The organism is Bradyrhizobium sp. DOA1, assembly GCF_001593325.1.
In the GTDB taxonomy this organism is placed as follows: Bacteria; Pseudomonadota; Alphaproteobacteria; order Rhizobiales; family Xanthobacteraceae; genus Bradyrhizobium.
Map to the genome: position 1 here is coordinate 1,048,080 of NZ_JXJM01000001.1, position 45,312 is coordinate 1,093,391.

At 65.2% G+C, this 45,312-nt stretch carries 42 protein-coding genes and 1 pseudogene; 24 read left to right on the plus strand and 19 right to left on the minus strand.

All coding sequences use genetic code 11. The features are described 5' to 3' along the window. The coding region (locus SE91_RS04920) for a chemotaxis protein CheB (protein ID WP_283806219.1) at positions 1–485 on the plus strand (485 nt) is incomplete at its 5' end. Then, positions 482–1,354, plus strand: a complete 873-nt coding sequence (locus SE91_RS04925) for a CheR family methyltransferase (protein WP_061846778.1) — start codon at positions 482–484, stop codon at positions 1,352–1,354. The genes SE91_RS04920 and SE91_RS04925, both read left to right, overlap by 4 nt. A gap of 59 nt (positions 1,355–1,413) precedes the next feature. Here SE91_RS04925 and SE91_RS04930 read toward each other — a convergent pair whose 3' ends face one another. From SE91_RS04930 to ctrA, 4 genes are all read right to left on the minus strand, one after another. After that, the gene (locus tag SE91_RS04930) at positions 1,414–2,574 is read right to left on the minus strand and encodes a glutathionylspermidine synthase family protein (RefSeq protein WP_061846779.1); all 1,161 of its coding nucleotides are present in this window, start codon (positions 2,572–2,574) and stop codon (positions 1,414–1,416) included. Positions 2,575–2,577: 3 nt separating this feature from the next. Next, positions 2,578–2,964, minus strand: a complete 387-nt coding sequence (locus SE91_RS37475) for a hypothetical protein (RefSeq protein WP_082813664.1) — start codon at positions 2,962–2,964, stop codon at positions 2,578–2,580. 1 nt (position 2,965) lies between these two features. Continuing rightward, positions 2,966–3,370, minus strand: coding sequence for a DUF350 domain-containing protein (locus SE91_RS04940; RefSeq protein WP_008566016.1), 405 nt, complete (start codon positions 3,368–3,370; stop codon positions 2,966–2,968). Between the two features lie 211 nt (positions 3,371–3,581). Next, positions 3,582–4,283 carry a response regulator transcription factor CtrA gene (gene ctrA, locus SE91_RS04945; protein WP_008138878.1) on the minus strand — a complete coding sequence of 234 codons (702 nt, stop codon included), beginning with the start codon at positions 4,281–4,283 and terminating at the stop codon, positions 3,582–3,584. A 416-nt stretch (positions 4,284–4,699) separates the two neighbouring features. On the opposite strand from ctrA, the gene fliI reads away from it, so the two are divergent. The 6 genes from fliI to SE91_RS04975 all read left to right on the plus strand — a co-directional run bounded on the left by fliI (position 4,700) and on the right by SE91_RS04975 (position 10,973). Beyond that, positions 4,700–6,025, plus strand: a complete 1,326-nt coding sequence (fliI, locus tag SE91_RS04950) for a flagellar protein export ATPase FliI (protein ID WP_061846780.1) — start codon at positions 4,700–4,702, stop codon at positions 6,023–6,025. Positions 6,026–6,146: 121 nt separating this feature from the next. Next, on the plus strand, positions 6,147–6,566 hold the full coding sequence (fliJ, locus tag SE91_RS04955) for a flagellar export protein FliJ (protein WP_008562039.1): 420 nt from the start codon (positions 6,147–6,149) through the stop codon (positions 6,564–6,566). A gap of 217 nt (positions 6,567–6,783) precedes the next feature. After that, on the plus strand, positions 6,784–7,329 hold the full coding sequence (locus SE91_RS04960) for a sigma-70 family RNA polymerase sigma factor (RefSeq protein ID WP_061846781.1): 546 nt from the start codon (positions 6,784–6,786) through the stop codon (positions 7,327–7,329). Between the two features lie 37 nt (positions 7,330–7,366). Continuing rightward, positions 7,367–8,440 carry an anti-sigma factor gene (locus SE91_RS04965; protein WP_061846782.1) on the plus strand — a complete coding sequence of 358 codons (1,074 nt, stop codon included), beginning with the start codon at positions 7,367–7,369 and terminating at the stop codon, positions 8,438–8,440. Positions 8,441–8,671: 231 nt separating this feature from the next. Further along, on the plus strand, positions 8,672–9,631 hold the full coding sequence (locus SE91_RS04970; RefSeq protein ID WP_060734987.1) for a helix-turn-helix transcriptional regulator: 960 nt from the start codon (positions 8,672–8,674) through the stop codon (positions 9,629–9,631). Between the two features lie 115 nt (positions 9,632–9,746). Further along, positions 9,747–10,973, plus strand: a complete 1,227-nt coding sequence (locus SE91_RS04975; protein WP_061846783.1) for an NAD(P)/FAD-dependent oxidoreductase — start codon at positions 9,747–9,749, stop codon at positions 10,971–10,973. Between the two features lie 124 nt (positions 10,974–11,097). Here the strand turns inward: SE91_RS04975 and SE91_RS38210 are convergent, their stop codons facing one another. Continuing rightward, complete coding sequence (locus tag SE91_RS38210; protein WP_082813665.1) at positions 11,098–11,841, minus strand: Imm21 family immunity protein; 744 nt, start codon at positions 11,839–11,841, stop codon at positions 11,098–11,100. Positions 11,842–11,868: 27 nt separating this feature from the next. Here SE91_RS38210 and SE91_RS04980 point away from each other — a divergent pair, with 27 nt between their 5' ends. Both SE91_RS04980 and SE91_RS04985 read left to right on the plus strand, forming a co-directional pair. Further along, complete coding sequence (locus tag SE91_RS04980; protein ID WP_349540733.1) at positions 11,869–12,630, plus strand: GrlR family regulatory protein; 762 nt, start codon at positions 11,869–11,871, stop codon at positions 12,628–12,630. 268 nt (positions 12,631–12,898) lie between these two features. Next, complete coding sequence (locus tag SE91_RS04985) at positions 12,899–13,918, plus strand: lysozyme family protein (protein ID WP_061846785.1); 1,020 nt, start codon at positions 12,899–12,901, stop codon at positions 13,916–13,918. A gap of 931 nt (positions 13,919–14,849) precedes the next feature. Here the strand turns inward: SE91_RS04985 and SE91_RS04990 are convergent. Together SE91_RS04990 and flhA are read right to left on the minus strand one after the other, a co-directional pair. After that, positions 14,850–15,050, minus strand: a complete 201-nt coding sequence (locus tag SE91_RS04990; protein WP_061846786.1) for a hypothetical protein — start codon at positions 15,048–15,050, stop codon at positions 14,850–14,852. Positions 15,051–15,344: 294 nt separating this feature from the next. After that, positions 15,345–17,486 (minus strand): flagellar biosynthesis protein FlhA, encoded by a 2,142-nt coding sequence (gene flhA, locus SE91_RS04995; RefSeq protein WP_061846787.1) that lies wholly within the window; start codon positions 17,484–17,486, stop codon positions 15,345–15,347. A 583-nt stretch (positions 17,487–18,069) separates the two neighbouring features. Here flhA and SE91_RS05000 point away from each other — a divergent pair. After that, a complete protein-coding gene (locus tag SE91_RS05000) occupies positions 18,070–19,335 on the plus strand; it encodes an MFS transporter (RefSeq protein ID WP_061846788.1) in 1,266 nt (421 codons plus the stop codon). On the opposite strand, the gene SE91_RS05005 is transcribed toward SE91_RS05000, so the two are convergent. Together SE91_RS05005 and SE91_RS05010 are read right to left on the minus strand one after the other, a co-directional pair. Next, complete coding sequence (locus SE91_RS05005) at positions 19,332–19,739, minus strand: DUF4864 domain-containing protein (RefSeq protein WP_061846789.1); 408 nt, start codon at positions 19,737–19,739, stop codon at positions 19,332–19,334. The two genes, SE91_RS05000 and SE91_RS05005, sit on opposite strands and share 4 nt — an antisense overlap. A 66-nt stretch (positions 19,740–19,805) precedes the next feature. Further along, a complete protein-coding gene (locus tag SE91_RS05010; protein ID WP_061846790.1) occupies positions 19,806–20,444 on the minus strand; it encodes a TetR/AcrR family transcriptional regulator in 639 nt (212 codons plus the stop codon). A gap of 242 nt (positions 20,445–20,686) precedes the next feature. On the opposite strand from SE91_RS05010, the gene SE91_RS05015 reads away from it, so the two are divergent. The 3 genes from SE91_RS05015 to SE91_RS05025 are packed head-to-tail and all read left to right on the plus strand — an operon-like array spanning position 20,687 to position 24,484. Beyond that, positions 20,687–21,184 (plus strand): (2Fe-2S)-binding protein, encoded by a 498-nt coding sequence (locus tag SE91_RS05015; RefSeq protein WP_061846791.1) that lies wholly within the window; start codon positions 20,687–20,689, stop codon positions 21,182–21,184. Next, positions 21,181–22,236 carry an FAD binding domain-containing protein gene (locus SE91_RS05020; protein ID WP_061846792.1) on the plus strand — a complete coding sequence of 352 codons (1,056 nt, stop codon included), beginning with the start codon at positions 21,181–21,183 and terminating at the stop codon, positions 22,234–22,236. Before SE91_RS05015 ends, SE91_RS05020 begins: the two co-directional genes overlap by 4 nt. Further along, positions 22,229–24,484 carry a xanthine dehydrogenase family protein molybdopterin-binding subunit gene (locus SE91_RS05025; RefSeq protein WP_061846793.1) on the plus strand — a complete coding sequence of 752 codons (2,256 nt, stop codon included), beginning with the start codon at positions 22,229–22,231 and terminating at the stop codon, positions 24,482–24,484. Before SE91_RS05020 ends, SE91_RS05025 begins: the two co-directional genes overlap by 8 nt. Positions 24,485–24,557: 73 nt before the next feature. Here SE91_RS05025 and SE91_RS05030 read toward each other — a convergent pair whose 3' ends face one another. Beyond that, complete coding sequence (locus SE91_RS05030; protein WP_008561958.1) at positions 24,558–25,106, minus strand: cupin domain-containing protein; 549 nt, start codon at positions 25,104–25,106, stop codon at positions 24,558–24,560. 160 nt (positions 25,107–25,266) lie between these two features. Between SE91_RS05030 and aptA the strand changes: the two genes are divergently transcribed. Next, complete coding sequence (aptA, locus tag SE91_RS05035) at positions 25,267–26,595, plus strand: omega-aminotransferase AptA (RefSeq protein ID WP_061846794.1); 1,329 nt, start codon at positions 25,267–25,269, stop codon at positions 26,593–26,595. Between the two features lie 71 nt (positions 26,596–26,666). Then, positions 26,667–27,932 carry a D-amino acid dehydrogenase gene (locus SE91_RS05040; RefSeq protein ID WP_061846795.1) on the plus strand — a complete coding sequence of 422 codons (1,266 nt, stop codon included), beginning with the start codon at positions 26,667–26,669 and terminating at the stop codon, positions 27,930–27,932. Between the two features lie 149 nt (positions 27,933–28,081). Here SE91_RS05040 and SE91_RS05045 read toward each other — a convergent pair whose 3' ends face one another. Next, complete coding sequence (locus SE91_RS05045) at positions 28,082–28,729, minus strand: helix-turn-helix domain-containing protein (RefSeq protein ID WP_061846796.1); 648 nt, start codon at positions 28,727–28,729, stop codon at positions 28,082–28,084. A gap of 179 nt (positions 28,730–28,908) precedes the next feature. Between SE91_RS05045 and SE91_RS05050 the strand changes: the two genes are divergently transcribed. Genes SE91_RS05050 through SE91_RS05065 form a run of 4 tightly spaced genes read left to right on the plus strand, consistent with a single transcriptional unit; the run spans position 28,909 to position 32,370 of the window. After that, a complete protein-coding gene (locus SE91_RS05050) occupies positions 28,909–29,667 on the plus strand; it encodes an ABC transporter substrate-binding protein (RefSeq protein WP_061846797.1) in 759 nt (252 codons plus the stop codon). A gap of 22 nt (positions 29,668–29,689) precedes the next feature. Next, positions 29,690–30,343, plus strand: coding sequence for an amino acid ABC transporter permease (locus SE91_RS05055; RefSeq protein WP_061846798.1), 654 nt, complete (start codon positions 29,690–29,692; stop codon positions 30,341–30,343). Beyond that, complete coding sequence (locus SE91_RS05060; protein ID WP_061846799.1) at positions 30,340–31,071, plus strand: amino acid ABC transporter ATP-binding protein; 732 nt, start codon at positions 30,340–30,342, stop codon at positions 31,069–31,071. Before SE91_RS05055 ends, SE91_RS05060 begins: the two co-directional genes overlap by 4 nt. A 12-nt stretch (positions 31,072–31,083) precedes the next feature. Then, positions 31,084–32,370: an NAD(P)/FAD-dependent oxidoreductase gene (locus SE91_RS05065; protein ID WP_061846800.1), complete on the plus strand. Its 1,287-nt coding sequence runs from the start codon at positions 31,084–31,086 to the stop codon at positions 32,368–32,370. A gap of 52 nt (positions 32,371–32,422) precedes the next feature. Here SE91_RS05065 and SE91_RS05070 read toward each other — a convergent pair whose 3' ends face one another. Both SE91_RS05070 and SE91_RS05075 read right to left on the minus strand, forming a co-directional pair. After that, complete coding sequence (locus tag SE91_RS05070) at positions 32,423–32,659, minus strand: hypothetical protein (RefSeq protein WP_082813666.1); 237 nt, start codon at positions 32,657–32,659, stop codon at positions 32,423–32,425. A gap of 156 nt (positions 32,660–32,815) precedes the next feature. Further along, a complete protein-coding gene (locus SE91_RS05075) occupies positions 32,816–34,405 on the minus strand; it encodes a gamma-glutamyltransferase family protein (protein ID WP_061850974.1) in 1,590 nt (529 codons plus the stop codon). A 119-nt stretch (positions 34,406–34,524) separates the two neighbouring features. Between SE91_RS05075 and SE91_RS05080 the strand changes: the two genes are divergently transcribed. Further along, positions 34,525–35,298: an enoyl-CoA hydratase-related protein gene (locus SE91_RS05080; protein ID WP_061846802.1), complete on the plus strand. Its 774-nt coding sequence runs from the start codon at positions 34,525–34,527 to the stop codon at positions 35,296–35,298. A gap of 146 nt (positions 35,299–35,444) precedes the next feature. Here the strand turns inward: SE91_RS05080 and SE91_RS36895 are convergent, their stop codons facing one another. Together SE91_RS36895 and SE91_RS05085 are read right to left on the minus strand one after the other, a co-directional pair. Continuing rightward, positions 35,445–35,621 carry a hypothetical protein gene (locus SE91_RS36895; protein ID WP_167520588.1) on the minus strand — a complete coding sequence of 59 codons (177 nt, stop codon included), beginning with the start codon at positions 35,619–35,621 and terminating at the stop codon, positions 35,445–35,447. Between the two features lie 9 nt (positions 35,622–35,630). Then, positions 35,631–35,864 carry a DUF6894 family protein gene (locus SE91_RS05085; protein WP_008561893.1) on the minus strand — a complete coding sequence of 78 codons (234 nt, stop codon included), beginning with the start codon at positions 35,862–35,864 and terminating at the stop codon, positions 35,631–35,633. 206 nt (positions 35,865–36,070) lie between these two features. Between SE91_RS05085 and SE91_RS05090 the strand changes: the two genes are divergently transcribed. The 3 genes from SE91_RS05090 (at position 36,071) to SE91_RS05100 (ending at position 40,192) form a co-directional block, all read left to right on the plus strand. After that, the gene (locus SE91_RS05090; protein ID WP_061846803.1) at positions 36,071–38,146 is read left to right on the plus strand and encodes a PQQ-dependent sugar dehydrogenase; all 2,076 of its coding nucleotides are present in this window, start codon (positions 36,071–36,073) and stop codon (positions 38,144–38,146) included. Next, positions 38,103–39,041, plus strand: coding sequence for an SMP-30/gluconolactonase/LRE family protein (locus SE91_RS05095; protein WP_061846804.1), 939 nt, complete (start codon positions 38,103–38,105; stop codon positions 39,039–39,041). Before SE91_RS05090 ends, SE91_RS05095 begins: the two co-directional genes overlap by 44 nt. Before the next feature lie 125 nt (positions 39,042–39,166). Continuing rightward, positions 39,167–40,192 carry a histone deacetylase family protein gene (locus SE91_RS05100; protein ID WP_061846805.1) on the plus strand — a complete coding sequence of 342 codons (1,026 nt, stop codon included), beginning with the start codon at positions 39,167–39,169 and terminating at the stop codon, positions 40,190–40,192. A 163-nt stretch (positions 40,193–40,355) separates the two neighbouring features. Here the strand turns inward: SE91_RS05100 and SE91_RS05105 are convergent. From SE91_RS05105 to SE91_RS05115, 4 genes and pseudogenes are all read right to left on the minus strand, one after another. After that, positions 40,356–41,002: pseudogene (locus SE91_RS05105) on the minus strand (LLM class flavin-dependent oxidoreductase). Further along, on the minus strand, positions 40,999–41,730 hold the full coding sequence (locus SE91_RS05110; protein WP_061846806.1) for a 4'-phosphopantetheinyl transferase family protein: 732 nt from the start codon (positions 41,728–41,730) through the stop codon (positions 40,999–41,001). Before SE91_RS05110 ends, SE91_RS05105 begins: the two are co-directional and overlap by 4 nt. A gap of 231 nt (positions 41,731–41,961) precedes the next feature. Continuing rightward, positions 41,962–42,132 (minus strand): hypothetical protein, encoded by a 171-nt coding sequence (locus tag SE91_RS36900; RefSeq protein WP_008561869.1) that lies wholly within the window; start codon positions 42,130–42,132, stop codon positions 41,962–41,964. 144 nt (positions 42,133–42,276) lie between these two features. Further along, positions 42,277–45,312 (minus strand): non-ribosomal peptide synthetase (locus SE91_RS05115; protein ID WP_156489954.1); only part of this gene is annotated, 3,036 nt, incomplete at its 5' end.

Sequence of the window (45,312 nt, forward strand, 5' to 3'; positions counted from 1 at the left end):
TGATCACCCAGCACATGCCGCCGACCTTCACCACCATTCTTGCCGAGCATCTGGCGCGAGCGAGCCGCAAGCCGGCGGCCGAGGCGGTCGACGGCGAACCGGTGAAGCCCGGACGGATCTATCTGGCGCCCGGCGGCAAGCACATGCGCGTCGTGCGCAGCGGCGCTGATGTCGCGATCGCGCTCGACGACGGCCCCGCCGTCAATTTCTGCAAGCCCGCGGTCGATCCGCTCTTCACCTCCGCCATCGATATCTGGCACGGCGGCATCCTCTCCGTGATCCTGACGGGCATGGGCTCCGACGGCATGCGCGGCGGCAAGGACATCGTCGCAGCCGGCGGCAGCGTGATCGCGCAGGACGAAGCCTCCAGCGTGGTCTGGGGCATGCCCGGCGCGGCCGCCAATGCCGGCATCTGCGCGGCGATCCTGCCGCTCAACCAGATCGGCGCCAAGGTGAACCGCCTGTTCGCGGGAGACCGCTCGTGACGCCTTTGGATTACGACTATCTGCGCAAGTTCCTGAAAGAGCGCTCCGGACTCGATCTGTCCGCCGACAAGCAATATCTGGTCGAAAGCCGGCTGCTGCCGCTCGCGCGCAAGGCGAGCCTATCAGGTATTCCCGATCTCGTGCTGAAGATCAGGAACGGCGACGGGCGGCTTGCGACCGACGTGGTCGAAGCCATGACCACCAACGAGACCTTCTTCTACCGCGACAAGATCCCGTTCGACCACTTACGCGACACGATCCTGCCGGGCCTGATCCGGGCGCGCGCCGCGCGCAAGTCGCTGCGCATCTGGTCGGCGGCATCCTCGACCGGGCAGGAGCCCTATTCGATCGCGATGTGCGTCAAGGAGATGGGCGCGGCGCTCGCCGGCTGGCGCATCGAGATCGTCGCCACCGATCTGTCGCAGGAGGTGCTGGAGAAATCCAAGGCCGGCATCTACAGTCAGTTCGAGGTGCAGCGCGGCCTGCCGATCCAGCACCTGATGAAGTACTTCACGCAGATCGGTGAAGTCTGGCAGCTCAACGCCGACATCCGCGCGATGGTGCAGTTTCGTCAGCTCAATCTGTTGCAGGACTTCTCCCATCTCGGCACCTTCGACGTGATCTTCTGTCGCAACGTGCTGATCTATTTCGGCCAGAGCACCAAGGCGGTGATCTTCGAGCGCATGGCCAAGGGGATGGAGGCCGACGGCACGCTGCTGCTCGGGGCCGCCGAATCCGTCGTCGGCATCACCGATGCGTTCCGCCCCGTCACTGACCGCCGCGGCCTCTACCAGCTCAACCCCGCGCGCTCGGGCCGACCGATGGGCGGGTTGATGCCGCAACCGGTCAAGGTCGCCGCGGCGAGGTGATCTTCTCCTCGTCATTCCGGGCTCACTCGCTTCGCGAGTGCCTCGGAATGACGGACGCCTCACAAAATCGCGTGCGGCAGAAACCGTGAGCGGTTGCCCGTGATCGGGCTCTCGTCCTCGCGGATCGACAGGCCGCAGGGCGCGTGGTCCACCAGCCAGCTTCCGATCACCGGAAAGAAGCCGGAAAAATTCGGCAGCGGCGCTAAGGCCTGCCGTATGAAACCTTCGGCACCGTAGGGGCCTTCCTGCTCGTCGAGCGGCGAGCCGCCCGAGACCAGCGTGACATTGGCGCCTTCGCGGGACAGCAGCGGCTTGCGCACATAGGACGTGCCGAGCTCGGCGGCGCGCGGATCGTCCTCGAAGAAGGCGGGCAGCAGATTGGGATGGTTCGGAAACATCTCCCATAGCAGCGGCAGGATGCCCTTGTTGGACAGTACCGCCTTCCACGGCGGCTCGATCCAACGCGTCGATGCGTCCTTGAGCTTGGCGCCGAAGGCGTCGTGGAACATCCACTCCCAGGGATAGAGCTTGAAGGCCAGCGTGATGTCGCGATCGTCGAGGTCGACGAACCCGCCGCTTTCATCGCGCCAGCCGACGTGTTCGATGTCGAGCAGCCTGGTCGAGAGCCCCGCCTGGCGTGCGGTGTCTTCGAGATAAGCGAGCGTGCCGGCATCTTCCTCGTTGCCGGTGACGCCGGTGAGATGGATGTGCCGGCCGCCAGCGATCTCCTTCCACGCCGCGATCAGACGCTCATGGATGGAGTTGAACTGATCCGCGCGCGAGGGGATCATGCGGCGTTCGATCGCCTGTTCGAGCCAGGTCCATTGGAAGACCGCGGCTTCGAACAGCGAAGTCGGCGTATCCGCATTGTATTCGAGCAGCTTAGCCGGACCTTTGCCGTCGAAGGTCAGGTCGAGCCGGCCGTAGAGGCTGCGGTCGTCCCGCTTCCAGCTCTCCGCGATCAGGCTCCAGAACGCTTCGGGGATCTTCAGGCGGCGCAGATATCGTTCGTCGCCGATCGCGCGGCCGGCAAGCTCGAGGCACATCGCGTCGATCTCGCCGGTCGGCGTCTCGATGCCGCGCTCGATCTCGTCGAGCGTGAAGCCGTAATAGGCGCGCTCGTCCCAATAGCGGTCGCCGTCGATGGTGTGGAAGATGAAGCCGCATTGCGCTGCGGTTTCTCGCCAGTCGTCGCGCTCCAGACAAGTGATGCGCTGCATGGATCAGCCGCCGCCCGAGAAGCCATGGCCGAACGAGCCGAAGCCGCCGCGGCTCACGCTGCTGTGGCCGGAATCGGACGACGTTCCAGACGAGGAATGGTTCGAGGAGTCGCTGCTGAACAAGCTCGATCGCGACGACCAGCGCGAGCTGCTGCCGCCCGACGAGCTGCTGCTGCTACTGCTGCACGTCGTGGTCGTCTGCCCCGGCACGGCGCCGGGCGTGGGCTCGCAATTCTGCCGCGGCATCAAGGTGTAGGCGGTGGTGCCGACCGCGATCGTGCCCATCACGAGCAGCGCGACATGGCCGGAGCGCTTGGCCTGGGGCTGTGGTGTCGCTGGCCCCGACGGCAGGCGCTTGCCGAATTGCTTGCTGGCGGATCTGTCGGCCATGTCAGTAGATCATGCTGGCGGCGTTCAGGAGGCCGGCGGCGAGCGAGGCCAGGCCGAGCCAGATCGCGGGCGCGATCTCGCCGGAGTCGATCCGCTTCGACAGGTTCGGCACCGGCACCTTCACGAGGAAGAACACGATGACCTGCACGACCAGTGCGATCGTCGCCCAGATCAGGCAGTCCAGCACGTTGGCCGAATGCGCGATGGCGCTGACCAGCGGCGCCACGAAGCCGAGCAGGCTGAGGCCGAGCGCGATTGCCGCGGCCGGCTGATTGTCGCGGATGAGCTGGAACTCGTTATGCGGGGTGATGCGGGTGTAAACGAACAGATAGGCCACGATCGCGATCAGCCCGGTGCAGAAATAGACCAGGAAGGCGGGCAGGCCGGCGAGTGATTGCAGGATCATCGTTCCCCCATCGTGCAGCGACCATTCGTCGGCGGGGGAAGGGTAGTGGTTCAAACATTAGAGAGGGGTGAAGTCGCGTCGGCGCAATTGCTGCACCCCTTCCAGCAAGCGGCAGACAGCGAGACGTCCCCAAAAACAAAACCCCGCCATTTGCGGCGGGGTCCAGGCTGGGAGGAGCGAGCCTGACTGGGCTCGCGACGTAAACCCAGGATCAGGCGGGAATGCGCTCTTCGTGCTCGTGCGGCTCGCGCAGCACGTAGCCGCGGCCCCACACGGTCTCGATGAAGTTGCGTCCCTCGGAAGCGTTGGCCAGCTTCTTGCGGAGCTTGCAGATGAAGACGTCGATGATCTTCAGCTCGGGCTCGTCCATGCCGCCATAGAGATGGTTGAGGAACATTTCCTTGGTGAGGGTCGTGCCCTTGCGCAAGCTGAGCAGCTCCAGCATCTGATATTCCTTGCCGGTCAGATGCACGCGCTGGCCGCCGACTTCCACCGTCTTGGTGTCGAGGTTGACGACGAGGTCGCCGGTCTGGATGACCGACTGGGCATGGCCCTTGGAGCGGCGCACGATCGCGTGGATTCGGGCAACCAGCTCGTCCTTGTGGAAGGGCTTCGTCATGTAGTCGTCGGCGCCGACGCCGAGACCCTTGACCTTGTCCTCGATGCCGGCGAGGCCGGAGAGGATCAGAATCGGTGTCTTGATCTTGGAAACCCGGAGCTGCTTGAGCACGTCGTAGCCGGACATGTCGGGCAGGTTGAGGTCGAGGAGAATAATGTCGTAATCGTATAGTTTACCGAGATCGACGCCTTCTTCCCCCAAATCGGTCGTGTAGACGTTGAAGCTCTCAGACTTCAACATCAGCTCGATCGACTGCGCGACGGCGCTGTCATCTTCAATCAGCAAAACGCGCATGCCAGTTCCCCATAGTCGCCGCTCCTGGGCGTCAGGTCGGCCGCATTCGCGGCACTCAACAAAACGCCTTTGAACAACTGATTCGGATCCTGACAACAGATGGTTAACAAACTCTGATTCTGGAACGCAAGTCCCCCCGGTGCAATTTTTGTCGAATCGCCCTAAGGTCTTGCGCGTGAAGCAGCTTTCGTCACCGAGCTCCGTTCAAGTTCCACTTTAAGAGACGGGCCTAACCGACTCCCGCGACTCAGCCTTCTTCTGAAGGGAAGCCACGCTCAGTCTCAAAGACAGTGACGCAATGATTAATGATGCGGGTAAACACGAAGTTAAGCGCCGTTCAGAAATATGGCGAAACTTAAGGTTTTCACCGGGAAGTCCCGAATGACCCCAACGCGCCCCTTAATGAAGGCCCACCGATGAAGGCTCTGGCCGAACAGATCGGCGACATCGACGGTATCAACATCTACGGCCGCGTGGTCGGCGTGCGCGGCCTGATGGTCGAGGTGGCCGGTCCCATTCACGCCATGTCGGTCGGGGCGCGCCTGGTGATCGAGACCGGCGCCAACCGCACGATCCCCTGCGAGGTGATCGGCTTCTCCGGCAACAACGCTGTCGTGATGCCGTTCGCTGGTCTCGACGGCGTGCGCCGCGGTTGCAAGGCGGTGATCGCCAATGCCGCCAATCAAGTGCGGCCGTCGGCCGCCTGGCTCGGCCGCGTCGTCAACGCGCTGGGCGAGCCGATCGACGGCAAGGGGCCGCTGCCGCAAGGTTCCTCGCCGATGCCGTTCCGCAATCAGCCGCCGCCGGCGCATTCGCGCAAGCGCGTCGGCGCGCCGCTCGATCTCGGCGTGCGCGCGATGAACACCTTCCTCACCTGCTGCCGCGGCCAGCGCATGGGCATCTTCGCAGGCTCCGGCGTCGGCAAGTCGGTGCTGCTGTCAATGCTGGCGCGCAACGTCGATGCCGCCGTCAGCGTCATCGGGCTGATCGGCGAACGCGGCCGCGAGGTGCAGGAATTCCTGCAGGACGACCTCGGCGAGGAGGGCCTCGCGCGCTCCGTCGTCGTAGTCGCGACCTCGGACGAGCCGGCGCTGATGCGCCGCCAGGCTGCGTATCTCACGCTCGCGGTCGCCGAATATTTTCGCGACGAGAACCAAGACGTGCTCTGCCTGATGGATTCGGTGACGCGCTTTGCCATGGCCCAGCGTGAGATCGGCCTGTCCGCCGGCGAGCCGCCGACCGCCAAGGGCTACACGCCGACCGTGTTCACCGAGCTGCCGAAGCTGTTGGAGCGCGCCGGACCGGGCCTCGGCGAGGGCGCCATCACCGCGATCTTCACCGTGCTGGTCGACGGCGACGACCATAACGAGCCGATTGCGGACGCCGTGCGCGGCATCCTCGACGGCCACATCGTGATGCAGCGCTCGATCGCCGAGCGCGGCCGCTACCCCGCCATCAACATCCTCAAATCCGTCTCACGCACCATGCCGAAATCGGCCGATCCGCAGTTCTGGCCGACCATCCAGAAGGCGCGCGCGGTGATGGCGACCTATGCCGACATGGAGGAATTGATCCGGCTCGGCGCCTACCGGGCCGGCTCCAGTCCCGAGGTCGACGAGGCGATCCGCCTGCACGAGCCGCTGGAAGCCTTCCTGCGCCAACGCAAGGACGAAAATGCATCACTGGCGGACGGCTACCGCCAGTTGGCGCAAATCCTCGGGAATTTGGAAACGGAACGCTAACTTTGTCCGGTCATCATCCGATCCCACAGAGTAGCAGAGCCGGTCTTGGCCCTATCAGGGCCTGTGGGGAGACCGGTGCCGTCCCACGTGCAGCGAGGGGACTTCTGGGGAGTACGAGTCGATGAAGTCACGAGATACCCTCATCCGCCTGAAGAAGTTTCAGGTCGACGAGAAGCGCCGCCGGGTCACCCAGATCGAGACCATGATCGCCGACTTCCAGCGGATGTCGGTGGACCTCGAACGTGAGATCCAGACCGAGCAGGACCGCGCCGGGATCAACGATCCCTCGCACTTCGCTTATCCGACCTATGCCAAGGCCGCGATCCAGCGCCGCGAGAACCTGACCCGCTCGGCCGACGAGCTCAAGGGCCAGCTCGATGAAGCCAAGGCTGCCCTGGCCGAGGCCTTCGAGGAGCTGAAGAAGGTCGAGCTGCTCGACGAGCGCGACCAGGCCCGCGAGCGCGCCGAAGAGAACGCCCGCGAGCAGGCCGATCTCGACAGCATCGGCCTGATGCGCGCCCGCATCGGCGCCGTTGCCTGACGGCGACAGCGGCCAGATCACCGATAAATCTGCAGAACCCGGACCCGCAAGGTCCGGGTTTTCGTATGTGCTGTCCACAGTGTGGCGCCGCGCCCCTTGGTGGTCGGCTTCGTCGCGCGCTATGGTGGTGGCCATGAATGCGGTGCCAGCGGCGGAGGTGTCCACCTCTCCAGTGGGGAGAGGTGAAGCGACGACGGGCCGCGTGTCGGGGGGCTGAATGCTGACGCCAGCGGAGCTGGTCGGGCTGATTGAGGCGGTGGCGAAGGGCGATCAGGCCGCGTTCGAGCGCCTCTACGCCGCCACGCGCGCGAAACTCTATGGCGTCGTGCTCCGTATCTTGCGCCGGCAGGATCTTTCAGAGGAGGTCATCCAGGAGACCTACGTCAAGATCTGGAACAGTGCCGGTCAGTTCAATCCGGCGCTGTCCTCGCCGATCACGTGGATGGCCTCGATTGCGCGCAACCGTGCCATCGACGTCGTGCGCAAGAAGTCGGAAATCTCCATCGAGGAAGAGCCTCAGGCGATGGAGGTGGCTGCCGACAGTCCCGATCCGCTGGCGCGGCGGGAGATGACGGAGGAGTTGAAGCGGCTCCTGGAATGTATCGGCCGGCTCGAGCCGGACCGCCAAAGGCTCGTGCTGCTCGCCTATTACAACGGCTGGAGCCGCGAGCAATTGGCGGAGAAGTTCGCCGCGCCCGTCAACACGGTGAAGACGTGGCTCCGGCGCAGCATGCTGGATATCCGGGAATGTCTCGGACTGTGATGGCTTGGATGACGAGGATGGTTCTGGACTGCAATTGATGGCCCACACGGAGGACCATATCGCGCTCGCCGCGGAATATGCGCTCGGCACCCTCGACGCCGACGAGCGCGCGCAGGTCGAGACCATGATGGCGGTGGATCCGGCATTTGCCGAGATCGTGCAGGCCTGGGCCTTCCGGCTCGGCGTCCTCAACCAGATGGTCGGCTCGGTCGAGCCGCGTCCGATCGTGTGGGAGAATATCAGGTCGGAGCTCGCGCGCACCGCGCTTGCGCAAGAGCCGCCTGCGCCTGCCGAAGCTTCGCCGCCGCCACTTCTGCCCACCCCAGAATTGCCAACGCCGGAAACCGCTTCGTTGGACTCTCCGGCCGAGGCGGTGCCGTCCCCTGAGCCGCCGCATGGCGAAGCGGAGCAGCCGGAGACGCCGCGTCCCGCACCCGATGTCATCCCGGAGATCGCGCCGCAATTTATCCCGCAGGTCCATGCTCCCGATCTCAACGTCGTGCACGCGCCGCAAGCGCCGGTCGCTGGCGACGGGAACTTGATCCGCCTCGAGGGGCGCGTGAAGCGCTGGCGCAACATTGCATTTGCCGTCGGCGCGCTCGCGGCCGCGCTGCTCGTGACGCTGTCGCTGCAGATCTTCCTGCCCGATGCGCTGCCGGGCGCCTTGCGTCCTGCGCCCCGTATCCAGACGGTGGAGGTGAAGACGCCGACCGCGCCGCTCACCGCCTCTGCGCAATATGTCGCCCTGCTCCAAGGCCAGGCCGGCGGCCCCGCCTTCATCCTCACGATTGACGGCGCGACGCGAAATTTCACGGTGCGCAAGGTCGGCGCGACCCCGGAGCCCGGCAAGAGCTTCGAGCTCTGGCTGATCTCCGACAAGCTGCCGCGGCCGCGCTCGCTCGGCGTCATCGGTGCAAGCGATTTCACCGCGCGTCCGCTGCTTTCGTCCTACGATTCCGACGTCGTCAACGGCGCAACCTACGCCGTCACCGTCGAGCAGGCCGGCGGTTCACCCAATGGCGAGCCGACCTCGGCGCCGGTGTTCTCCGGCAAGCTGATCGAGACCGTGCCGCCGGCGCAGCCGCAGCAACAGCCGCCGGCCAAGAAGTAATTCCGTAGCCCGGATGAGCGAAGCGATATCCGGGACCAGCAGCCCCGCATGTCGCTTCGCTCATGCGGGCTGCCAGACGCTTCTGTCGCCAGGGTCCATTCCGCCGTCGCATCCCGACAAGTCCCGCCGAATCCGCTCGCGATTTGAACCTCCCTGCAGTCCGCGGCGTCAAATCCCCGGAATTTGCAGTCGGCGCCGCCGATCGCGGAGCTGGAGAGGGCTAGAAATCAGATGGATGCAGCGAAAGCGCCCGGCATCTTCATTCACCAGTATGCGGGACTGCCGCACGGCCCGGCCTTCGAGCAATGGCGCGAGCGGGCGTTCGGCTCCTGCGGCCTCGATATCGGGCCGAGCCAGGGCGACAGCATCGATTGCCGGCTCCAGGTCAGCATCGTCGACAACATCGCGCTCGCGATTCCCGAAGGCGCCTCCGCGCAATATTCGCGCAGGCAGAGCCACCTTGCCGACGGCAGCGACGATCTCGTGCTGATTGCTGCCCATGCGGGCCGCATCCGCGTCGGGCAGAACGGCCATACCGTGGATCTCGAGCCGGCGCAGATGGTGCTCGTCGACATGAGCATCACCGGCACCGTCGGCCACACCGACCAGAACCGCTTCACCAGCATTCGCATGCCGCGCCGTGCGCTGCTCGACATCAATCCGCGCGCCGAGGAGAAGCTGTCGCAAGTGCTCTCCGACGGTGCGGTGGCCGAGACCATCTTCCGTTACCACGCTCTCGCCGCCAGTCAGGGGCCGCATCTCGATGCCGTCGGCCAGCGTCTGACCGCGCAGCACATGGTCGATCTCGTCGGCCTCCTGCTCGGCACCGACGCCGAGCATGCCAGCCTCGCGCGCGGGCGCGGGCATGCGGCGGCGCGTCTCGATCTCATGCGCGCCGACGTGATGGCCGCACTCGGCCGCAACGATCTCTGCCTGTCCGAGATCGCGGCGCGTTCGGGCCTCAGCCCGCGGCAGGCGCAGCGCCTGTTCGAGCAGGCCGGCACCACCTTCACCGAATTCGTGCTGGAGCAGCGCCTGCTCCAGGCGCGCAAGCTGCTGTCCGATCCCCGTGCCCGATCGCGCAAGATCAGCGACATCGCGCATTCCTCGGGTTTCGCCGATCTGTCCTATTTCAACCGGGCCTTCCGCAAGCGCTTCGGTGCAACGCCCTCGGAGCTGCGCGGGGCGTAGTCGCGAACTTGTGCAGCGGCGCGGTATTGCGGCATTTGGTCGGTGCGGGTCGTTGAGCTATAGTCGCCCGCGCGGGCAGACCGCTGAATGGCTTTGGAAAGTGTAGTAGGCGGACATGGCGCGTATCGTCGTGCTCGGCGCCGGGTTTGCAGGTCTGTGGGCGGCCATCGGCGCCGCGCGCAAGCGCGATGAGATCGGCGCGAACGGCGACATCGAGATCCACCTCGTCGACCGCAATCCCTATCACAACATCCGCGTGCGCAACTACGAGGCCGATCTCGGCGAGGTCGCTTTGCCGCTGCCGCAGCTGCTCGACCCGATCGCTGTCAGCCATGGCATCGGCGAGGTCGAGGCCATCGATCCGGCACACCGCGAAATCTCGCTGGTCACGAGCCGCGGTGAGGAGACGCTGCACTATGATCGCCTCGTGCTAGCGCTCGGCAGCGAGGTGATGCGTCCCGACATTCCAGGCTTTGCCGAGCACGCCTTCGACGTCGACACCTATGCCGCAGCGCTCCGCCTCGAGGATCATCTCGTTTCGCTCGGCCGCAGCGTGCCGGCGCCGGGTCGTTCGACGGTGGTGGTGGTCGGCGCGGGCTTCACCGGCATCGAGGTCGCAGCCGAGATGCCGGCGCGGCTTACGCGCGCGGGCATCAGCGGCAGCCGCCGCATCATCCTGGTCGATCCCAATCCGGCGGTCGGCGCCACCATCGGCGCGCAGGCGCGTCCCGTCATCGAGACGGCTCTGGCCTCGCTCGATGTCGAGATGCGGCTCGGCGTGCGCGTCGCCTCGGTCGAGGCCGCCGGCGTGCATCTGAGCTCGGGCGAGTTCATCCCTGCGCAGACGGTGATCTGGTGCGCCGGGATGCGCGCAAGCCGCTTGGCGGCAAGCTTTCCGGACGCGCGCGATCGTCTCGGGCGGCTGCTCGTCGATCCCTTCATGCGGGTTGCGGATGTCGGCGGCGTGTTCGCGGCCGGCGATGTTGCCTCCAGTGTGATCGACGGGCTGCATCCAACCGTGATGTCCTGCCAGTTCGCGCGTCCCATGGGCCGCTTCGCCGGCCACAACGTGGTCGCCGATCTCGCGGGCTTGCCGATGTTGCCGCTGCGGATCGACTGGTACGTCACCGTGCTCGATCTCGGCGCCTGGGGCGCGCTCTACACCGAAGGCTGGGACCGCGAGGTGCGCGCCACCGGCGCTGCGGCGAAAGCGACCAAGGAGACCATCAACCGCAAGCGCATCTATCCGCCGCTGACGGGCAGCAAGGAAGAGCTGTTCGCGGCGGCCGCGCCGACCGTGCAGGCGCCACCGCCGACATACGGGGTGCAGCCGCGGAGTTGAGCTGGGCCAGCGATGGATCGCTCGAACGAAACGATGCGACGAAGGCAATGTGCGCCAGCCCTCGTTCGCCACGGGCCCCTTTGCCGACATTACAGTTCGCTGCCGAGAGGTCGGCAAATGAGCCTTAGCGGACTTCTCTGGAAAGTGGACGGACCCAGCAAACTTCCCGAACCACGATCGAAAGCCGGACGGATTGGTAGTGAGCGGCTCTCGCGAGATATCTGCCTGGTCGTAACGTCAGAACCTGATGTTCGCCGCGCAAGTCGTCTCCTTTGTCCGACGCATCTATCAGCGACATTGCGCCGGACGGACCTGTCTCGAATTCAAGGCATTCGGCGTTTGAGCTTTTCAGAGTTCCCCGCAGCTGAGGACTTCGCAACGCAGGCTCGATGAGCCTTTCGTCATCAACTCCAAGCCATTGAACGAGAAAGCCTGTGTCACTCTGACCACTGGAGTACCATGCGATGTCGCCGACTTCGCCCGATAGCACAACAGCGCTGCCTTGATGGCAGGCAATTGATCCCAGCCAAGTTTTCACTCTGCACGCACGAGCATAGTCGCTTTGGTCGGTCGGATCTTCATGATCGCGCCATTCCTCGGTACCTCGCCAATACGGGAGTTGTTCGTCAGCGATCAGCAGGTGAGGACCGCCAGTTGTCGTTATCCAGTTGTGTTTCAGCCTCATGCGTCGAACGATAGCAGGTATTTCTCCTGTTGGCCCGGAGCCGTCTGCAAGGACAGCGCAGAGCAAGTCGGCTCTGCCTCCGAAGTCAGACATCGGCTTGTTCTGCGATCGCGAGGGCGTCAGCGACCTCGATCCCGAAGCGAGAAATTGCTTTGGCCGGCGCACCTGTATAAACAAGCACATGCTCCGCCAGGATGGTCGCAGTTGAGCGTGAGCAGATTCAAGTCCGAGTCGATCGGTGATGGGGGAATGGGCGAGTTATCAGGCGCTTTCGACGGCCTCTTCAAAAGCGAATTTTCGATCAACCAAACGGTTGGCCGGAGCGTCACGTATGTGCGCGGGGGCAAGCTGTTGGGCGGCAATTCCGGGTTTGCTCATATTGGAAGTTACCACGTCGACGGGGACTCGCTCCGGGTCGACGTGACCAGCCGACGGCACAATTTTGGTGCCGATCATCAGTCTCTACTTGGTTCCGACGTGTCGTCCATTTCTGTCGTTGGTAGGGCGGTTGGTATAGCGTTTCACTTCGAGGGCGGTTCTCCGCAGGTGCCCGGTGCCGTCTTTCGATCCATCATGACCCCGCTAGATGAAAGCGACCTTCCCCCGCCCGGGGTGATTGGTGAAGGTGGCATTTCCGACGGATTGTACTCCATCCATCTGAAGATTTTGGACGGCGTCCCCGGCGGCCTGACTGGAGTGATGCTATTGAATAACGGCCGTATCTTGGGCGGCGACGCTTTCTTCTACTATCTCGGGTCATATTCCTCCTCCAACGGTCGATGGAGAGGGCAGATGGTCAATCAGGAGCATACGCCAGCGAGAGGCGAAGACCCGGTATTTGGCGGACATGAGATTGGAATTGGTTTTTCGGGAACGTGCGATGCGAAGGGCGGTATCCTCGAAGGCACGGCGCTTGCGGGCAAGCGCAGCATCAGGTTCGAAGCCCGTCTGGAATTGATCAGCGCCGCTTAGGGCGGACGCGTGTGGGCGGCGTGTTCGCGGGCGGCGACGTTGTCTCGAGCGTGATCGATGGGCTGCATCCAACCGTGATCCTGCCGGTTCGCGCCGACCGTGCAGGCACCGCGGCCGACCTACGGGTCGCGCTAGTCGTTGCTGCGCAGCAGAAGCCTGCTCCCGTTCACCACATTTAAACCTTAAGATTCTACGAAGAATGCTTACCCATGGGCCGCAGGAACATGCAAGCAGCCTTCGTACAGACGCCATCGGTGGACTTCCGCCGATGAAGGTTTGGCAGACCAGCTGCATCGTGGCTGTTATCGCGTCCGTCGGCCTGTATGCCGCGGTCAGTAACAGACCGGCGGCGACAGTGCGGGATGTCATGCCGCAAGCGGCAGCGAGCATGGCGGCTCCTGCGAACATCGTGACCGCTGCGATGTACGCTGAGGCGTCCGCACGACTTGCGGCAGCGCTTCTGGCAGAAAGAGCAGAGCCTGGCTCGGTGACGTCAGCAGGTTCCGAGCCCATGAGCCCCGCCGAGATCGTCGATGAACCCGTCGCGGGAAAATTGGCGTCGTTGGGACAGGATATCGTTGAGCCGCCGCCAGAGCGCGATACATCCAGCGATGCTCCGAAAGCGGCCTCGACGCGGGATTTTCGTTATCTGGTCTACTACGTCTGGTCCGAACTGCCGCCCGCCGAGAAACCGGCGGAGATCGTCTTGCGCGCGTTCAAGGACATTCCGGTCGGAACGCCGGCCGAAGAGATCAAGCGCGCTTCGGACGCGTTCGGTCTCGATTTCAATTTCATGATGGCGGTTGCCAAGATCGAATCCGGTTTCAACCCCAATCAACGCACCGGGTCGTACATCGGGCTGTTTCAGCTGAGCTACTATGAGTTCGGGAAGTTCGGCTTTGGGGAGATTCGCAGTCCACGGGATAACGCCGTTGCGGCCGCCTACAAAATGATAACCGAAGGCATCCAGTTCGAGTGGATCACACACCGGACGCCAGACAAGAGCGATCTTTACTTGATCCATCAGCAGGGCTGGGAAGGCGCCGCTGAGCACATCAGTCGGCCCGCTCGCTCCGCATGGAAATCAATGTGTGCCACCAGCGAAGGAAGGGAGAAGGGCGAGAGGTGGTGCAAACGCGCGATCTGGGGCAATACGCTTCCGACCTTCAAGCGCACCTGGAAGTCGGTGGACAACGTGACGTCGGAGGCGTTCGTTGGCATGTGGCGCGGCCGGGTCGCCGAATTCTACGCGAAATATGTGGCGATTGCTGCGGCAGCGAGCCCATAATTGCATTGTCGGCGGGTAAGCCAAGCCACGAACTCTTGGGTCCCGACGGGCAAAACACGCAAGATGCCGGTGAATCACCCGCGCCAAAAATATTCGCCTTTACCGAAATTCGGAAACGGCGTATCCATCGCCGCAACCCGGCCCAAGAAAGAGGGGCGTATCGCGATCGTCACGAACGCGGGCCGGGCGGCGGTGGACGTGGATCACACCGGCGCGATGAGCTTCGCAGGGCGGGCAACCGTGAGCGAATGCGTCGCGCCACGACGGGTGCGGTTCACGTACGGTAAAATCGTGTCGTCCTGGCGCCCGGGGTCTGTGCGCCAAGTCTTGCGGTGATGTGGCGGCCCAACCGGGCACGTGCATCAGTTATCCGCAAGGCGACGGGGGCAATAGTGCAACGCTCCCCGGGGAGAGCACGACATAAGCCGTAAGACCACTGCGCAGGGAAGGCCGGTTGTTTGGCTCCACCTGTATGCCGCTGTGCAAATTCTTGTTGCCATCTCTCGCACAGTGGACCGTGGGTGCCCGGCCGGCACCCGGTCTTCCCTGCGCCTTCTTTCAATTGAGGGCGAAAGGACCAGGCAAAGCTCGGGCGAAATGCGCCGCGAGGATGCGGAGGTGTGTCTGCGTTGAAAACGCGGATGATGATGCGGCGCCCATAGCCCAAGCACTGTCATTGCGAGCGCAGCGAAGCAATCCAAGCTGTTTCCACGGAGGCAGTCTGGATTGCTTCGTCCCGGGAGCTCCTCGCAATGACGAGGGCGAGGTGCGAGTTCGCAATCACCCGACATACCCCAGACGTGAGAAAGCGCCCGTGGGGGGCGGGCGCTTTCTGTAGTCGACTTGGGGTTGGGGTCGTCTACATATCCACGTGGCGACTTTGGGGGGCTGGTAAAGAGCCGCGTGAATTCAAAAAACTCGTCAGATCTCCTTAGCGAACGAGGGACGCGTTCGAGCTGGTGATGACGACCGGCTTGCCGGCCTTGATGACGCGGGCCGTCTCGGTCAGACCTTCATCCGAACCCGTGCGTGCCGTGATGCCGAGGCCTGCCACCGCGATCCCTGCGACGAGGGCCACGACCACGATTTTCAAATGGGTCGAGCGATCTGCGCTGTAGATCGAGTGGTTCATGGAAGCCTCCTGCCGCCATCTACCCGAAGTAGTCGCCAGCCAGTTTAGGCAGGTTCATGCTTCCGGTGCCCAACAACTTAGTATTGGGAGGATTCGTTCCCAAGAGGCCATCACAAGGGCGTGAAAGGACGTGAAAGATCGCGATCACGGGCGACCCTAGATCGTACAATTACTTAATTATTTCAATGCTGTAATGTGCTTTCTCGGCGCCTTTTCGGACTGTGGTCGACAAGGCGCCAGGAACTCAAAAACCATTTGCCTGTGGCTCAAAAGCACGCGGCTTCTTAAGGCAAATCAGACGCTTCCGACGGTTTTCAACCTCGCCCTGGGGTGGATTTCGGCCTGCGACAGCACGGTGGTCTGAGCCCGGAACCGTTCGACCAGGGACCGCACGAACGGACGAATTGCCGCAGAGGTGACCAGCACCGGCGCCTCGCCCTCGCGTGCAGCGCGCTCGAAGGCCTCGCGCACGCCGGTCATGAACTCCGACAGTTTCGAGGGCTGCATCGCGAGGCTGCGCTCCTCGCCCTGGCCGATGATCGACTCGGCAAAGGCCTGCTCCCAGCGCGCTGACAAGGCGATCAGCGGCAGATAGCCGTTGTAGGAGGTGTTCTGTGCGCAGATCTGCCGCGCCAGCCGGGCGCGGACATGCTCGACCATGGTCGCGGGATTGCGCGAGAAGGCGAGCGAGTCGGCGATGCCTTCGAGGATGGTCGAGAGGTCGCGGATCGAGATGCGTTCGGCCAGCAGCAATTGCAGCACACGCTGGATGCCGGAGACGGTGACCTGGCCCGGCACGATGTCCTTGACCAGCTCGCTCTGCTCCTTCGGCAGCTCCTTGAGCAGTTTCTGCACCTCGCCATAGGAGAGCAGGTCCGACATGTTGGCCTTGAGCAGCTCGGTGAGGTGGGTCGACAGCACGGTCGCGGCGTCGACCACGGTATAGCCCTTGAGCGAGGCCTCTTCCTTGAGGCTGGCGTCGACCCAGGTTGCGGGCAGGCCGAAGGTCGGCTCGGTGGTGTGGATGCCGGGCACCTGCACCTGGCTGCCGCCGGGGTCCATGACCATGAACTGGTTCGGCCAGATCTTGCCGGTGCCGGCGTCGACCTCCTTGATCTTGATGATGTAGGTGTTGGCCTCGAGCTGGACGTTGTCGAGGATGCGCACCGCCGGCATCACGAAGCCCATCTCGATCGCGAGCGAACGGCGCAGCGCCTTGATCTGCTCGGTGAGGCGGTCGGTGCCGTCCGGGCCGTTGACCAGCGGCAGCAGCGCATAGCCGAGCTCGATCTTGAGATCGTCGATCTTGAGCGCAGCCGAGATCGGCTCCTCGACGGCAGTGGCGCCCGGTGCACCCGGCATGCCCGGAGCAGGGGCGGCATTGGCGGCTTCCTCGGCCTTGACGGCGGTCTTCTTGTGGTTGCGGGCATTCCAGGCCAGCGCGCCGGCGCCGGCGCCGAGCGCCAGGAAGGGGAGGGTCGGGATGCCCGGCAGCGCCGCCAGCACCAGCATCACCGCCGACGACATCGCGAGCGCCTGCGGATAGCCGGAGAACTGCTTCATCAGCGCCTTGTCGGCGGCGCCGGAAACGCCGGCCTTGGAGACGAGCAGGCCGGCCGCGGTCGAGACGATCAGTGCCGGCACCTGGGTGACGAGGCCGTCACCGACGGTCAGGAGCGTGTAGGTGCGGCCGGCGTCGGCAAAGGACATGCCCTGCTGCGCCACGCCGATGATCATGCCGCCGACGACGTTGATGAAGACGATGAGGAGGCCCGCGATGGCATCGCCGCGGACGAATTTGGAGGCACCGTCCATGGCGCCGAAGAAGCCGCTTTCGTCCTCCAGCTCCTTGCGCCGCTCCTTGGCGACCTTCTCGTCGATCAGTCCGGCGGACAGGTCGGCGTCGATCGCCATCTGCTTGCCGGGCATGGCGTCGAGGTGGAAGCGTGCGGCGACCTCGGCGATGCGGCCCGAACCCTTGGTGATGACGATGAAGTTGACGATGATCAGGATGGCGAAGACGATGATGCCGATGACGAAATTGCCGCCCATCACGAAGTTGCCGAAGGCTTCGATGACGTGGCCGGCGGCGGCCGTGCCCTCGTGCCCGTGCGACAGGATCAGGCGGGTCGAAGCCATGTTGAGCGACAGGCGCAGCATGGTCGAGATCAGCAGGACAGTCGGGAAGGCGGAGAATTCCAGCGGCGCCTGGATGAACAGCGAGGTCATCAGGATCAGGATCGAGAGCGTGATCGAGATCGCCAGGAACAGGTCCAGCACGATCGCGGGCAGGGGCAGGATCAGCACTACCAGGATGGTGAGGACGCCGAGCGCCAGCGCGATGTCGCCGCGCTTGAGGACGGTGACGATGTCGTTGAGGGAGGGGATCGAGGGTCGTGCTGCGCCTACGCCCTGTCCTGCGGTGACGTCGACCATGCTAGCTGCCTCCCCGCGCGACTGCCGTCCACGCGCCCCAAACGTCTGCGCGGCGGCCGAGGGGCCGCCGTTCCTAAAGTGAGGCACCGCACTGGCGTCCACGGGAGCTCCCGTTCTACGCGGCCGACGACACTCGACTTCACCCGGCAATTCTTGCCGGGTGTATGGTTAGCAAAGAGTTAACGGAGGGGAGGGAGGAGGCCAGACCGGGCTGTTCGGGCCCGGGAGGTCGTCATTCCGGGGCGATGCGCAGCATCGAACTGTGGCGCGCAATTGCGCACCTGAAAATCTGGAGATTTCGGGTCCGGTCCTTCGGACCATCCCAGAATGACGGCAACGGCAAGCGTCCTGCTTCGCCTTCTACATGCTCGTCACTGCGTACCGCGACACCTCCTCGACCTCGAAGGTCGCCTCGTCGCCGGCCTTCACCTGCTTGAGCATCGCGGGATCCCGCCCTCAACGTCGCGAGGCTGCAAACACGCGATGGCAATCGACGGTAACGGCGTGTTCGCCAGTTACCGCAGTGCACCGCGCATGCCCAATATCGCGCCACAATGCTTGACCCTATGGCGATCCGCGGGCCATGTTCCGGCCCGTGCACGCACCAAATCATCCAGGACAAACGCCTGATTCATTCCGCCCTGATTCCCGTCAGGCCTGGACGCGGCTCGTCATTGCGCTGCTGATCGGTTCGATCGGCGGCGTCGGCATGTGGGCGATCGTCGTCATGATTCCCGCGGTGCAGGCCGAATTCGCCGCTACGCGCGGCGCGGTGTCGCTGGCTTTCACGCTGATGATGTTCGGCTTCGGGCTCGGCGGCGTAATCGCCGGCAAGATCACCGACCGGTTCGGCATCGTACCGGCGATGGCGATCAGCATCGCCTTCCTCGGCGTGGCCAACACGCTGGCGGGGCTGTCGACGCAGCTCTGGCAGTTCGTGGCGGCCTATTTCCTGATCGGGCTCGGTACGTCGGCGACCTTCGCGCCGCTGATGGCGGAAGCCTCGCACTGGTTCGAGCGCTATCGTGGGCTGGCCGTGACCATCGTCGCGAGCGGCAATTATTTCGCCGGCACCATGTGGCCGCCGCTCGTGAACTGGGGCATGCAGGAGATGGGCTGGCGCTACACCCATATCGGCATCGGCATCATTTGCGTCAGTCTGATGACGGTTCTCGTGCTTGTGCTGCGCGCGCAGATGGGCGACGACAAGGTCCACGATCACGCCAACGCGCCGCCGCCGCGGGTCGATCTCAAGCTGTCGACCAACACACTGACGGTGCTGCTGTCGATCGCCAGCATCTCCTGCTGCGTCGCCATGGCGATGCCGCAGGTGCATATCGTCGCCTATTGCGGCGATCTCGGCTACGGCGTGGCGCGCGGCGCCGAGATGCTGTCGCTGATGATGGCCTGCGGCATCGTCAGCCGGATCGGCTCGGGCTTCCTCGCCGACAAGATCGGCGGCATCTACACTCTGCTGCTGGGATCGCTGGCGCAGGGCTTTGCGCTGGTGTTCTATCTGTTCTTCGACAGCCTCGCCTCGCTCTATCTGATCTCCGCGATGTTCGGCCTGTTCCAGGGCGGCATCGTGCCGAGCTATGCCATCATCGTGCGCGAGGCGATGCCGGCGAGCGAAGCCGCGACCCGCGTCGGCATCGTGATCTTCGCCTCCGTGTTCGGCATGTCCTTCGGCGGCTGGGTGTCGGGCGTGATCTTCGACGCCACCGGCTCCTATGGCGCGGCGTTCGCGAACGGCGTGGCGTGGAACGCCCTCAACATCAGCATCGTCGTGTTGCTGTTGATCCGCTCGCGGATGGGCTCGGTCAAGACAGGGCCGGGTTTTGCAACCTAGGCCGCCTGTCCCGCCTTCAGCAGCGAGCAGCCGGTGATCTTGTAGCTGCCGTCAGCCTGCTGCTCGAGCGTGTAGAGCGCGACCCAGGCGTCCCCGTTGGCATCGACGATATGGACGCGCTGCGCAATCCAGCCGCCCTCGATCTTGCTGTCGCCAAACTCGAAACTCTTGTGCCGATAGACCGGCGCGTAGCCGTTTTGGACCATCGACATGAAGATATTAGGCGCGGGGAAGATCTCCTTGATCGCCGGCGCGGCATGGGAATAGGCGGCAGCCGCATCGTCGCGCGCGAAAGCCTGCTCCTGGGCACGGATGACGCCTTGGGCGATGCCGACGTCGTCGGCATGGGCTGCGGCAGAGCTGAAGATGAGACTGACAGCAACGAGCAAGGCGGCAAGGCGCATGACAGGCTCCGCGTTGATATCCCGGCGATGCTGATCCTAGCATGACCTCTCGGACATACGGGCGTGCTATCGCTTCCGTTTCACCGCCGGCTTCGCCGCCTTGGCGGTCCGCACTTTGGCTTTGGGGCCTGATTGCACCTGCAGGCCGTCCACGAACACGTCGAGCATCCGCAGCACCGAGGACTGCCAGCCCGGCTGGTCGTGCATGTAGCACATGCCGATCAACGCCCTGAGTAAATCCTCCGGGCTGATATCGCCGCGCATCTGGCCGGCTGCGACCGCGCGGTCGAGCAGCGAGCCGATCGCCTTGGTGAGCCGGTCCATCGAGAACGCGGCGAGCTCCGACGAGCTCTGATAGGTCAGGGCGAGAGCGGCCGACATACCTTTCTTGGTGGCGACGAATTCGACTCCCGAGCGCATCCAGCGGCGCAGCGCGTCGACCGGATCCTTGGCGCTTCGCAGGTGCTCGGCAAGCTCGCTGAGCTGTTCGACCTCGCGCCGGTACACCGCCTCGAACAGATCCTCACGCGTCGGAAAGTGCCGATAGAGCGTGCCGATGCCGACGCCGGCGCGTTTCGCGACGGCCTCGAGGCTCGCCTCGGGGCCGCCGGCGCTGAACACGATCTTGGCCGCTTCGAGCACGCGCTCGCGATTGCGCACGGCGTCGGCGCGCGGCTTTCGGGTTTGGTCGGTGTGGTCGTCCATGTCAGGCAATGTAGATCACGAATTGGTTAGATTGAACCCGTAAGCGCGCGCATCACGTTGGTAGCGCACGGTCTTTTGACGAATTCCAAATGTTTCCGGGCAGCCCTTGTTAAGCGGAGGGCGCCTCCGTATCTTCGCTCATGTGCCGGCCCGCATCATCCCGCGGCGGCGCGCATTCGGCGGCGGCCACGGCGGTGGCGCGCTGCACGAAGACTCATGTCCATTTCTGATCGGAGCCTTGTATGAACCACTCCATCAGCCTCACCGTGAACGGTGCGCGGCGCGATGTCGTCCTCGACGATCCGCGCGTCACGCTGCTCGATCTCCTGCGTGAGCGCCTCCATCTCACCGGAACCAAGAAGGGATGCGACCGCGGCCAGTGCGGCGCCTGCACCATTCTCGTCGACGGCAAGCGGATCAATTCCTGCCTCGCGCTCGCCATCAGCCATGACGGCGCCGACATCCTCACCATCGAAGGCCTCGCGCGCGGCGATCAGCTTCATCCCGTGCAGGCGGCCTTCATCGCCCATGATGGCTTCCAGTGCGGCTTCTGCACGCCCGGCCAGATCATGAGCGCGCTCGGCATGATGCGTGAGGCGCAAGCCGGCAACGATCCCGAGCGCATCCGCGAATGCATGAGCGGCAATCTGTGCCGCTGCGGCGCCTATGCCGGCATCGTCGATGCCGTGCTCGACGCGCAAGGACAGATGGACGAATCCAATCAAAGGCGCTCCGCATGAAACCGTTCGACTATGTCAGGCCTGCTATGGTCAGCGAGGCCGTTGCCGCCGCGGCCGAGCCGAGCGCCGTCTATCTCGCCGCCGGCACCAATCTGCTCGATCTGATGAAGGGCAATATCAGTCGCCCGGATCGTCTCGTCGACGTCACGCATCTCGAAGGCCTCGACCGGATCGAGCGCCTCGCCGACGGCGGCTTGCGGATCGGCGCGCTCGTCAGCAACGCCGATCTCGCGCACGACCCGGACTTCACGAGATCGTATCCCGCGGTCGCCGAAGCGCTGCTCTCCGGTGCCTCCGCGCAATTGCGCAACGCCGCGACGGTCGGTGGCAATCTCCTGCAACGGACGCGCTGCGCCTATTTCTACGATACCGCCAGCCGCTGTAACAAACGCGAGGCCGGCAGCGGCTGCGACGCCCGCGAGGGCGAGAACCGCGGCCATGCCGTGCTGGGCTGGAGCGATAGCTGCATCGCCACGCATCCGTCCGACTTCTGCGTGCCTCTGGTCGCGCTCGACGCCATCGTCGAGGTCGAGGGCAGGAACGGCCGGCGCGAGATCGCGCTCGATGAACTGCATCGCCTGCCCGGCGAGACGCCGGAGCGGGAGTCCGCGCTCGAACCCGGCGATCTCATCGTCGCGGTTCGCCTGCCGCCTGCGGCACGCAGCTTTGCCGCGCACGCGCGCTACCTCAAGGTCCGCGAGCGGACCTCCTATGCCTTTGCCGTGGTCTCGGCTGCAGCCGCATTGCGGATCGAGAACGGCAAGATCGCAGAGGCGCGTCTCGCGCTCGGCGGCGTCGCCGCAAAGCCCTGGCGGGCCCGCGCCGCGGAGGAGGTGCTCAGGAACGTCGCGCCGACGGCCGACGCCTTCCAGGAAGCTGCCTGGCGTGCGCTCACCGAGGCAAAACCGTCCGGCGACAACGCCTTCAAGATCGAGCTGGCGCGCCGCATCGTGGTGCGCGCGCTGACCCTTGCCGCAGCCGGTACGCCCGCGCGCCTGCCGGCGCTGCCGGCCTCTCCCTTTGCCGCGATCCCTGGAGCCATCCATGCCTGAGCTCAACCTGACCAGCGCGCCCGCCCATCTGCGCCACGGCTCGAACATCGGCCAGCCGCTGACCCGCCGCGACGGCATCCTCAAGGTCAAGGGGCAGGCGACTTACGCCGCCGACAACCATCCGCCCGGCATGCTGTTTGCGGTGATGGTCGTATCGAGCATCGCCCGCGGCCGTGTGGCCTCGCTCGATGTCGAGGCCGCAAAACGCCATCCCGGCGTCGTCGACGTCATGACGCCCGACCACAAGCCGCAGCTTGCGATCGATCCGGAGATCAAGACCAACCCGTTCGTGTTCCGGATGGAGGCGTTGCAGAGCCATGAGGTCCGCTATGCCAATCAGCCGATCGCGGTCGTGATTGCCGAGACGCTGGAGGCGGCGACCGAAGGCGCCGCGCTTCTGGCACCGCGCTATGACGTGCTTCCCGCGCTGGTCGGCCTCGATGCCGGCGAAAGCTTCGTGCCATCAGCGGTTGGTGTCGGCAATCCTGCGGAGCATCACCACGGCGATATCGAGGCAGGCCTTGCCTCGGCCGAGAAGCAGATCGATGCAGTTTACGAGACGCCGCCGCAATATCACAATGCAATGGAGCCGCATGCGATCGTGGCTCATTGGGATGGCGACAAGCTGTCCGTGGACATGCCGACCCAGGGATTGAAGCTGTCGCTCGCGCGCATCGCCGAGTTGTTCGGCATCGCCCACGACAACATCCATATCCGCAGCCCCTTCCTTGGTGGTGGCTTCGGTTCGAAGGGGCTCATGGGCGGTCCGCCGGTGCTCGGCATCATGGCCGCCAAGCTGGTCGGCAGACCGGTCAAGCTCGTGCTGCGCCGTGAGCAGATGTACGGGCCGGTTGGCCATCGCGCACCGACGCGTCAGCGCTTGCGCATCGGCGCCGACGGCGAGGGACGTCTGACCGCGCTCGATCACCATGCCAGAACCGTGTCGAGCACGTTCGACGATTTCTTCGAACCGGCAGCGGATGCCTCGCACACGCTCTATGCGGCGCCTGCGATCCGCACCTCGCATGACGCGGTGCGCGTCAATACTGGCACGCCGCTGTTCATGCGCGCGCCGGGCGAGGCAACCGGCTCGATCGCGCTCGAAAGCGCAATTGACGAGATGGCCTTTGCCTGCGGCATGGATCCGCTGGCCTTCCGCTTTAAGAACTACGCCGAGGTCGAGCCGATCACCGGAAAGCCGTTTTCGTCAAAGGCGCTGCGTGCCTGCTACGAGCAGGGCGCCGCGCGCTTCGGCTGGGCCAAGCGCCCGCTGCAGCCGCGGCAGATGCGCGACGATGCCGGCTTTCTGGTCGGCTGGGGCATGGGCACTGCGACCTTCCCGGCGCTGATGTTCCAGGCCGAGGCGCGCGCGGCGCTCCGTCGTGACGGCTCCGGTGTCATGGAGATCGGCGCGCATGACATGGGGCAGGGCGCCTGGACGGCACTGGCCCAGATCGCAGCGGACCAGCTCGGGCTCGATATCGACCGCGTCGCGTTCAAGGCCGGCTCGTCCGATCTGCCCGACGCGGGCATCGCCGGCGGCTCGGCGCACACGGCAACGGCGGGTGCCGCGATCCACAGCGCCGGCGCGGCCGTGATCGCGAAGCTCGCCGATATCGCCACCAATGACGAGCGCTCGCCGCTGTTCGGCGCCGGCAATGCCGGCGTGATCGCGCGCGACGGCAGGCTGCTGCGGCGCGACGATGAAAGCCGCGGTGAGAGCTACACCGAGATCCTCTCGCGCGCGGGCGTCGCCGAGGTCGAGGCCCGCGGCACCGGCGCGCCGAACCCTGCGGCGATGGAGGAATATGCGATGCACGCCCATGGCGTGGTGTTCGCGGAGGTCAAGGTCGATCCTGAGCTCGGCCAGATCCGTGCCACCCGCATGGTCGGCGCCTTCGCGGCGGGGCGGATCGTCAATCCCAGGATGGTGCAGAGCCAGCTGTTCGGCGGCATGATCTGGGGTCTGTCCTTCGCGCTGCATGAGGAGGCGATCACCGATCGTCGCACCGGCCGCATCATGAATGCCAATCTCGGCGAGTACCACATCCCCGTGAATGCCGACGTGCCGCCGCTCGACGTGATCACCGTCGAGGAGCACGACCCGCACGTCAATGCGCTCGGGATCAAGGGCGTCGGCGAGATCGGCATCACCGGCAGCGCCGGCGCTGTCGCCAACGCGGTCTGGCATGCGACCGGCGTACGCGTCCGCCGCTTTCCGATCCGGATCGAGGAGTTGTTGACTTAAGCGCTGAGACGAAGGGCGGGGCGGGGCTTCCTCGCTCCGCCTCCGAAACAGTCCGGATGGGATCGATCGCGCTTCAGAACGTCGGTGGCGTGCAGGCCGAGATCACTTCGCACGGCTTGCCGCCGACGCAGCGGAAGCGATGCGGGCGTCGGCTCTCGAAATAATAGGCATCGCCGGGATTGAGGATGCGGCGTTCGTCCTCGACGGTGACCTCGAGCTTGCCGGAGATCACGATACCGCCTTCCTCGCCGTCATGGACCAGGTGGACGCGTCCGGTGTCGCTGCCGGGCTCGTAGCGCTCCTTCAGGATCTGCAGGCTGCGGCCGAACAGGTTGTCGCCGATCTGGCGATAGGAGATCGGCTTCTTGCCGACTTCGGTCAGCTCTTCGGCACGGTAGAAGATCTTGCGCCTCGACTCCGGCTCCAGCGCGAAAAACTCGGCGAGCCCCATGGGGATGCCGTCGAGGATGCGCTTGAGCGCGCCGACCGACGGGTTCATCTGGTTGGACTCGATCAGCGAGATCGTCGAATTGGTGACGCCGGCACGCTTGGCCAGTTCCCGCTGCGACAGCTTGTGACGCGCCCGGATGAATCGCAGCCGTCCGCCGATGTCGACGCTCATGTCCTGGTCCTAGCCCTGATCCGGTGTTGCAGGTGTTGCGGATCGCGCAAATATGGACCGGCAGCCCCAGCGGAATCAATGGCTTGCAGGCCACTAGAAAAGGACTTGTTGCGCATCTGAAGCCGTGCCTCTGCTAGGTCGTCAGCAAAGGAGCGCGGCCGTGACCCTTCATCAGATTCCGAACACTATCAAGACCGACTCGTTCTGGATGCCGTTCACGGCCAACCGGCAGTTCAAGAAGGCGCCGCGCCTGTTCTCCTCGGCCGAGGGCATGCACTACACCACCGTCGACGGCCGCAAGGTCATCGACGGCTCCGCCGGCCTCTGGTGCGTCAATGCCGGCCATGGCCGCAAGCAGATCGCCGCCGCGGTCGAGCGCCAGCTGATGACGCTGGACTTCGCCCCCTCGTTCCAGATGGGCCATCCGCTCGCCTTCGATTTCGCCGAGCGCCTCGCCGAGATTGCGCCGAAGGGCCTTGACCGCGTCTTCTTCACCAACTCCGGCTCCGAATCGGTCGACACCGCGCTGAAGATCGCGCTCGCCTATCACCGCGCCAACGGCCAGGCGAGCCGTACCCGCCTGATCGGCCGCGAGCGCGGCTATCACGGTGTCGGCTTCGGCGGCACTTCGGTCGGCGGCATGGTCGCCAACCGCCGCGCTTTCACCACGCTGCTGCCGGGCGTCGACCACATCCGTCACACCCACGACCTTACCCGCAACGCCTTCGCCAAGGACCAGCCCGAGCATGGCGCCGAGCTCGCCGACGATCTCGAGCGTCTGGTGGCCTTGCACGGTGCCGAGACCATCGCCGCGGTGATCGTCGAGCCGGTGCCGGGTTCGACTGCAGTCCTGCCGCCGCCGAAAGGCTATCTCAACCGCCTGCGCGAGATCTGCGACAAGCACGGCATCCTCCTGATCTTCGACGAGGTCATCACCGGCTTCGGCCGCCTCGGCACCCCGTTCGCCGCCGATTTCTTCGGAGTCACGCCGGACCTGATGACGACCGCCAAGGGCATCACTAACGGCACCATTCCCTGCGGCGCGGTGTTCGCGAGCCGCAAGGTGCACGACGGCATGATGGTCGGCCCCGAGAACCAGATGGAGCTGTTTCACGGCTACACCTATTCGGCGCATCCGACCGCCTGCGCCGCCGGCATCGCGACGCTCGACATATACAAGGACGAAGGCCTGCTCACGCGCGGTGCCTCGATCGCCGAATATTGGCGCGATGCGCTGCATTCGCTGAAAGGCCTGCCGAACGTCGTCGACATCCGCAATTGCGGCCTGATGGGCGCGGTCGAGCTCGCGCCGCGCGACGGCGTCGTGGGCGCGCGCGGCTACGACGTCATGGTCGACTGCTTCAACACCGGGCTCTATCTGCGCATGAGCGGCGACTCTTTCGCGATGTCGCCTCCGCTCATTGTCGAGAAGAGCCACATCGACCAGATGGTCTCGATCCTCGGCGACGCCATCAAGAAGGTGGCCTGATAATTGCTCTCGCCGTTGCGGAGTATTGTTCTTGCAGCGGCGAGCGTGATGCCGCGGGAGTTTGACGAAGCGTGAAAGTCTTGATCCTCGGCAGCGGTGTCATCGGTGTCACCTCTGCCTACTACCTCGCGCGGGCCGGCCATGAAGTGACCGTCGTCGACCGCCAGCCCGAGCCGGCGCTGGAGACCTCCTTCGCCAATGCCGGCGAGGTGTCGCCCGGCTATTCCTCGCCCTGGGCCGGCCCCGGCGTGCCGGTGAAGGCCATCAAATGGCTCTTGATGAAGCATGGCCCCCTCGTGGTGCGGCCGAAGCTCGATCCCGTCATGTGGGTCTGGCTGCTCAAGATGCTGCGCAACTGCACCAGTGCGCGCTATGCAGTGAACAAGAGCCGGATGATTCCGATCGCGGAATACAGCCGCGACTCCCTGCGCGACCTGCGTCGCGACATTGGCATTCAATATGACGAGCGCGCGCAGGGCACGCTCCAGCTGTTCCGCTACCAGGCCCAGCTCGACGGCACGGCCGAGGACATCGCCGTGCTCAAGCAATATGGCGTGCCCTTCGAGGTGTTGAGCCGCGAGGGCTGCATCGCGGCCGAGCCGGCGCTATCAGGCGTCAAGGAGAAGTTCGTCGGCGGGCTGCGCCTGCCGCAGGACGAGACGGGCGACTGCCACATGTTCACGCAGGCACTGGCCAAGAACGCCGAAGCACTCGGCGTGAAGTTCATGTTCAATACCGGGATCGACCGCATCGTCACCGACGGCGCGCGGGTCAGCGGTGTTGCGACCAGCGCCGGCCTGCTGCAGGCCGACGCTTACGTGCTCGCGCTCGGTAGCTGGTCCTCGCGCCTCTTGGCGCCGCTCGGCATCTCGCTGCCGGTCTATCCCGTGAAGGGCTATTCGATCACGGTGCCGATCAAGGACGCCTCGGGCGCGCCGGAATCCACCGTGATGGACGAGAGCTACAAGGTCGCGATCACACGCCTCGGCAACCGCATCCGCGTCGGCGGCACCGCGGAAATCTCCGGCTATTCGGACAAGCTCTACGACGCCCGCCGCGCGACGCTCGACCATTCGCTGACCGATCTGTTCCCGCGCGGCGGCGATCTGTCCAAGGCGATGTTCTGGAGCGGCCTGCGTCCGATGACGCCGGACGGCCCGCCCGTGATCGGCCCGACGCACTACGCCAATCTCCACCTCAACACCGGCCACGGCACGCTCGGCTGGACCATGTCCTGCGGCTCGGGCCGCGTGCTCGCCGACATGCTGTCGGGCAAGAAGGCGGACATTGATGTGAGTGAGCTGTCGGTGGAGCGGTACAAGCACCGGTTTGGCTAAGACTCTCGCCGCGTCATTACGAGGAGCCCTTGCGACGAAGCAATCCAGACTATCTCGACGGAGAGAATCTGGATTGCTTCGCTGCGCTCGCAATGACGGTATGGAAACGTCGCGGATGTCTTCTGCGGCGCGGCGTTTGCTGAGCGCCTTCAGTCCGCCCGCGTCACGCAATTCACCCACAGCACCACCGCTTTCGCATCCTCGGCCGGATTGGAAAACCGGTGCGGCCTGCGGCTCGCGAACCGAAAGCTGTCGCCGATCTTCAGCGACCAGGTCTCGCTGTCCACCGTCAGCATCATCTCGCCTTCGAGCACCAGGCCGGCTTCCTCGCCGTCATGGGTGTAAAGCTCGCCGCCGGTCGAGCCGCCGGGGTCGAGATGCACCAGGAACAGGTTGAGCTTGTTGTCGGCGCTCGCCGGGCTCAGCAATTGCTTGGACACGCCGGTGCGCCAGAGTTTCAGTTCGGGCCGCTGAGGTGCGCGCGTCACGACCTGGTCGGATCCGCCTTCGGCGCTCGGGCTTGCGCCGAACAGCGCGGCGATGCCGACCCCGAACACGTCGGCGAGCGTCGCCAGCACCCGGAGCGAGGGTGATGACAGGCCGCGCTCGATCTGGCTGAGGAAGCCGATTGACAGCGAGGTGCGCGCGGCGACCGTTTCCAGCGAGAATTGCCTGACGCGCCTGATATCCCTGATGCGGCGGCCGACCGCGATATCCATCGCGGGCTCCTTGGCTTTGGCGACGGCCTTGGTTCTGGCCTGCGGCTTCGCCGGCTTTGCGGCGGCCGGTTTGCGCATTCTTTTGCCACCGCTCACGTCAGATCGCTTCCTTCATGTGCATGAAAACCACTTGCGTGATCCGCGAAAGTGTGACCAAATTTTCATATTGGTGAAAATAGGCCGAAACAGCCTGGTCCGCAACGTCTGATCCTGACACGCGCCAGTGCCGACATCGGCCGGACCCAAAGGGGGATGCGATGAAGCGTTTTGTCCAGGCCGCGGTCGCGGCACTCGCAATTGCAGCGGTGACGCCGGCCTCGGCGCAGCAGGTGCTGAAGGTCGGCTCGACGCCGACGGGCATTCCCTTCACCTTCCTCGACACCAAGACCAACACCATCCAGGGCATCATGGTCGATCTCGTCACCGAGATCGGCAAGGACGCCGGCTTCAACGTGCAGATCGAGCCGATGCAGTTCTCGGCGCTGATCCCGTCGCTGACCTCGAGCAAGATCGACATCATCGCGGCCGCGATGTTCATCACGCCGCCGCGCAAAGAGGTGGTCGACTTCTCCGACCCGATCTACACCTATGGCGAAGGCCTCGTCGTGCCGAAGAGCGATACCAAGGCCTATGCTACCCAGGACGATCTCAAGGGCCAGACGGTCGGCGCCCAGGTCGGCACCGCCTTCGTCGACGCGCTGAAGAAAACCGGGCTGTTCGCCGAGGTCAAGGCTTACGACACCATCCCGGACATCCTGCGCGACGTGAACACCGGTCGCCTCAAGGCCGGCTATGCCGACTATCCGATCCTCGCCTACAATCTGAAGCAGGGCGGTTTCCCCGAGGTTCGTCTCGTCGATGGCTACAAGCCCGTTACGGTCGGCTCGGTCGGCATCGGGGTGCGCAAGGGCGAGACTGCGCTGCTCGGCAAGATCAACGCCTCGCTCGCGAAGCTCAAGGCCAACGGCACCATCGACAAGATCCTCGATAAATGGGGCCTGAAGGCACAGGGTTGATCGGTAGAGACTAGGCTGCCCGATGAAAGGCTTCTGGCGCGACGCCGTCGAGTTCTTCCCGATCCTGTTGAACGGCGTCGCGCTGACGATCATCGTCACGGTCGGCTCGCTGCTGCTGTCGACGGTGCTGGGCCTGATCTGGGCGATGATGCGGGTCTCCGGCATCAAGGCGCTGTCGATGCTCAGCGCCAGCCTGATCAACGTGATCCGCGGCATCCCGATCATCGTGCTGCTGTTCTACCTCTACTTCGTGATGCCTGATCTCGGAGTCACGCTGTCGGCCTTGCAGGCCGCGATCCTCGGGCTCGGCATCGCCTATTCGGCCTACCAGGCGGAGAATTTCCGCGCCGGCATCGAGGCCATCGACAAAGGGCAGATCGAGGCCGCGCAGTCGATCGGCATGGGCTGGTGGCTCACCATGCGCCGCGTGGTGCTGCCGCAGGCCGTGCGCATCGTGCTGCCTCCTTACGGCAACGTCATGATCATGATGCTGAAGGATTCCTCGCAAGCCTCGACCATCACGGTCGCCGAGCTCGCGCTGCAGGGCAAGCTGATCGCCTCCTCGACCTTCAAGAACACCAGCGTGTTCACCCTGGTGGCGCTGATGTATCTCACCATGAGCATCCCGCTGATCCTGCTCGTCCGTCACTTCGAGAAGCGGGCCGGCAAGCGATGATCGAGCTGAACGACGTTCACAAGAGCTTCGGCAAGGTCGAGGTGCTCAAGGGCATCAATGCGTCGGTGGAGAAGGGCGAGGTGGTCTGCATCATTGGCCCTTCCGGCTCGGGCAAGTCGACCATCCTGCGCTGCATCAACGGGCTCGAAAGCTACGACCGCGGCGAGATCAGCGTCGAAGGCTTGAAGGTCGACCGCGACGCGCCGTCGATCGTCGCCATCCGCACCCAGGTCTCGATGGTGTTCCAGCGCTTCAACCTGTTCCCGCATCGCACCGCGCTGGAGAATGTGGTCGAAGGGCCGCTGTTCGTGAAGAAGGAGCCGCGTGGGCAGGCGCTGGAGCGCGGCCGCGCGCTGCTGGCCCAGGTCGGGCTCGCGGAGAAGGCCGATGCGCATCCGCCGCAGCTCTCCGGCGGCCAGCAGCAGCGCGTCGCCATCGCGCGGGCGCTCGCGATGCAGCCGAAGGCGATCCTGTTCGACGAGCCGACCTCGGCGCTCGACCCTGAACTGGTCGGCGACGTCCTCGGCGTGATGCGCAAGCTCGCCGACGACGGCATGACCATGGTCGTCGTCACCCACGAGATGGGCTTTGCCCGCGACGTCGCCGACCGCGTGCTGTTCATCGACGGCGGCGTCATCGTCGAGCAGGGGCCGGCCAAGGCGCTGCTCAATCAACCCCAGCATCCGCGCACGCAGGACTTTCTGCGCCGCGTGCTGCATCCGCTCTGATCGGTCTTTGCCATGACGACGCGCCTGCCTTTGCCGCCTTCGATCTATGCCGACACTGCCGTCGCGCCGGTGGCCACGCCGCCGCTCGACGTGGACAAGAATGTCTCCGTCGCGATCATCGGCGGCGGCTACACTGGCCTATCGACCGCGTTGCATCTGGCCGAGCAGGGCGTCGAGGCGCTGGTGCTGGAGGCGCAGGAGCCGGGCTGGGGCGCGTCCGGCAACAATGGCGGCCACACCAATCCCGGGCTCAAGCACGATCCCGATCAGATCGAGGCGGATTTCGGCGCGGAGCTCGGCCGCCGCATGATCGCATTCTCCTACGGCACCACGAATTTCACCCATGATCTGATCCGCCGCTACCAGATTCCCTGCGAAGCGCGCCAGAACGGCACGCTGCGCGCGGCCTACAATGAAGCCAGCGCCGCCGCGATCGAGAAGACTGCGCAGCAATGCATCCGCCGCGGCATGCCCGTGACCTATCTGAACCGCGAGCAACTGCGCGAGATGACCGGCACCGACCGCTACATCGGCGCCATGCTGGATACCCGCGGCGGTGACCTGCATCCCCTCAGCTACGCCCGCGGCCTTGCGCGCGCCGCGATCTCGGCGGGCGCGAAGGTCTTTGGCGAGACGCCGGCATTGTCACTGCGCCGCGAGGGCTCGCGCTGGCGCATCGAGACGCCGCGCGCCGTCCTTCATGCCGACAAGGTCCTGCTCGCCACCAATGGTTTCACCGATGATCTCTGGCCGGCGCTCCGCCGCACCATCGTGCCGGTGTTTTCATCGATTGCCGCCACCGCGCCGCTCTCCGATGCGGTGGCACGTTCGATCATGCCGACCCGTCCCGTGCTCTACGAGAGCGGCCATATCACGGTCTATTACCGCATTGATCAGCACAATCGCCTGTTGATGGGCGGCCGCGGACCGATGCGCTGGATCAAATCGCCGAACGACGTCGCCTATCTCATGCGCTATGCGGAGCGGCTGTGGCCGCAGCTGAAGGGTGTCGCCTGGACGCACGGCTGGAATAGCCGGCTCGCCATCACTGCGGATCATTACCCTCACGTGCATGAGCCCGCGGAGAACATCCTGATCTCGCTCGGCTGCAACGGGCGCGGCGTCGCGCTCTCGACCGCGATGGGCGCGCAGCTCGCCCGCCGGCTGATCGGCGGCACAAAGGCCGAGATCGACATGCCGGTCACTGGCATCAAGCCGATCGCGATGCATGCCTTCTGGCCGGTCGGGGTGACGACCGCCGTGATCGCGGGCCGCGTGCGCGACCGGCTCGGCATGTGAGAAAGGCGCCGCCCGGTTTCAGGCGACGCCTTGCATCAACGCAGACGTAGGGTCAGCAGCGGCCCTGCTTCCAGAGGCCGGGCGGGCAGCCGTGACCGCGCCAGCCGACCTTGCGTCCATGGTGCCATCCGTGCGGCGCCCCATGGTAATGGCCGAACTTGTGGCCGTGACCATGACTCTTATGTCCATGGCCATGGCCGCCGCCATGTCCGCCCTTGGCGAGTGCAGGGCCTGTCATTGTTAAGCCAGCCGCAATGATCAGCGACGCGGCGAGCGCAAATTTCTTCATCGTGTCCTCCGGAGGTGAGCGCACTTGTCCGCTCAATGAGCGAACTGTGGGTGCGTAAGTTCCCTGCGAATGTGGAGGAGTCGTGACGCTCGCGCAGATGCGTAGTCGTGCGAGCGCTCAACGCGCGTTAGCATCATCTCGCATCGATGCGTCCGCTCAGCCTTCCGCGACCGCGTCGGCCCAGGGCTGGAAGATCTCGACCGCGCCGAAATTCGTGTCGCCCTCGCGCATCACCACGCTCGGGCACGCAAACTTCTGCGGCAAAGTCTGTACGCGGCTTTCTTCGTAGTCGAAGCGCGCGCCCAGCGCCTTGCGCACGTCCTCCGGCAGTCGCGCATCGCCGATCACGACCGCGCCTTCGCTGGCGTCGATGCGCGGCTGATGGATGGCGGCATCGAGGTCCATGCCGAAATCCATCGCGAAGGACACGAGCTGCATCACGGAGGGCAGGATGCGGCGTCCGCCGGATGCGCCGACGGCGAGGCGCTTGCCGTCCTTCGTCTCGGCGATGACGGGCGTGTAATTGCAAAGGCAGCGCTTGCCTGGCGCGAGCGAGTTGGTAGTGCCAGGCGTCGGGTCGAACCACATGATGCCATTGTTCATGGTGATGCCGGTGTGCGGCGTCACATATCTCGAGCCGAAGGACGACAGCAGCGTCTGCGTCACCGCGGCCATGTTGCCGTGACGATCGACCACCGAGAAATGCGTGGTGCAGGCGGGCGCCAAATATTCGGCGCCGAGCGAGCGCTTGCCGTCGGCATCGCCCATGTCCTTGAGGCGCTCGCGGAAGGCAGCCTGCAAGGCGAGCGCATATTCGACATAGGCGCGGGCATCCGGTGCGGCCGCCGGCGTCAAGCTCTGCTGCAACAGGCGCAGCGCATGCGCCATGGTCGGCCCGGCCGTGAGCTCGGGCGTCGCGAACACCTTGCCGCCGCGATAGGGGATCGCCAGCGGCGCGCGCGGATGGGCACGGAATGCGGCGAGATCCTCGACCGACAGCGAGCCGCCGTCGGCCTTGATGTCGGAGGCGATGCTCCTGGCGAGATCGCCCTGGTAGAAATCGCGCGGGCCGGCCTCGGCGAGATGCAACAGCGTCGCCTTCAGGCCATCCTGCGGCAGCCGCGTCTCGGCCTTGATGCCCCATGGCGCGCTCGGCGGCAGGCCATCCTTCAAATAGGCGGCCGCGCTTGCGGGATAGCGCCTGAGATCGGCGGCCGAGCCCGAGATCGTCACCGTCGTCCACCAATCGACCAGCAGGCCTTCGCCGGCGAGCTTCGCCGCCGGCGCAACCAGGTCCTTCCACGGCATCTTGGCATAGCGGCGATGCGCCTCTTCCATTCCGGCGACGACGCCGGGCACCGCGATCGAGCGGGGGCCATGGACGTTGCGATCGTCCTTCACCCGCGGCCAGGGGAAGAGATCGGAGGCGGCGCCTTCGCCGCTGAGCGGGTAGTCGGCGGCGCGCAGGCTCTGCGGCGCGCACATGCCGTAGTCGATCACCTCGGTGCGATTTTCCTTGGCGCGGTAGAGCACCATCGCGCCGCCGCCGCCGATACCGCTATTCCAGGGCTCCAGCACGTTCAGCGCCATGGTGGTCGCGACGATCGCATCTACGCAGTCGCCGCCCGCGGCCAGCACCTCCGCTCCGACTTCAGCCGCCCGCCGCGATTGCGAGGCGACGATGCCGCCCTTGGATGTGACGGCGGGTTTGCGGACGGTTTGGTTGAGGCTGAACTGGTGAGGCATGATGTCGTCTTGATGCTCGTCGATGGCTTCGCTGCGTTGAATTCGAGGCTCCGCGATTGGCGAAGCCGGCGGACAATGGCACATTGCCGCCAACGAGAACATCGCAAGGGAGACGCGACATGGCTGGTGTGAAACAGGCGCGGGATGGCGCAGTCGGGATCCTGACGCTCGACGAGCCGGCGAGCCTGAATGCGATGACGCCGGACCTGCTCGGCGCATTGGCCAGCGCCGTCGCCGAGATGACACGGTACGAAGACATCCGTGCGCTGATCCTCACCGGCGCCGGGCGCGGATTTTGCTCAGGACAGAATTTGAAGGCATCCGAAGCGCTCGGCGAGGACATCGCAGCCGGCGTGATGCGGTTCTACTGGCCGGCCTTCAAGGCGTTGCGCGAATGCCGTGTGCCCGTGGTCGTCGCCGTCAACGGCGTGGCGGCCGGCGGCGGCTTCAGCCTCGCCATGGCCGGCGACATTATTGTCGCGGCGCGGTCGGCGAGCTTCATCCAGGTGTTCAGCCGCATCGCGCTGGTGCCCGATCTCGGCTCGACCTGGCTGCTGCCGCGCCTGATCGGCCGCCAGCGCGCGCTCGAACTGATGCTGCTGAACGAGCCGCTGACCGCCGAGCACGCCCATGAGATCGGCCTGGTGCGGCAGGTTGTCGACGATGCCAGGCTGATGGAGGAGGCGCTCGCCCTCGCGCGTCGCCTCGCCGACGGCCCGACGCGCGCTTTAGTCGCAACCCGCGCGCTGGTCGAGGAGAGCGAGCACGCCACCTACGAGGCCCAGTTCCGCCGCGAGATCGAGCTCCAGGCCACCATCCGCAAGAGCAACGACGCCATCGAGGGCCGCAATGCCTTCGTCGAGAAGCGCAAGGCGAGGTTCACGGGGAGGTGAGGCGGCGCCGCTTCCCGCGCCGCCGTGGCCGGGCTTGTCCCGGCCATCCACATTCTTTCGCGCAGGACAAAACGTGGATGCCCGGGACGAGCCCGGGCATGACAAGTGGAGAGACCGCTAGCTGGAAAGAGCCGAAGTCGCCGCGTTCAAAGCCCGCGGTCGAGCCGGCTGGCCTGGTACTTGGCGCGCCATTTCGGACCGGGGCCGCGCATGTAGTGAAGCTCGGGCCGGTACGGATTGCCTGCGACCCTCATCAGGGTCTGCCATTTGCCGGCGACGAAGCTGAGGGGCTGGCGGAGCAGGGTCAGGGACGCGAGCAGCATGGCATCACCTCAATGCGGCTTGCCGAGCATGGCTGTGAAGGGGAGATCGAACAGATCCTCGCCGTCGGAACCGCTGACATGGATCACCCAGTCGCGCCAATCCTCACTGCTCGGGGTCAGGATCATCGACCGCATGATCTGGGCGGCGCGGTCGCGGGCCTCGGTGAGGTTGGAGACCGCGGTGCCGTAGCGATCGATCAGCGTGCCCTCGGTATTGGAGCAGTGGAAGTAGACCTGGACCATGTACGCCTCCTGCAGGGAGCGGCGGGGATGGCAAACTGATACCACCCGGGGCATTCGCGAAACATTCGGGCCGAACCCGGTAAGGGAATTTACGGAGATTGGTCGGTGCCAACGCCGTTTCAGGTTTGATCACAGGCGGGTGAGCATCAACTGGACGGCGCTCCGGCGGCATGGAACAAGTTTACCGGGAATCCGGGGAAGCTGCCGTGAACTACCTTACATTCCGGCGTGAAGGCAGACGCCTCTGCTTGCTTGCGGCTGTCGTCGCCGGGGCGCTGCTCGGCGTCGTACCGGGAGCGTCGTCCGAAGCGGTGAAGAAGAGCGGCTATGCGATCGGTACGGAGACCTGCGGCAGCGGCGATCGCGCCTTTCCGAGACTCCAGATCGACATGAAGGCGGGATTGTGCGCCGGCCTCGTCGCCAGCGAGGAGGACCGCCTCAGATTCCCGCGCGCGATCGTCCAACTGCCCGGCCGCGACCTGTTCGTGGTGGCCGAGATGGGTGGCTGGAGCCGCACCGATGGACGGCTGCTGCTGCTCGATCCGCACGCGCCCCAAGGCCAGCGCCTCAAGGAGCTATTGACCGGGATCGAATACCCGTTCGGCCTGGCGATCGCTCCCGACCGGAGGCTCTATGCCTCGACCGCCGAGACGATCTTCCGCTTCGACCCGCTCGCCGACAATCCGCGCGGCACGGTCGAGACCATCATCCGTCACATGCCGGGCCGTCGGATCGCTCTGCCCGACGGTACGAGAAGCGAAGAGAGCGCGCATCCGCTCAAGCCGTTCGCCTTTGACCGGAACGGGCGACTGTTCGTCAATATTGGCTCACATGATGATGATTGCGTCAGGGCTGCACCGATCACCAAGCCTTGCGCGGCCGCCGAAGGCGCCTCCGCAATGGCATCGATCTGGCTGTACACGCCGCCTGCAGGCGGCGTCTTCACGGCGCTGAAGCCTGGCGATCCCGATCCGCCGCACAGCGTCTATGCGCGCGGCCTGCGCAACTCGATGGCCCTGGTGCTGCATCCGAACTTTCCCGATGCCGGCTACGCCTTCCTGCAAGCCGAGAACAGCCGCGACCTGCCCGACGTCTTCAAGCCGAACGAGGAGATCAACGCGATCGAGCAGGGCAGGCATTACGGCTGGCCTTATTGCTACGATGTGTCGACGCCGAGCCCGGAATTCAGGAGCGTGCTGCAATCGGGGCCGTACAAATCGCTGTGCACCGCCAACGCGGTGTATAAGCGGCCGCTTTCTCTGATGCCGCCGCACGGCGCGCCGCTCGCGATGCTCTATTATCACGGCACGAAATTTCCGGAGCTGGACGGCAAGCTGCTGGTCGGACTGCACGGCTATCGCCCGACAGGCAGCCGCGTCCTGATCTATGACGTCGACGAGCGCGGCTTCCCCAAGCCTGTGCCGGCGCCGGTGCATTACCATGTCAGCTGCGCCGCAGACCCGACCCGCAGCTTTCAGACCGACGCCGGCGAAGTCGCTGCCGCGCCGTTCGAGGAGCTGATCTCGGGCTGGCACCGCGTCAATGGCGCGCGGCCGCAAGGCGCCCCGGTCGGCATGACGGTGGCGGAGGACGGCGCGATCTGGCTGGTCGAGGACAAGAACAAGACCGTGATCCGGATCGATCGCGCCGCGGGCGATGCGCCGGCGCCGCTCCCCTGCGATACGCGCAGCCCGGCGATGATCGACCGGCTCGCCGCCTTCGTGGCGAGAGATTCACAGAACAGCGCCCGCCTCACCACGCTGCGCAAGGGCCTCGTCGAGAAGCATTGCGCCGGCTGCCACTCCGATTTCGGCCTCAAGCCGGGCCAATCCGAGGCGGAGAAGGACGGCGCGGTGCTTCGTTTCATGCTGTCGCAGGACGGCTGGATCTATCCCGGGGATCCTGACGCCGGCAAGCTGCGCACGCGGCTGCGCGGTCTCGGCGCCGAGAAGCTGATGCCGCCGGGCGGCGAGAATCTGCCGAAGACCGAGCCGGGCTACACGCGGTTGCTCGACACCGCGGACCTGCTCGTTGCGAAAATGGTCCCGGGCACGCGCATGCGGATCAAGCCCGGCCCGCCCCAGCGCAAGTTCTTTGGCCGGACCAACAGGGAATGCGGCGAAATACCGGCCGCCAAGGTCGTGGTCGTGACACAAAGGAGCGCTGTAGACAAACCCGGCTTCAGCCGATTCTTCCGGCCGGCCGATCCTTACCTGAACGGCGAGTGCACCGACGACGATGGCTATTACATCCGGCAGGAATTTCTGGTGCCTGTGCAGTAGCATCCTGCTCGTCGCGACGGTGCCGGCCGATGCCGCGACCAAGCTGTTCGAAAGCGTGCAGGTGACGCAAGCGGGCGAATACACGTTCGGCATCGAAGGGCCCGCCGCCGATCTCGACGGCAACCTGTTCGTGGTCAATTACGGCAAGCCGGGCACCATCGGCCGGCTGCCGGCCGGCGGCACGGCGTCGGAGCCGTTCACGGTGCTGCCCGAAGGCAGCGTCGGCAATGCCATCCGCTTCGACCGCAACGGCACCATGTTCATTGCCGACTACAAGAAGCACAACATCTTCGCGATCCCGAAGGGCACGGCCGTGCCGGCGGTGTGGTTTCATTCCGACGAGATGAACCAGCCCAACGACATCACGATCGCACGCGACGGCACGATCTATGCGAGCGATCCCAATTGGAAAGGCCGGGAAGGCTTCATCTGGCGCATTGCGAAGGGCGCCGATGGCAAGGTGCAAGGGCAGGTGATGTCTTCCCCGCGCGCGATGGGCACGACCAACGGGATCGATCTCAGCCCGGACGGCAAGACGCTCTATGTCGGCGAATCCAGCAGCGGCCAGATCTGGTCCTATGGCATCCGGGGCAACGATCTCGTCGACGCAAAGCTCGTCAAGTCGTTCCAGCCCGACACCATCGACGGCCTGCGCACCGACGTCACCGGCCGTCTCTACGTCGCGCGCATTCTCAAGGGCGCGATCGCGTTGATGAAGCCCAACGGCGTGGTCGAGCGCGAGATCGCGCTCCGGGCCAAGGAGCCGACCAATCTCGCCTTCGGCGGCAGCGACGGCAAGACCGTCTTCGTCACCCAGCGTCAGGGCGGCTTCATCGAATCCTTCCGCACCGACCAGGTCGGCCGCGAGCACTGTCTCCAGCGCGGCCGCTGCTAGAGTACGATCTGCTACCGGCGCAGAGCCGCGCGACAGGTGCGGCATTCTTCTTGCTTGCATCTGGCCGCTGCGGGGACCAAAACTTTCGTGGCACGTCAAAAGAACCGCGACCACGGAGTATTTGAGTGAAAGCCGTCCATACGGAACTGCACCGCAGCCATGATCCGCAATTCTTTTTGGTTCGCGGGGTCGTCAAGCGTACCACCGAGCAGCCCGAGCGCGCCGACCGCCTGCTCAAGGGGCTGAAGGACGGCAAGCATCAACTGGTCGAGCCGACGACGTTCGGGCAGGGTCCCCGCGCGCGGATTCACAGCCCGGAATATCTGTCGTTCCTGAGCGAGGCCTGGGAGGCCTGGACCGCGCTCGGCGATTCCGGCCCGGAGATGATCGGCAACATCCACCCGGTGCGTCACGCTGCGACCTATCCCACCCACATCGTCGGCAAGCTCGGCTGGCACACCGCCGACACCGCGGCGCCGATCGGGCCCGGCACCTGGGCCGCCGCCTGTGCCGCGACGGACGTCGCAGTCACCGCGGCGCAGATGGTGATGGACGGCGAGGATGCGACCTACGCGCTCTGTCGTCCACCCGGCCATCACGCCTATCGCGACATGGCCGGCGGCTTCTGTTTCCTCAACAACAGCGCGATCGCAGCAGCGCATCTGCGGCAGAAGCACGAGCGCGTCGTCATCCTCGACGTCGACGTCCATCACGGCAACGGCACGCAGGGAATTTTCTATGAGCGGCCGGACGTCTACACGATCTCGATCCACGCCGATCCGGTCGCGTATTATCCCTATGTGTGGGGCTATGCCCATGAGCGCGGCGAGGGGGCCGGCCTCGGCGCCAATCTCAACATTCCGCTTGCCATCGGCACCGGCGATGACGGCTACATGCAGGCGCTGGACGTCGCGCGCAGGGCGATCGAGTCGTTCGCGCCGGGCGCGCTCGTCATCGCGCTCGGCTTGGACGCCTCCGAGCACGATCCGCTGAAGGGATTGGCCGTCACCACGCCCGGCTTCCGCCGCATCGGCCAAGCCATCGCGAAGATGGGCCTGCCGACCGTGTTCGTGCAGGAGGGCGGCTATCTCTCGGATATCCTGGGCGCAAACCTAACCTCGGTGCTGGCAGGGTTCGAAGAGGCGCGGTGATTTTCGTTGTCCTGACCGTGCTGCATCCACCTCGTCATTGCGAGGAGCCCTTGCGACGAAGCAATCCAGATTGATGCCGGGGGAAGACTCGGGATTGCTTCGCGGAGCCTGTCATCGGGCCGCGCTACGCGCGGGCCCGTTGGCTCGCAATGACGGGGAACAGTCAGAACATCCCGCTCGCCGCCAGTGCCTTGCGCACGTGCTGCATCTCGGTCTCGTCGGCGACCATGTCGAGCATAACAGTGGTCAGGCCCTTCGCCGCAAATTCCCTCAGCTTCGCGCCGATGTCGGCGTAGCTGCCGACCAGGTACGGACAGTCGGCCTGGAAGGTCAGGAACGGCAGGAGCCAGTAGCCATTGTCCGCAAGCTCGGCGTTCTGGCCGGCGGCCGCGGGCTTGCGAGCAACTCGCGCATCAGCGTGACGAATTCGCCGAGCCGGACGTAGCGGTCGGCATGCGCGGCGTCATCACCCAGCCCCTGCAAGTCGCTAACCGCGGTGCCCGTGATCATGTTGAGATAGACCTTGCGGCCGTAGAGCTGCGCGAAGGACGAGACGAACTTCGCCGCCGTGAACGGATGCATATAGACCGGATTGACCGCAATCAGCGGCGAAGATCGCGCCGTCTCCGCGATGATGTGCTGGGCCATCGCCCAGGGCTCGACGAACACGTCGTTGCCTTCGAACAGCAGAATGCCTTCGAAGCCGTTCTGGTCGGCGAAGCGGGCCACCCGCATCAACTCGCCGACATATGCCTTGGGATCGCGGTTGCGTGAAATCGCCGGAAAGACGCGCAGCCGCGGAGCCGTCATTCAGCCGCTTCCCGGAGCGGCCAGGCGTTGCGGCTGATGGGAAGGCCGCCGGCCGCACGGGAGCCGTCGGCGATCGCGAGGCGGTGCGAGGGCGATGGCGAGCACAGCGAGAAGCGCCATCCATGGGGGTCGTCGACGATGTCGGGCTTGAAGCTGATCTCGATCGCCTCGTGCGACACCTGCATGGCGAAGGCATCGAGCGGCAGGTTGAGCCCGAAGCCCCTGGCCTTCAGATAGGCCTCCTTGAGCGTCCAATAGTCGAAGAAGCGCTCGATCGCGGCCGGTTCGGGCAGTCCGCGCAAGACTTCGACCTCTTCCGGGGCGAAGAAGCGAAGCGCCGTGGACAGCGGCGCGACGCGCCGGGACACGGTTTCGACGTCGACGCCAACGGCCTCATGCCGCGACACGACACAGGCGACGCAGCCGTCGGCATGCGACAGGCTGAAATGCAGTGCGGCCGACGTCTTGGGCGCTGCGACAAACGGCCGGCCATAACGGCCGGCACCAAAGGACCAGTCGGTGGGCGCAATATTGGAGGCGACCTGCGACAGCGCCATGCGCAGCATGGCATGCGCGAAGATATACTGCCGTCGATGCCGCTCGAACATGAAACGGTCGGCCTTGGCCCGTTCGTCGACCGAAAGCAGGCGCCGGCACGCATCGACCGCGCCTGGCGCGTCGATGGTTTCGATCAGTCCAACGAATAGTTCAATCCTGTCGTCTGCCATCAAATAGGCCTTTGGCGTCGGGCGAGGCCAAACCCGATCCCGACGGAAGAATCAACGGAGCAAGAAGCAACCTGGGCGGACCGCTCCTAGCGGTACACCCGGGCAATTTCTTGTCGATTTGCAGGCCGGTTTACAGGCGCAAGCTTGTGCGAGACCCCAATGCGACGCACAAGCGGCCCAACTCCGAAAGCCCAAAATCTGAAGATCGTACGGCGTTCCGGCCGACGAAGCTTACTTCTTCTTCTTCTTTGCTTTCTTCGACCCGCCCAGCAACGAAAGGCTGGCGTCGACGTCCTTCAGCGCGGACTGGAGCTTCTTCTTCTCGGCGGTGAGCAGCTTCTGAAGGGCCTTGCGATCCTTGTCGCTCAACGTGGTGCCCTTGGCAAATTTGATGAAACCCATAACACTCCCCGGTTCAAATGATCGTCCAAAATCAAAACGCGAGAACAATCTTGCGCGCTAGCGCCAAATAATCAAGATGCAACTCGCTCATTCACAGCTTCGGCGAGCAACTCCGTATTAGCCCCGTCCTGCACGGCCTGTCGGTCATGCCGCCCTGCGAGCGAGCAATCGGCCGAGCGGCATGTTGGGCTCGGCGACAGCGGCCGCCAGAAGCGCGACGAGATCCTCCATCCATGCGCCGACCATATGGCCGTCGAGCAAGTCGCGCTTGTAATTGCATGAACCGGTGATTCCGGTCGGACGCTCCTTGAGCATCAGCGACAGCCAGGTCTGGTCGATCGGCAGCACGGGCTGGCCTTCGCGCGCGATGTTGCCGATCGACTCGGTCACGAGATCGGGCAGATCGAGCGGCTGGCGCAGCGGATTTTGCAGGGTGAAATAGACCTGGAGCAGCGCGGCGGGATCGATCCCCTCCCGCTCCAGATGGTCGGCAAGGATGTTGAACGGCAGCTCCTGCCGCGCATGCGCGTCCAGCACGCTCTGGCGCACCCGCGCCAAGGCGTGCGCGAACGAGACCTCCGGCGTGAGCTTGGTGCGGATGATGACCGTGTTCTCGAACGGGCCGACGATCCGGTCGGTGTCCGGCTGGGCACGATTGGCCATGGCGGTGGCGACCGCGATGTCGGTGCGGCCCGTTCGCGTCAGCAGCAGCGCCTTCAGGCCGGTGAGGAGGCACATGAACAGGGTGGCATTGTGCTGCGCGGCGCAGGCCGTGAGCCGGTCGATCAAATCGGGCTCGAGGTTGACCGGGTGACGCCCCGTGGATGCGCTCGGGCTTGATTTGCCGTCGAAGAGCCGGCTTGCGCCGCGCAAATTCTCGGTCCAGTCGGCGGCCTGACGGCGGGCCGCGTCGGTGCCGCACCACCAGCGCTGCCAGCGCGCAACGTCCGAGAAAGCCGGAGGCGGCCTCAGGAGCGGCACGGATGGATATCCGGCCAGCGCCGCATAGCGATTGGACCATTCCTCGAACAACACGCCGATCGACCAGCCGTCGACGACGGCGTGATGCAACGTCAGCAGCAGCACGTGTTCGTCGTCATGGAGCCGCAACAGCCGCGCGCGCAGCAGCGGCGCACGCGTGGTCTCGATCGGGGTGAAGGTCTCTCGCTCGATCAGCAGTTCGATCTTCCTGAGCTCGAGCGCTCTGCGCCGCTTGTTGCGGTGGGGATGACCATCGCCGATGGTCTCGACCGTCAGGACACGGGCAACGGCGTCGGGGGCCGAGATGCGGCTGACGGGCTCTCCGCCGCGCCGGCCGAACGCTGTGCGCAGCGATTCGTGCCGGCGCACGACGTCGTCGATCGCCTGCGCCAGGGCGGCTGGATCGAGCGGTCCCTGGAGGCGGAAGGCGAAGGGCAGGTTGAACAGCGGCAGATCCGGCAGGTTCTGCTCGATCCGCAGCATCTGGTCCTGCGCGATCGAGAGCGGCGCAGGTCTGCTATCGGCGAGGCTTCTTTCGGCCAGCCTTGGCCCGCTCGCGGCAGGCTTGCGCGGCTTTGCCGCCACCGCCGCATCGACCTGCCGGGCAAGCTCTTCGATGGTCGGGGCCTCGAAGATCGTCTTGATCGGCAGCGATACCCCGAGCGCACGGGCGATACGCGCCATGGTCCGGCCCGCGAGCAGCGAGTGGCCGCCGAGATCGAAGAAATTGTCGGTGACGCCAATGCTCTCGACCTTGAGCAGGTCGAGCCAGATGTCGGAAAGCACCTTCTCAGTGAAGCGCCGCGCCGGCACGGCCGTTTCCGGTCCGGACGCCTCCTCGAGCGCCGGCGCCAGCAGTGCCGACCGGTCCAGCTTGCCATGGGCGTTGAGCGGCACCTGATCGAGGAACAGGAAGGCGGACGGGATGGCGTGACCGGGCAACCGGCTCTTCAGGAATTCGCGCAGCTCGGCGGCGCTGCCTCTGCTGCCGGGCCATGCAACGATATGGGCGACCAGCCTGACATCGCCGCTCGCCTCGCGGCGCGCCTCGACGATGCCGGCGCGCACGTCGGGATGCGCGGCAAGCGCATTCTCGATCTCCTTGAGCTCGATCCGGTAGCCGCGGATCTTGACCTGATGGTCGGCGCGGCCGAGGCATTCGATCGTGCCATCGGCGCGGCGGCGGGCGAGGTCGCCGGTCCGGTAAAGCCGACTGCCGGTCCGGCGCGAGAACGGATCGGGCAGGAAACGCTGCCGGTTCTGCGCGGGATCGTTGATATAGCCGCGGCCGACGCCGGCGCCGCCGATGCAGAGCTCGCCGGTGACGCCGACAGGCAGCGGCTGGAGCTCTGAGTCGAGCACGTAGAGCTGGGTGTTCGGCAGCGGAGCGCCAACCGGGATGTTGCCGGTCGCGATTGCCGGCGCCTTGGTCAGGCGATGCAGGGAGACGTCGTCGGAACATTCCGAGGCGCCATAGGCGTTGATCAGCGGCACTTTCGGGCAGCGCGCGAACCAGGCGCTGCAGAGTTCGACGGGCAGCGGCTCTCCGGTGGAGATCAGCAATCGCAATTTGGCGAAGGCGCGCCGGACCTGTGCCTCGCTCATGCGTTCGACCACCACCCGTAGCAGCGACGGCACGATCTCGAGCACCGTAACGCCTTCGCGCTCGATCTCCTGCGCCAGCCGAATCGGGTCCTGCACGATCGCGGTGCCGCAGACATGCACGCGTGCTCCGACCATGAGCCCGGCGAGGAACTGCCAGACCGAGATGACGAAGCTCTGCGGCGCGGTCTGCGCGATCACGTCCCTGGGCGAGAGGCCAAGCTCGGCGATGAGCGAGGCCAGATGGTTCGACAGGCCGCGCTGCTCGATCATGACACCCTTCGGCGCGCCGGAGGAGCCGGACGTGTAGACGAGATAAGCGAGGCTGGAGGCGGCACGCGGTGCGGCGCGGACAGGCTTGGTCACCGCTGGCGCGATCACGTCTTCGAGCTCGGCCACATGGATGCGCTCGACCAGCGGCTCGAGCAGCGCCTCGACCATGGCGGACTGGGCTCGTCCGGTCAGCAGCACGCGGGCGCCGCTCGATCCGAGGATGGTCGCAAGGCGTGCCGGCGGTTGGTCGGGATCGAGATTGAGGAAGGCCGCGCCGACGCGCTGCACCGCGATCATCGCCGCAAGCAGGTCGGGCCCGCGCTC

Bases quoted from the DNA above. Each gene is read 5' to 3' on its own strand.
- SE91_RS04960 (WP_061846781.1), top strand. From the start codon at position 6,784: ATGCTGACGCCAGCGGAGCTGGTCGGGCTGATTGAGGCGGTGGCGAAG.
- flhA (WP_061846787.1), bottom strand. From the start codon at position 17,486: ATGGTCGACGTCACCGCAGGACAGGGCGTAGGCGCAGCACGACCCTCG.
- SE91_RS05015 (WP_061846791.1), top strand. From the start codon at position 20,687: ATGAACCACTCCATCAGCCTCACCGTGAACGGTGCGCGGCGCGATGTC.
- SE91_RS05080 (WP_061846802.1), top strand. From the start codon at position 34,525: ATGGCTGGTGTGAAACAGGCGCGGGATGGCGCAGTCGGGATCCTGACG.
- SE91_RS36895 (WP_167520588.1), bottom strand. From the start codon at position 35,621: ATGCTGCTCGCGTCCCTGACCCTGCTCCGCCAGCCCCTCAGCTTCGTC.
- SE91_RS05085 (WP_008561893.1), bottom strand. From the start codon at position 35,864: ATGGTCCAGGTCTACTTCCACTGCTCCAATACCGAGGGCACGCTGATC.
- fliJ (WP_008562039.1), top strand. From the start codon at position 6,147: ATGAAGTCACGAGATACCCTCATCCGCCTGAAGAAGTTTCAGGTCGAC.
- SE91_RS05010 (WP_061846790.1), bottom strand. From the start codon at position 20,444: ATGGACGACCACACCGACCAAACCCGAAAGCCGCGCGCCGACGCCGTG.
- SE91_RS04965 (WP_061846782.1), top strand. From the start codon at position 7,367: ATGGCCCACACGGAGGACCATATCGCGCTCGCCGCGGAATATGCGCTC.
- SE91_RS05060 (WP_061846799.1), top strand. From the start codon at position 30,340: ATGATCGAGCTGAACGACGTTCACAAGAGCTTCGGCAAGGTCGAGGTG.
- SE91_RS05110 (WP_061846806.1), bottom strand. From the start codon at position 41,730: ATGGCAGACGACAGGATTGAACTATTCGTTGGACTGATCGAAACCATC.
- SE91_RS38210 (WP_082813665.1), bottom strand. From the start codon at position 11,841: ATGTGCTTGTTTATACAGGTGCGCCGGCCAAAGCAATTTCTCGCTTCG.
- SE91_RS36900 (WP_008561869.1), bottom strand. From the start codon at position 42,132: ATGGGTTTCATCAAATTTGCCAAGGGCACCACGTTGAGCGACAAGGAT.
- SE91_RS04990 (WP_061846786.1), bottom strand. From the start codon at position 15,050: ATGAACCACTCGATCTACAGCGCAGATCGCTCGACCCATTTGAAAATC.
- SE91_RS04930 (WP_061846779.1), bottom strand. From the start codon at position 2,574: ATGCAGCGCATCACTTGTCTGGAGCGCGACGACTGGCGAGAAACCGCA.
- SE91_RS05030 (WP_008561958.1), bottom strand. From the start codon at position 25,106: ATGAGCGTCGACATCGGCGGACGGCTGCGATTCATCCGGGCGCGTCAC.
- SE91_RS04985 (WP_061846785.1), top strand. From the start codon at position 12,899: ATGAAGGTTTGGCAGACCAGCTGCATCGTGGCTGTTATCGCGTCCGTC.
- SE91_RS05000 (WP_061846788.1), top strand. From the start codon at position 18,070: ATGTTCCGGCCCGTGCACGCACCAAATCATCCAGGACAAACGCCTGAT.
- SE91_RS04940 (WP_008566016.1), bottom strand. From the start codon at position 3,370: ATGATCCTGCAATCACTCGCCGGCCTGCCCGCCTTCCTGGTCTATTTC.
- SE91_RS05005 (WP_061846789.1), bottom strand. From the start codon at position 19,739: ATGCGCCTTGCCGCCTTGCTCGTTGCTGTCAGTCTCATCTTCAGCTCT.
- SE91_RS05025 (WP_061846793.1), top strand. From the start codon at position 22,229: ATGCCTGAGCTCAACCTGACCAGCGCGCCCGCCCATCTGCGCCACGGC.
- SE91_RS05050 (WP_061846797.1), top strand. From the start codon at position 28,909: ATGAAGCGTTTTGTCCAGGCCGCGGTCGCGGCACTCGCAATTGCAGCG.
- SE91_RS05020 (WP_061846792.1), top strand. From the start codon at position 21,181: ATGAAACCGTTCGACTATGTCAGGCCTGCTATGGTCAGCGAGGCCGTT.
- SE91_RS05070 (WP_082813666.1), bottom strand. From the start codon at position 32,659: ATGAAGAAATTTGCGCTCGCCGCGTCGCTGATCATTGCGGCTGGCTTA.
- SE91_RS05045 (WP_061846796.1), bottom strand. From the start codon at position 28,729: ATGCGCAAACCGGCCGCCGCAAAGCCGGCGAAGCCGCAGGCCAGAACC.
- SE91_RS05095 (WP_061846804.1), top strand. From the start codon at position 38,103: ATGGCTATTACATCCGGCAGGAATTTCTGGTGCCTGTGCAGTAGCATC.
- fliI (WP_061846780.1), top strand. From the start codon at position 4,700: ATGAAGGCTCTGGCCGAACAGATCGGCGACATCGACGGTATCAACATC.
- SE91_RS04975 (WP_061846783.1), top strand. From the start codon at position 9,747: ATGGCGCGTATCGTCGTGCTCGGCGCCGGGTTTGCAGGTCTGTGGGCG.
- SE91_RS05055 (WP_061846798.1), top strand. From the start codon at position 29,690: ATGAAAGGCTTCTGGCGCGACGCCGTCGAGTTCTTCCCGATCCTGTTG.
- SE91_RS04970 (WP_060734987.1), top strand. From the start codon at position 8,672: ATGGATGCAGCGAAAGCGCCCGGCATCTTCATTCACCAGTATGCGGGA.
- SE91_RS05075 (WP_061850974.1), bottom strand. From the start codon at position 34,405: ATGCCTCACCAGTTCAGCCTCAACCAAACCGTCCGCAAACCCGCCGTC.
- ctrA (WP_008138878.1), bottom strand. From the start codon at position 4,283: ATGCGCGTTTTGCTGATTGAAGATGACAGCGCCGTCGCGCAGTCGATC.
- SE91_RS37475 (WP_082813664.1), bottom strand. From the start codon at position 2,964: ATGGCCGACAGATCCGCCAGCAAGCAATTCGGCAAGCGCCTGCCGTCG.
- SE91_RS05065 (WP_061846800.1), top strand. From the start codon at position 31,084: ATGACGACGCGCCTGCCTTTGCCGCCTTCGATCTATGCCGACACTGCC.